This window comes from Mangrovibacillus sp. Mu-81 (genome assembly GCF_036867415.1).
GTDB lineage: Bacteria > Bacillota > Bacilli > Bacillales > Bacillaceae_B > Rossellomorea.
This window is the reverse complement of sequence record NZ_JBAJHU010000006.1, coordinates 57,672-115,342: the sequence shown is the minus strand read 5'-3', so window position 1 is coordinate 115,342 and position 57,671 is coordinate 57,672. Positions and strand designations below refer to the sequence as shown.

53 protein-coding genes, 1 pseudogene, 1 riboswitch and 1 other annotated feature (2 of these 56 cut by a window edge) are annotated in these 57,671 nt (G+C 44.5%); of the genes and pseudogenes, 20 read left to right on the top strand and 34 right to left on the bottom strand.

The annotated features are described in order from the left end of the window. The 5 genes from paaD to V6B33_RS13905 all read right to left on the bottom strand — a co-directional run. On the bottom strand, positions 1 to 278 hold the 5' portion of the coding sequence (gene paaD, locus V6B33_RS13925) for a 1,2-phenylacetyl-CoA epoxidase subunit PaaD (RefSeq protein WP_334218357.1). Its footprint begins 202 nt before the window's first position; the window shows 278 of its 480 coding nt (coding positions 1-278); its start codon is at positions 276 to 278; the stop codon falls past the left edge of the window. A gap of 13 nt (positions 279 to 291) precedes the next feature. Further along, positions 292 to 1,110, bottom strand: coding sequence for a 1,2-phenylacetyl-CoA epoxidase subunit PaaC (gene paaC / locus V6B33_RS13920; RefSeq protein WP_334218356.1), 819 nt, complete (start codon positions 1,108 to 1,110; stop codon positions 292 to 294). Next, positions 1,107 to 1,463, bottom strand: a complete 357-nt coding sequence (paaB, locus tag V6B33_RS13915) for a 1,2-phenylacetyl-CoA epoxidase subunit PaaB (protein WP_334218452.1) — start codon at positions 1,461 to 1,463, stop codon at positions 1,107 to 1,109. Before paaB ends, paaC begins: the two co-directional genes overlap by 4 nt. A gap of 15 nt (positions 1,464 to 1,478) precedes the next feature. Continuing rightward, entirely contained in the window at positions 1,479 to 2,441 is a 963-nt protein-coding gene (paaA, locus tag V6B33_RS13910) for a 1,2-phenylacetyl-CoA epoxidase subunit PaaA (protein ID WP_334218355.1), read from the bottom strand. A 73-nt stretch (positions 2,442 to 2,514) separates the two neighbouring features. Then, entirely contained in the window at positions 2,515 to 3,840 is a 1,326-nt protein-coding gene (locus V6B33_RS13905; protein ID WP_334218354.1) for a phenylacetate--CoA ligase family protein, read from the bottom strand. Positions 3,841 to 4,098: 258 nt separating this feature from the next. Here V6B33_RS13905 and V6B33_RS13900 point away from each other — a divergent pair, with 258 nt between their 5' ends. Next, positions 4,099 to 4,782: a GntR family transcriptional regulator gene (locus V6B33_RS13900; RefSeq protein WP_334218353.1), complete on the top strand. Its 684-nt coding sequence runs from the start codon at positions 4,099 to 4,101 to the stop codon at positions 4,780 to 4,782. A gap of 55 nt (positions 4,783 to 4,837) precedes the next feature. Here V6B33_RS13900 and V6B33_RS13895 read toward each other — a convergent pair whose 3' ends face one another. Further along, entirely contained in the window at positions 4,838 to 6,394 is a 1,557-nt protein-coding gene (locus tag V6B33_RS13895) for an ABC-F family ATP-binding cassette domain-containing protein (protein ID WP_334218352.1), read from the bottom strand. A 123-nt stretch (positions 6,395 to 6,517) separates the two neighbouring features. Further along, positions 6,518 to 7,633, bottom strand: a complete 1,116-nt coding sequence (locus V6B33_RS13890) for an NAD(P)/FAD-dependent oxidoreductase (protein ID WP_334218351.1) — start codon at positions 7,631 to 7,633, stop codon at positions 6,518 to 6,520. A gap of 187 nt (positions 7,634 to 7,820) precedes the next feature. Then, positions 7,821 to 8,029: a binding site (T-box leader), on the top strand. 70 nt (positions 8,030 to 8,099) lie between these two features. Here V6B33_RS13890 and V6B33_RS13885 point away from each other — a divergent pair. Next, complete coding sequence (locus tag V6B33_RS13885) at positions 8,100 to 9,443, top strand: sodium-dependent transporter (protein ID WP_334218350.1); 1,344 nt, start codon at positions 8,100 to 8,102, stop codon at positions 9,441 to 9,443. A 226-nt stretch (positions 9,444 to 9,669) separates the two neighbouring features. On the opposite strand, the gene V6B33_RS13880 is transcribed toward V6B33_RS13885, so the two are convergent. Further along, positions 9,670 to 10,194 carry a superoxide dismutase family protein gene (locus tag V6B33_RS13880; RefSeq protein WP_442915529.1) on the bottom strand — a complete coding sequence of 175 codons (525 nt, stop codon included), beginning with the start codon at positions 10,192 to 10,194 and terminating at the stop codon, positions 9,670 to 9,672. 432 nt (positions 10,195 to 10,626) lie between these two features. Here V6B33_RS13880 and V6B33_RS13875 point away from each other — a divergent pair, with 432 nt between their 5' ends. Then, positions 10,627 to 11,589, top strand: a complete 963-nt coding sequence (locus tag V6B33_RS13875) for a S8 family peptidase (protein ID WP_334218349.1) — start codon at positions 10,627 to 10,629, stop codon at positions 11,587 to 11,589. A 101-nt stretch (positions 11,590 to 11,690) separates the two neighbouring features. Here V6B33_RS13875 and V6B33_RS13870 read toward each other — a convergent pair whose 3' ends face one another. After that, positions 11,691 to 11,936 (bottom strand): YkuS family protein, encoded by a 246-nt coding sequence (locus tag V6B33_RS13870; RefSeq protein ID WP_334218348.1) that lies wholly within the window; start codon positions 11,934 to 11,936, stop codon positions 11,691 to 11,693. Positions 11,937 to 12,303: 367 nt separating this feature from the next. Between V6B33_RS13870 and V6B33_RS13865 the strand changes: the two genes are divergently transcribed. Further along, complete coding sequence (locus tag V6B33_RS13865) at positions 12,304 to 12,738, top strand: ferritin-like domain-containing protein (RefSeq protein WP_334218347.1); 435 nt, start codon at positions 12,304 to 12,306, stop codon at positions 12,736 to 12,738. Between the two features lie 45 nt (positions 12,739 to 12,783). Here the strand turns inward: V6B33_RS13865 and V6B33_RS13860 are convergent, their stop codons facing one another. Then, positions 12,784 to 15,060: an ATP-dependent DNA helicase gene (locus V6B33_RS13860; protein ID WP_334218346.1), complete on the bottom strand. Its 2,277-nt coding sequence runs from the start codon at positions 15,058 to 15,060 to the stop codon at positions 12,784 to 12,786. A gap of 103 nt (positions 15,061 to 15,163) precedes the next feature. On the opposite strand from V6B33_RS13860, the gene V6B33_RS13855 reads away from it, so the two are divergent. Then, the gene (locus tag V6B33_RS13855; RefSeq protein WP_334218345.1) at positions 15,164 to 15,763 is read left to right on the top strand and encodes a YczE/YyaS/YitT family protein; all 600 of its coding nucleotides are present in this window, start codon (positions 15,164 to 15,166) and stop codon (positions 15,761 to 15,763) included. 872 nt (positions 15,764 to 16,635) lie between these two features. Here V6B33_RS13855 and V6B33_RS13850 read toward each other — a convergent pair. After that, a complete protein-coding gene (locus V6B33_RS13850; protein ID WP_334218344.1) occupies positions 16,636 to 17,685 on the bottom strand; it encodes an ATP synthase beta subunit C-terminal domain-containing protein in 1,050 nt (349 codons plus the stop codon). Positions 17,686 to 17,966: 281 nt separating this feature from the next. Between V6B33_RS13850 and V6B33_RS13845 the strand changes: the two genes are divergently transcribed. The 3 genes from V6B33_RS13845 (at position 17,967) to V6B33_RS13835 (ending at position 20,633) form a co-directional block, all read left to right on the top strand. Then, positions 17,967 to 18,902 carry a glycerophosphodiester phosphodiesterase gene (locus tag V6B33_RS13845; RefSeq protein ID WP_334218343.1) on the top strand — a complete coding sequence of 312 codons (936 nt, stop codon included), beginning with the start codon at positions 17,967 to 17,969 and terminating at the stop codon, positions 18,900 to 18,902. A gap of 205 nt (positions 18,903 to 19,107) precedes the next feature. After that, the gene (locus V6B33_RS13840; RefSeq protein ID WP_334218342.1) at positions 19,108 to 19,434 is read left to right on the top strand and encodes a cyclic-phosphate processing receiver domain-containing protein; all 327 of its coding nucleotides are present in this window, start codon (positions 19,108 to 19,110) and stop codon (positions 19,432 to 19,434) included. A 125-nt stretch (positions 19,435 to 19,559) separates the two neighbouring features. Further along, complete coding sequence (locus V6B33_RS13835) at positions 19,560 to 20,633, top strand: aromatic acid exporter family protein (RefSeq protein ID WP_334218341.1); 1,074 nt, start codon at positions 19,560 to 19,562, stop codon at positions 20,631 to 20,633. A 51-nt stretch (positions 20,634 to 20,684) separates the two neighbouring features. Here the strand turns inward: V6B33_RS13835 and V6B33_RS13830 are convergent, their stop codons facing one another. Together V6B33_RS13830 and V6B33_RS13825 are read right to left on the bottom strand one after the other, a co-directional pair. Continuing rightward, positions 20,685 to 21,854 (bottom strand): acyl-CoA dehydrogenase family protein, encoded by a 1,170-nt coding sequence (locus tag V6B33_RS13830; protein WP_334218340.1) that lies wholly within the window; start codon positions 21,852 to 21,854, stop codon positions 20,685 to 20,687. A 216-nt stretch (positions 21,855 to 22,070) separates the two neighbouring features. Beyond that, positions 22,071 to 23,480: an alanine/glycine:cation symporter family protein gene (locus V6B33_RS13825; RefSeq protein ID WP_442915536.1), complete on the bottom strand. Its 1,410-nt coding sequence runs from the start codon at positions 23,478 to 23,480 to the stop codon at positions 22,071 to 22,073. A gap of 231 nt (positions 23,481 to 23,711) precedes the next feature. Between V6B33_RS13825 and V6B33_RS13820 the strand changes: the two genes are divergently transcribed. Beyond that, on the top strand, positions 23,712 to 23,960 hold the full coding sequence (locus tag V6B33_RS13820) for an alpha/beta-type small acid-soluble spore protein (protein ID WP_334218338.1): 249 nt from the start codon (positions 23,712 to 23,714) through the stop codon (positions 23,958 to 23,960). Positions 23,961 to 24,150: 190 nt separating this feature from the next. On the opposite strand, the gene V6B33_RS13815 is transcribed toward V6B33_RS13820, so the two are convergent. Then, the gene (locus V6B33_RS13815; protein WP_442915535.1) at positions 24,151 to 24,804 is read right to left on the bottom strand and encodes a uracil-DNA glycosylase; all 654 of its coding nucleotides are present in this window, start codon (positions 24,802 to 24,804) and stop codon (positions 24,151 to 24,153) included. Positions 24,805 to 24,978: 174 nt separating this feature from the next. On the opposite strand from V6B33_RS13815, the gene V6B33_RS13810 reads away from it, so the two are divergent. Beyond that, positions 24,979 to 25,401, top strand: a complete 423-nt coding sequence (locus V6B33_RS13810) for a pyridoxamine 5'-phosphate oxidase family protein (RefSeq protein ID WP_334218336.1) — start codon at positions 24,979 to 24,981, stop codon at positions 25,399 to 25,401. A gap of 432 nt (positions 25,402 to 25,833) precedes the next feature. Here V6B33_RS13810 and V6B33_RS13805 read toward each other — a convergent pair whose 3' ends face one another. From V6B33_RS13805 to V6B33_RS13760, 10 genes are all read right to left on the bottom strand, one after another. Continuing rightward, positions 25,834 to 27,615, bottom strand: a complete 1,782-nt coding sequence (locus V6B33_RS13805) for an ABC transporter ATP-binding protein (protein ID WP_334218335.1) — start codon at positions 27,613 to 27,615, stop codon at positions 25,834 to 25,836. Next, positions 27,584 to 29,296 (bottom strand): ABC transporter ATP-binding protein, encoded by a 1,713-nt coding sequence (locus tag V6B33_RS13800; RefSeq protein WP_334218450.1) that lies wholly within the window; start codon positions 29,294 to 29,296, stop codon positions 27,584 to 27,586. Before V6B33_RS13800 ends, V6B33_RS13805 begins: the two co-directional genes overlap by 32 nt. 306 nt (positions 29,297 to 29,602) lie before the next feature. After that, positions 29,603 to 31,777 carry a beta-propeller domain-containing protein gene (locus tag V6B33_RS13795; protein ID WP_334218334.1) on the bottom strand — a complete coding sequence of 725 codons (2,175 nt, stop codon included), beginning with the start codon at positions 31,775 to 31,777 and terminating at the stop codon, positions 29,603 to 29,605. 162 nt (positions 31,778 to 31,939) lie between these two features. Continuing rightward, positions 31,940 to 32,395 (bottom strand): threonine/serine exporter family protein, encoded by a 456-nt coding sequence (locus tag V6B33_RS13790; protein ID WP_334218333.1) that lies wholly within the window; start codon positions 32,393 to 32,395, stop codon positions 31,940 to 31,942. Between the two features lie 62 nt (positions 32,396 to 32,457). Then, positions 32,458 to 33,207 (bottom strand): threonine/serine exporter family protein, encoded by a 750-nt coding sequence (locus V6B33_RS13785; protein WP_334218449.1) that lies wholly within the window; start codon positions 33,205 to 33,207, stop codon positions 32,458 to 32,460. A 203-nt stretch (positions 33,208 to 33,410) separates the two neighbouring features. Then, positions 33,411 to 34,007 carry an energy-coupled thiamine transporter ThiT gene (gene thiT / locus V6B33_RS13780; protein ID WP_334218332.1) on the bottom strand — a complete coding sequence of 199 codons (597 nt, stop codon included), beginning with the start codon at positions 34,005 to 34,007 and terminating at the stop codon, positions 33,411 to 33,413. A 71-nt stretch (positions 34,008 to 34,078) separates the two neighbouring features. Beyond that, positions 34,079 to 34,183, bottom strand: a riboswitch (TPP riboswitch). Positions 34,184 to 34,269: 86 nt separating this feature from the next. Continuing rightward, complete coding sequence (locus V6B33_RS13775; RefSeq protein ID WP_334218331.1) at positions 34,270 to 34,569, bottom strand: hypothetical protein; 300 nt, start codon at positions 34,567 to 34,569, stop codon at positions 34,270 to 34,272. 121 nt (positions 34,570 to 34,690) lie between these two features. After that, positions 34,691 to 35,872 (bottom strand): DL-endopeptidase inhibitor IseA family protein, encoded by a 1,182-nt coding sequence (locus V6B33_RS13770; protein ID WP_334218330.1) that lies wholly within the window; start codon positions 35,870 to 35,872, stop codon positions 34,691 to 34,693. Then, positions 35,853 to 36,392 carry an RNA polymerase sigma factor gene (locus tag V6B33_RS13765; protein WP_334218329.1) on the bottom strand — a complete coding sequence of 180 codons (540 nt, stop codon included), beginning with the start codon at positions 36,390 to 36,392 and terminating at the stop codon, positions 35,853 to 35,855. The genes V6B33_RS13770 and V6B33_RS13765 overlap by 20 nt, the downstream gene beginning before the upstream one ends. Before the next feature lie 214 nt (positions 36,393 to 36,606). Then, entirely contained in the window at positions 36,607 to 36,933 is a 327-nt protein-coding gene (locus V6B33_RS13760; RefSeq protein ID WP_334218328.1) for a thioredoxin family protein, read from the bottom strand. A gap of 150 nt (positions 36,934 to 37,083) precedes the next feature. On the opposite strand from V6B33_RS13760, the gene V6B33_RS13755 reads away from it, so the two are divergent. Beyond that, entirely contained in the window at positions 37,084 to 37,407 is a 324-nt protein-coding gene (locus V6B33_RS13755; protein WP_334218327.1) for a general stress protein, read from the top strand. Between the two features lie 61 nt (positions 37,408 to 37,468). Here the strand turns inward: V6B33_RS13755 and V6B33_RS13750 are convergent, their stop codons facing one another. The 4 genes from V6B33_RS13750 to V6B33_RS13735 all read right to left on the bottom strand — a co-directional run bounded on the left by V6B33_RS13750 (position 37,469) and on the right by V6B33_RS13735 (position 41,640). Next, entirely contained in the window at positions 37,469 to 38,011 is a 543-nt protein-coding gene (locus tag V6B33_RS13750; RefSeq protein ID WP_334218326.1) for a histidine phosphatase family protein, read from the bottom strand. 200 nt (positions 38,012 to 38,211) lie between these two features. Then, the gene (locus V6B33_RS13745; protein ID WP_334218325.1) at positions 38,212 to 39,024 is read right to left on the bottom strand and encodes a ZIP family metal transporter; all 813 of its coding nucleotides are present in this window, start codon (positions 39,022 to 39,024) and stop codon (positions 38,212 to 38,214) included. Between the two features lie 210 nt (positions 39,025 to 39,234). Further along, positions 39,235 to 40,860 carry a hypothetical protein gene (locus V6B33_RS13740; protein WP_334218324.1) on the bottom strand — a complete coding sequence of 542 codons (1,626 nt, stop codon included), beginning with the start codon at positions 40,858 to 40,860 and terminating at the stop codon, positions 39,235 to 39,237. Between the two features lie 3 nt (positions 40,861 to 40,863). Continuing rightward, positions 40,864 to 41,640 (bottom strand): ABC transporter ATP-binding protein, encoded by a 777-nt coding sequence (locus tag V6B33_RS13735; RefSeq protein ID WP_334218323.1) that lies wholly within the window; start codon positions 41,638 to 41,640, stop codon positions 40,864 to 40,866. 587 nt (positions 41,641 to 42,227) lie between these two features. Between V6B33_RS13735 and V6B33_RS13730 the strand changes: the two genes are divergently transcribed. Genes V6B33_RS13730 through V6B33_RS13715 form a run of 4 tightly spaced genes read left to right on the top strand, consistent with a single transcriptional unit; the run spans position 42,228 to position 46,047 of the window. Continuing rightward, complete coding sequence (locus tag V6B33_RS13730) at positions 42,228 to 42,617, top strand: GntR family transcriptional regulator (RefSeq protein WP_334218322.1); 390 nt, start codon at positions 42,228 to 42,230, stop codon at positions 42,615 to 42,617. Continuing rightward, entirely contained in the window at positions 42,610 to 43,512 is a 903-nt protein-coding gene (locus V6B33_RS13725; protein WP_334218321.1) for an ABC transporter ATP-binding protein, read from the top strand. The genes V6B33_RS13730 and V6B33_RS13725 overlap by 8 nt, the downstream gene beginning before the upstream one ends. After that, positions 43,484 to 45,481 (top strand): DUF6449 domain-containing protein, encoded by a 1,998-nt coding sequence (locus V6B33_RS13720; protein ID WP_334218320.1) that lies wholly within the window; start codon positions 43,484 to 43,486, stop codon positions 45,479 to 45,481. The genes V6B33_RS13725 and V6B33_RS13720 overlap by 29 nt, the downstream gene beginning before the upstream one ends. 29 nt (positions 45,482 to 45,510) lie before the next feature. Further along, positions 45,511 to 46,047 (top strand): RNA polymerase sigma factor, encoded by a 537-nt coding sequence (locus V6B33_RS13715; protein ID WP_334218319.1) that lies wholly within the window; start codon positions 45,511 to 45,513, stop codon positions 46,045 to 46,047. 290 nt (positions 46,048 to 46,337) lie between these two features. Here V6B33_RS13715 and V6B33_RS13710 read toward each other — a convergent pair whose 3' ends face one another. After that, positions 46,338 to 49,082 carry a GTP-binding protein gene (locus V6B33_RS13710; protein WP_334218318.1) on the bottom strand — a complete coding sequence of 915 codons (2,745 nt, stop codon included), beginning with the start codon at positions 49,080 to 49,082 and terminating at the stop codon, positions 46,338 to 46,340. 390 nt (positions 49,083 to 49,472) lie between these two features. Beyond that, positions 49,473 to 50,633 carry an MFS transporter gene (locus V6B33_RS13705; protein WP_334218448.1) on the bottom strand — a complete coding sequence of 387 codons (1,161 nt, stop codon included), beginning with the start codon at positions 50,631 to 50,633 and terminating at the stop codon, positions 49,473 to 49,475. 447 nt (positions 50,634 to 51,080) lie between these two features. Here V6B33_RS13705 and pxpB point away from each other — a divergent pair, with 447 nt between their 5' ends. The 4 genes and pseudogenes from pxpB (at position 51,081) to V6B33_RS13685 (ending at position 54,271) form a co-directional block, all read left to right on the top strand. After that, complete coding sequence (gene pxpB, locus V6B33_RS13700; RefSeq protein WP_334218317.1) at positions 51,081 to 51,788, top strand: 5-oxoprolinase subunit PxpB; 708 nt, start codon at positions 51,081 to 51,083, stop codon at positions 51,786 to 51,788. Then, complete coding sequence (locus V6B33_RS13695; RefSeq protein WP_334218316.1) at positions 51,785 to 52,786, top strand: biotin-dependent carboxyltransferase family protein; 1,002 nt, start codon at positions 51,785 to 51,787, stop codon at positions 52,784 to 52,786. The genes pxpB and V6B33_RS13695 overlap by 4 nt, the downstream gene beginning before the upstream one ends. 36 nt (positions 52,787 to 52,822) lie before the next feature. After that, positions 52,823 to 54,008, top strand: a pseudogene (locus V6B33_RS13690) (NRAMP family divalent metal transporter). A gap of 134 nt (positions 54,009 to 54,142) precedes the next feature. Further along, a complete protein-coding gene (locus V6B33_RS13685; RefSeq protein ID WP_334218315.1) occupies positions 54,143 to 54,271 on the top strand; it encodes a hypothetical protein in 129 nt (42 codons plus the stop codon). A gap of 63 nt (positions 54,272 to 54,334) precedes the next feature. Here the strand turns inward: V6B33_RS13685 and V6B33_RS13680 are convergent, their stop codons facing one another. The 3 genes from V6B33_RS13680 to V6B33_RS13670 form a co-directional block, all read right to left on the bottom strand. Continuing rightward, entirely contained in the window at positions 54,335 to 54,526 is a 192-nt protein-coding gene (locus tag V6B33_RS13680; RefSeq protein WP_334218314.1) for a YwbE family protein, read from the bottom strand. A gap of 447 nt (positions 54,527 to 54,973) precedes the next feature. Then, the gene (locus tag V6B33_RS13675) at positions 54,974 to 55,204 is read right to left on the bottom strand and encodes a helix-turn-helix domain-containing protein (protein ID WP_334218313.1); all 231 of its coding nucleotides are present in this window, start codon (positions 55,202 to 55,204) and stop codon (positions 54,974 to 54,976) included. A gap of 84 nt (positions 55,205 to 55,288) precedes the next feature. Further along, positions 55,289 to 56,209 (bottom strand): spermidine synthase, encoded by a 921-nt coding sequence (locus tag V6B33_RS13670; RefSeq protein WP_334218312.1) that lies wholly within the window; start codon positions 56,207 to 56,209, stop codon positions 55,289 to 55,291. A 252-nt stretch (positions 56,210 to 56,461) separates the two neighbouring features. Here V6B33_RS13670 and speD point away from each other — a divergent pair, with 252 nt between their 5' ends. After that, positions 56,462 to 56,851 (top strand): adenosylmethionine decarboxylase, encoded by a 390-nt coding sequence (gene speD, locus V6B33_RS13665; protein WP_334218311.1) that lies wholly within the window; start codon positions 56,462 to 56,464, stop codon positions 56,849 to 56,851. 98 nt (positions 56,852 to 56,949) lie between these two features. On the opposite strand, the gene rlmD is transcribed toward speD, so the two are convergent. Then, a protein-coding gene (rlmD, locus tag V6B33_RS13660; RefSeq protein WP_334218310.1) for a 23S rRNA (uracil(1939)-C(5))-methyltransferase RlmD crosses the window boundary here: on the bottom strand, positions 56,950 to 57,671 show its 3' portion. 652 nt of this gene lie beyond the right edge of the window; the window shows 722 of its 1,374 coding nt (coding positions 653-1,374); its start codon lies off the right edge, out of view; the stop codon is at positions 56,950 to 56,952.

Below are 57,671 nucleotides of genomic sequence, written 5' to 3'. Positions count from 1 at the left end.
GCGCGGCCATCCTCTGTCAGTCGGCTGGAGGTCCATGGCGGATCGTAAACGAATGCTACATTTACGTCTTCTATCCCCAACTGCTCTTTGCATGCTTTCAACACATTGGCTTTTATAATGTCCAATGCGGGGCAACCCATGAAGGTGGGGAGCAGCTCGATCGAGATCGTGCCTCCTTCTGTGCTGACCATGTTCACCATGCCCAAATCTACAATACTGATTGAATCAATTTCCGGGTCCTTCACCGTCTGAAGGACATTCCAAATCATTTCCGTCATTTCTGATCATCCTTTACCAGGTTGCTGCAGGATCTGAGTTATACACTTCACTTAATGTAGATAAGGCCCCGTCAAGGTCAGCTGTATGCTTACCATTGCGGCCATCGCCTTTTTTCATGGAGATTTTCGGCGGGAATGCAAGATTCACAGACTGATAGACAGGCTGCAATGCCAGTTCCCATCTCTTGATGAGGTTTTCTTCTCCTTCAATCAGTCCCATCACAGCCATTTCTTTGCCGGATGGCCCGAGTGTCAAAACTCCTTGAAACTCATCCATCACCCGATCCATCGCCTCTCTCATCCGAATCGATGCTTCTCCCCCCGCATTCACCAGCTGCAGGAACCAGGTCTTCCAGTGAAGAAGATGATAGTAAAGTTCCGTATTAATTTTGACAGCGAGCTGCGCCAATGGTTCATAGGATGAAGTCTTCAGCGAGTCTACCCTCACCTTTTTCGCCACACTGTAGAAATAGTGCCTGACCACGGCAAACGCCCAATCATAGCGGGGTTCTGTCAAATAATCGCCCGGTCCGTTCACTTCCTCCAATAGAATCGCATTTCTTCTTTCATTTGAAGGACGGGCATGAGCCAGTGAGTCCTGGTTTCCTTCACCGAGGTCCTCCAGCAGTTGATAATACATGGCTGCGTGTCCCATCGTATCCTGGTTGATTGAAGAAAACGCGACATCCTCTTCAATATGAGGAGCAAGCCCCAGCCATTCAGATCCGCGGTATGCGAGGATGAAGTCATCATCCGCCAGCTGATAGAGCAGGTTCAACAACGCTTCTTTATATTCGTTATTTGGGATATCATCAGGACGTTTTACGCTCATTTCTTCTTCACCATCTCTCCCCAGGACATGATTTCGTTCTCATCAAGCATTTCCTGTTCATATTGACGCCATTTCTTCTTTAAATAGCCATATCCTTTTGCATTCCTGTAATCCTTATTATCCAGACGTTTCACGCTCTCTCTTTCTTCAGGTGTCATCACTCTGAGGTCCGAACGTTTGACGACCCAAATGTCCGCTACCGGTTCCCTTCTCATGAAATTCTCCTGTGCCATCACCATCGCCAGTTCATGATTGGGGGCAAGCAGGCTGAATTGATGCTGCATCGGTGCCCCGTCTGAACGTTTACTGAATACTTCAAACTCCTGATAAAAATTCTGCCCCTTGTCCGACATCTCCCTCATTCCCTTCTAACTGACTCTGCCGCTCGGACTCAATGCTTCGCGTACCCAGGCATTGTTGTCATAGGATAACTCCCGGAGACGAAGACGCTCCTTCGATTTCGGTCCATTATTGCGGATGATTTCTTTAAATCGGTTCCAGTCAGGCTGTTTATAGATCCACAGTTCCCGTTCTTCGTCGTAGTACATCGTTTCGTCTGGAAGTGTCAGCCCTAAAGACAGAATCCTTGGCACATACTTTGTAAAGAAATCCTGACGCAGCTGTTCGTTTGTTTTTGTTCTGATTTTATATTTAATGGTGATATCCTGTTTCGAAGTACCTGTCGTCTTTGCATCGGCAGGACCGAAAAACATAAGAAGCGCTTCCCACCAGCGGTCGACTGCATCCTGTACGAGTGCCTTTTGTTCATCCGTCCCTTCCGCAAGTGCCATGATGATCGCTTCACCATGCTGGGCGTGGAAGACTTCTTCCGCACAAATCCGCTTCAGCGCACGTGCATATGGGCCATAAGAGGCCTTAAGCATGTTGGTCTGCGAAATGATGGCCGCACCATCGACGAGCCATCCGATCAATCCTGCATCCCCCCAAGTCGGGGCTTCCATATGAAAGACATTATGAAACTTCAAATCTCCTGAGAATAAATCCCGCATGATATGCTCGCGTGTTTTACCATAAGGTTTCATTAAATCTTCAGCCACCCGCAGGAGGAGCTGTCCATGCCCCATCTCATCCTGGACTTTTGCCATGATTCCCAGCTTCCGTCTCAGTGATGGCGCTTTCGGCACCCATTCCTTTTCCGGAAGGGCACCCATGATTTCACTGATTCCATGCATGGAAATCAATTTAATCAATGCATTCCTATATTCATCGGGCATCCAGTCATCTGCCTCGATTTTTTCGTCATCTTCAATCTTCTTCATAAAATGTGCCATGCGCTCTTCTTCGGTCATCTGTCCCGACAGGTTATTCATTGCACTGCCTCCTTTATCACACTGTTTTCACGAATCTCTTTTCAAATGGAATAGATGTTGGGACCAAATTTTTTCATGGAAGCACTGCTTCTTCGCGCAAATCCACAATCCTGATCGCTTTACCTTCTGACCGCGGGATTTCTTTCGGTTCCCTCACGCTGACGTCCATTGAAACGAGGCATCGGTTCTTCATTACTCTTTTTACTTTTGAAGTCAATTCAAGAATGTAGTCGTGCCCGATATCCCCGGATGCACGTTCAAAGAATTTCTGACTGACTTCAACGTGGAGCTCAACTGTATCCAGCGGACCCTTTTTCTTTAAATGGAGCTGATAATGCGGGGCAAGTTCCTCTAATTCAAGAAGATAATGCTCCATTTCTGAAGGGAACACATTCACTCCCCTGATGATCAACATGTCATCGACCCTTCCTTTCACCCTGGACATCTTGACGGTCGTTCTCCCGCAGGAACATTTTCCGTGACGGATCGAAGCAATGTCACCCGTCCGGTACCGGATGATCGGGAATGCTTCCTTCGTCAAACTCGTAAACACAAGCTCCCCCGCTTCTCCTTCAGGCATCGGCTCCAATGTATCCGGGTTAATGACTTCGATCAGGAAATGATCTTCCGCCACATGAAGTCCGTCCTGGGATTCCGGACACTCCATGGCGACTCCAGGTCCGATCACTTCACTTAACCCGTAGATATCACAAGCTTTGATCCCAAGTTTATTCTCAAGTGTGTCCCTCATTTTATCCGACCAAGGTTCCGCCCCGAAAATCCCGTATTCCAATGATAATGCGGCAGGATCTTTTCCCTGGGACTCTATAGTCTCTGCAAGGTTCAGGACGTAAGAAGGCGTCCCGCATATGACAGAAGGCTTGAAATCTTCTATCAATGTGATTTGTCTGTCCATATTGCCGCCGGATACAGGGACGGTGATCATCCCGAGCTTTTCACTTCCATAGTGAAGGCCGAGTCCGCCTGTAAACAAGCCGTATCCGTATGCATTATGAAGCACACTCCCAGGCATGCCTCCAGCCATCGCAATGGCACGGGCAACGATGCTTCCCCACATGTCAATATCATTCCGGGTATAGCCGACCACTGTCGGCTTACCGCTCGTTCCTGAAGATGCGTGGATCCTGACCATCTCTTCCTGTTTGACGGCAAACAGTCCGAACGGATAATGATCACGCAAATCTCTCTTTGTTGTAAGCGGTAACATTTTTAAGTCTGCCAAAGAGCGGATATCGTCTGGGTGCAAGTCTCTCTGTTCGAAGTGATTCCGGTAAAAAGGGACCGAGCGGTAAACCAGGCTGGCTGTTTGTTGAAGTCTCTCCAGTTGAAGGCTTTCTATTTGATCTCGAGCGGCTGTTTCAATCTCATGCAAAATCAAGTTCCATGCCTCCCTTGATTATAATTTTTATATAAATCTATATTTGTATAACGTTATTTATTCGTTTGTTATAATTTGTGTTATATTCAGCTACTCAAAAGATAACGTCTTTACTGGAAATTGTCAATATATTTTCAGAAAATTTAATCAACAATATATAAGTCTTGAGAGCCATTGACGAAATTAAAAGAAATTTTGGATGTCCGGGCTTTTAGGCTATCATAAAAGGTATGAAATCAGAGTGAATGGATGATGAACGTGAAGAAGAAAGATACCGCGGAATACAAGGTGTACCGCCAATTGAAAGATGCTTTGCTCGCCCGTAAAATCGCTCCGGGGACGCAGCTTGTCGAGAAGACGATTACAGAATCTATGTACGTGAGCAGAACACCGATCAGGCAGGCACTGAAACGGCTTGAGCAGGAAGGACTCGTCCAGAACATACCGAATCGGGGAGCATTTGTCGTTCACCCGACAAGGGAAGAAATCATTTCATTTTTCGAAATGAGAAAAGAGCTTGAATTTCTTACTGTGAAATACGGCCTTCCCAACGTGCGGAAATCCGATATTGCGAGGCTGCATTCGTTCCTGGAGCTTGAACAAGAAACGTATAGACAAAAAGACTTGTCAACATATGTTGACTTGAATAAACAATTTCATTTGTTTTTGGCGGAAGTCAGCGGAAACAAATTTCTGATCCGCTATATGGATGAGATGCTCACGCAGTCAAATGTTTATCTATTTCTATTTGACGTGTTCTACCACGTGGAACCTGGTGAAAACGTGCGGTTCCGGGAACATGGGGAAATGGTCAAAGCAATCGAAAAGAGGGATTCAAACACGCTGCTTGAACTGATTGACATCCACATGAAACACAGCTTTGACGATCTGAGGTTAGAGGATTATGGGTATTCTTCATTGGAAGAGGTTTTGGCGGATTGAGGATTGTTCAAAAAAGAGGCTGGGACACATGTGTCCCAGCCTCTTTCCATTTTGATTAAAACAATTTCGTCGTCCAGGACTCACAGTTCCAGACTTCTGTCGCGACATCATTATAAAATTCAGGTTCGTGACTGATCAGGAGGACGCTGCCTTTGTATTCTCTCAAGGCGCGTTTCAGTTCTTCTTTCGCCTCAACGTCCAAGTGGTTGGTCGGTTCGTCAAAGACGAGTACGTTGCTTTCCCTGTTCATCAGCTTACAAAGTCTCACCTTGGCCTTTTCCCCTCCGCTCAGCACTTCCACCTTGCTTTCGATATGCTTCGTCGTCAGTCCGCATTTCGCAAGTGCCGCACGCACTTCAGCCTGATTGAAAGACGGGAATTCATTCCATACTTCTTCAATACACGTATTGTAGTTTTGTGTTTTGATTTCCTGTTCGAAGTAACCGATGTGAAGGTAGTCACCCAGTTCAACGGAACCTGAGATCGGACGGATTTCTCCCAATATGCTTCTCAGTAAAGTTGTCTTTCCGATTCCGTTCGCACCGGACAGGGCAATCTTCTGGCCGCGCTCCATTTTTAAATGGAGGGGTTTTGACAACGGAGTATCGTATCCGATGACAAGATCCTTCGTTTCAAAAATGACGCGGCCTGCCGTTCTTGCCAGCTTGAAGTTAAATTCAGGCTTAGGCTTTTCAGAAGCCAATTCAATGACGTCCATTTTATCAAGCTTTTTCTGACGTGACATTGCCATGTTACGCGTTGATACACGGGCTTTGTTACGTGCAACGAAATCCTTCAGCTGGGAGATTTCCTGCTGCTGCTTTTTGAAAGCCGACTCCAGCTGCTGCTTCTTCATTTCATGAACTTTTTTGAATTCGTGGTAATCCCCGGCGTAGCGGTTCAATTCTTGATTTTCCATGTGATAGATCAAGTTGATGACGCTGTTCAGGAATGGGATGTCATGTGAAATCAGGATAAACGCATTCTCATATTCCTGGAGATATCTCTTCAGCCATTCGATATGCTGTTCATCCAGATAGTTGGTCGGTTCGTCCAGCAATAGTATGTCAGGCTTCTCGAGTAAAAGCTTGGCCAGCAGGACCTTGGTTCTCTGCCCGCCGCTCAAGTCATGGACATCTTTATCCAATCCGATATCATCAAGCCCAAGGCCGCGGCCGATTTCTTCTACCTTTGCATCGATGATATAGAAGTCATTATTCGTCAGCGCGTCTTGAAGGGTGCCCGTTTCCTCCAGCAGCTCTTCAAGTTCTTCAGGGGAGGCGTCACCCATTTTGGCAAACAGCTCGTTCATTTCCGTTTCCATATCAAAAAGATACTGAAATGCCGTCTTCAATACGTCTCGGATCGACATACCCTGCTTCAGCTGCGCATGTTGATCGAGGTAGCCGATACGGATGCGCTTTGCCCATTCCACTTTTCCTTCGTCGGGCTCAAGCTTTCCGGTGATGATATTCATGAAGGTCGATTTCCCTTCTCCATTTGCCCCGATCAACCCGATGTGCTCCCCTTTTAACAACCGGAAAGATACATCATTGAAAATCGCACGGTCACCGAAACCGTGGGTTAAATTCTTAACAGATAATAAACTCATTTATGATTACACCTTTTCTATATAAACTAATGTTTTTGATCAATACACACTCACTCTATTATAATGGTCCTTGCCTTTAGAAGATAGAGGAAAATCGTGTCTCGGAAACATAACCGTTCCAGATCAACCGATAGCATCTGCGACACTGTAATCTGAAGGGTCGAGTTCCGTTTCCTCCCCCATCACCAGCTTGGCCAGCTCCGAGCCAAAATACGGACCGACAGTCAATCCGGAAGCGCCAAGCCCATTGGCTGTAAATACACCTTCCAATCCAGGGACAGCGCCGAATACCGGCAGGAACCCCGGGGTGAAGGGACGGAAGCCCACTCTCGTTTCCATGACCTCGCCGTTTCGGAGACCCGGAGCAACCTCGATTGCTTTGTCCAGGACGTCAAGCATCCCTCCTGCTGTCACCCTGATGTCTAAACCGGCTTCATCTTCATGGGTGGCTCCCGCAACCACCCTGCCTCCCGGAAAACCAAGGAGATATTGGCTTCCAGGCGGCATGACAACCGGCCAATGACTCGTGTCCTCCTGCTGTACTGCAAAGTGAAGGATCTGTGCTTTCTGGGGAGACACCAGGAATTCTATGCCTGCTTCAGCAAACAACTCCTTCGCCCACACACCAGCCGCTGCGATGACAGAATCGGCTTGAATCGTTTCCTGATCCAGTTTCACACCCGTTATACGACCGTCTTCCTCCAGAAGTCTGGCATCTCCGTACCGTAATTCCACACCTTTTTTCTCACCGGCATGTATCAACGCCAGACGGAGCGACCTCCCGTCCACTCTTGCCGCCCCGCTGACATAGACGGAAGCAAAGTCTTCTGACAGCAAAGGGAATCTTTCACTCGTTTCCCCGGCAGTCAACTTTGTGATGTCTCCGATTTCAGGTGCATCTTCCCGTCTCTTCTCCGCCCGCTCAATCATCTTGTCGAGCTTTTTTTCTTCGGCATGGAGGCACATCGCTCCTACCCGCCGGTAACCTGTTTCTGTCTCGCCGAGTGCTTCAAGTTCCTTAATCAATTGAGGATAATATTTCGCTCCCCCCTTGGCTAGCCGGTACCATACTTTATTGCGCCTTTGTGAGAGCCATGGACAGACAATGCCCGCTGCCGCGTCTGTCGCCTGTCCCCGGTCATTTCTGTCTATGAGCGTAACCTGTGCACCTTTACTGCTGAGATGATAAGCTGTGGATGCGCCGAGGATGCCGGCTCCGATGACAATGATTTTTTTCATACCAAACACCTTTTCCGTTCATATTTTCGTATCGATTCTGATAGTTATTTTACAAGAGAAAGCAGCCGGAAACAATGGAAGTGGTAAATGATTATGCAGCCGATTCATCGGGGATTCAATGGTTGTATTTTCGAAATTTATTGACAAGTCCTTTAGATTCATGATAAAACTTGAATAACCTTATATTGAACAAGCTTAGAAGGAAACCAGTAGCGAACATTTCCCTGTTAAAGAGAGCCGGTGGTTGGTGAAAACCGGTACAAAGATGATGAGCGAATTTCGATTCCGGAGCTTCTTTTGACGTGATCAAAGGACGGCACAGCCGTTATTTTATTCGAGTGATGAGAACATTTTCTCATAACTAGGGTGGTACCGCGATATTCAATCGTCCCTACTATTTGTAGGGGCGATTTTTTGTTTTTAAAGCGGAAAACTATAAAAATGCATAACAGAAAGGAGATTGAACATGAGTCAACGCGAACAATGGTCATCAAAACTTGGCTTCATCCTGGCTGCAGCGGGGTCCGCAATCGGACTTGGGGCCATATGGAAATTCCCTTATACAGCAGGGCAAAACGGAGGCGGAGCCTTTTTCCTGATCTTCATCTTATTTACTTTACTACTTGGACTTCCGTTACTGCTGGCAGAGTTTTCAATCGGGCGAACAGCTCAGAGCAATGCCGTAGATTCGTATAAAAAGATTGCCCCCGGTACGAAATGGCACTGGGTAGGTATTCTGGGAATGGTTACATCTTTCATCCTTCTATCCTTCTATAGTGTCGTCGGAGGGTGGATTGTCGTTTATTTATACAAAGCGATAACAGGCGAGATGAACGGACTCACCTCTGATCAATATGGCGAACTGTTCGGAGCCACGATCTCAAATCCCGGGTTGAGTGTATTCGTTCAATTCATCTTCATCCTCATGACGATCTTCGTCGTTGCCAAAGGGGTACAGAACGGAATTGAACGTGCAAGCAAGATCATGATGCCTGCACTTTTTATCTTATTCATCATCCTGGTAATCCGGGCAGTCACACTTGATGGCGCGATGGAAGGCATTACGTTCCTTCTTCAGCCCGACTTTTCGAAAGTGACCTCCCAAACGATATTGGAAGCAATGGGACAATCCTTCTTTACACTCAGCGTCGGGGTTTCGGTGATGGTGACGTACAGCTCCTACTTACCGAAGGATCAAAGCCTACCGCGTTCGGCAGCTTCCATTGTAGCGATGAACATCTTTATCGTACTTCTGGCCGGTTTGGCCGTTTTCCCGGCCGTGTTCTCATTCGGGCTGGAGCCTGGAGCCGGACCCGTGCTGTTATTCAATGTTCTGCCGACCATCTTTAACCAGCTGCCATTCGGGATGCTGTTTTTTATCGCTTTTCTTGTGTTGTTCCTGTTTGCGGCACTGACATCAGCCTTTTCCATGCTCGAAATCATTGTTTCGGTCATTTCCAAGGGCGAACCTGCACTGCGGAAGAAATGGTCGTGGATCATCGGGCTGGCAATTTTCGCATTCGGCGTTCCGTCTGCGTTATCCTATGGCGTACTGAGCGATGTCATTATTTTCGGTAAAACGATTTTCGATTTGGCAGACTTTACAGTAAGTAATGTTCTGCTGCCGATCGGTTCTCTGCTTATCGCGTTGTTCATTCCGGTCAAGATGAAAAAGACTGCCCTTTATGAAGAGTTGAAGCGTGGAAGCGGATTGAAGAGGGGATTATTTGAAACATGGTATTTCCTAATCCGTTTTATTGCTCCGATTCTGATTATCGCTGTCATGCTTGACGTGATGGGAATTTTATAGAAAGCATTTTTTTAAAAGATTGTTGCTTTCCGTACATCATATAGAATTCTAAAGAAGTGAGTTCACGTGCTCTTTTCGAACTCTAATTTAAATAAAGTTTGGTTTAAACCGCCGAAAATACCAAGTTCCGTTATTTTCTAGTGTGTAAAGCAACAAAGTATGCGAAAAGAGCCTTATAGAAAGAAAACGCGGACCCCCAGCTGGCGGTCCGCGTTTTAGTATTTTGTCACACCCCATACTTCATGATAACTCCGCAGGCCAGCCTCTTTCCTGCATCACCAGACGGCTGTGATTGATAATCGTCCGAATGCTGGTGGATGATGACACCCTTTCCGATGACATCGTCCACTTTGAACTTATTTGTAAAGAAGGTCATTTTGCCGTAGCCGTCATTGGAGAACAGCACCGGAAAATCCCCTGCATGATTACCATGGGGCTGATTGGTCGGGTTCCAATGTCCCCCTGCTGATTGAAATGGATCTGCTTTGTCCCCTATTTCACAAACTCCTTTTTCATGGAGATGGAACCCGTGCGGTCCGATTGGTTTTTTATTCGCTGTTCCTTTTTGATACTGCGGGAGTCCATGGACTTCAATGAACACTTCTACTCCGTTCGGAACTTCACGAAAGAAAACATATCCGTTTATTTTTGGAGCCAGAGGTCCTCCCTGAATCATGGCATAAGCCATCGCCGGTACATTTCGATAAGGATAATAAGAATACGCAGGATAGCCGTATTGATAATTATTCATCGATGCCTCCTCCTTCCCTATATGCTTCATAACCACTTTATGAAGGGATGGAGACGTTCATTCCAATTTTAATCAAACGTTTGTTTAAATCCGCAGACCCCTTTAATATCAATCATTTTTGAGTTAACCAAACGTTTGTTTAAAATTTCGGTAGATGATTTGCTCTCTTGAGTACACATGGTATATTTCCCCTGTTACTGTATGTCAATTTCAATTAAACGTTTGTTTAAATCCACAGACCCCTTTAATATCAACCTTATTTGAGTTAATCAAACGTTTGTTTAAATTCAAGAGCATGCTATCTGCCTGCTATAATATGGTTTATTTTTCCTATTACAAAATACACTGGCATTCTTGTCCGAAAAATGATATATTTTCTGAAACTTCAGATTTTTTCCTCAATGTTGAATACCATTTTCAGGAGGGATTGATATGCAAGGTGAAATCAGGTTAATTCCATATTTTATGGATGAAATGGTGGCTGATGCGAACGAAATTCCTAAAGGCATTGATTTAATACAAGCTCCCAGTCTATGGAAAAATGGTTATAAAGGAACCGGAATCACGGTTGCGGTTCTGGATACCGGTTGTGATGTAAACCATCCGGACTTGAAAGGAAAAGTAAAAGGAACTCGAAATTTCACGGATGATGATGATGGTGCTGAAGATAATGTGACAGATTACAGCGGCCATGGTACGCATGTCTCCGGAACGATTGCTGCAAGTGAGAATGGAAATGGTGTGATCGGTGTCGCCCCTCTCGCTGAATTGCTGATTGTAAAAGTACTCGCAGGCAGCCGGGGCAGCGGTGAATACGACTGGATCGTCAACGGCATCCAATATGCGATCGGCCAAGGAGTAGATGTCATCTCCATGTCCCTTGGCGGACCGACTGATTACGAGCCCCTGCACGAAGTGATCCAAAGAGCAGTCGCAGCCAATATCCTTGTCGTATGCGCCGCGGGGAATGAGGGTGATTCGAACAGCTCGACAGACGAGTTCTCTTATCCAGCATCTTACAACGAAGTCATTTCGGTCGGTTCCATCGACCTTCAAAGAAATTCATCATATTTCACAAATTCAAATAATGAAGTGGACCTGGTTGCCCCTGGTGAAAAGATTTTATCCACCATCCCGGGCGATAAATTCGCCAGACTAAGCGGAACGTCCATGGCCGCTCCACATGTTTCGGGTGCCCTGGCTCTGTTAAAACAGTACGAACAGGCAGCCTTTGAAAGGACATTATCCGAATCTGAACTATTTGCACAGCTCATAAAACGGACAGTTCCCCTGAACTTCCCGAAAACACTCGAAGGAAATGGCCTGCTGTACTTAACAGCACCAGACCTCCTGAAAGAACATTTACGGAATCAACCATTGGCCCACATAGGATAAACTGCCACAGAGTTAATCGGGATTCCATTCAGAAATATATACAAAGAAAGGACCGCCACGGAGCGGTCCTTTCTTTGTGAGAGTAAGTATAATTCGATGAATTATTGTAGTCTGCTCTCGACTTGCTGGCATATTTCATCAGCGCTCAGCCCGCTTGCTTCTATCACTGATCCTTGTGTAACCGCGTTCTGAATCCCCATCACGTTAGAGTCGATCCCTGTCACAACGCAGCAGTCGCAGCCTTGTGAATCTGATTCCTGTTTAAGTTCTACAACATCATGTCCTTTTTCACGCAAAGCCTGCACAACATTTTGCAAAGATTCCTCAACACCAATTCTTCTTGCCATAGCTGTCTACCTCCAATTTTTATCAAGCAGAGGCATCTACCCGCCACTACTTTTCATATTTCTAACATTAGGATTTTCCTTCCGCGAAAAAGATATTCATCAAACTTCTGAAGTTTTTTGCACAGTTATTATCACTGTTGAATTCCGTACAAGACTTCGCTTTCCGCGGGTAGCCCGTGAGCCTCCCCGCAGAAAGCAAATGCCTGCAGTGCAAAGGAACGGTCTAAGATATTTCACCAAACATGTTTAGAAACGCTCATTCGAGACAAAATAACGAAGAGTGATTCAAATCCAATTGGATATGTTTACTTGCTGACTTACACGGGTAAATAGTCTATATAAACAATAAACAAAAGGGTGGTAACATATGGATGCAAAGAAAAAAGAATTGATCGATGGTTTAAATGAAGATTTAGCAAACGAATATGCAGCTGTCATTCTTTACACAAACTACGCTGCGGTAGTCAGCGGTTTATATCGTCAGGTATTAAAGCCTTTCTTCGAAGATGAAATTCCTGATGAGCAGGGACACGCATTATACTTAGCAGAAAAGATCAAGACACTTGGCGGAGATCCAACTACGACTCCTGCCCCTGTTAAACAGACAGATGATGTGAAGGAAATGCTTGTAGAAGGCCGCAGAGCGGAAGCTGATACAATCGAACGCTACAAAATACGCAAGGAACAGGCTGAAGAATTAGGATTGACTGAACTTGTCATCAAACTCGAGGATATGATCGCGGATGAAACGCATCACCTTGAAGAATTCGACAGACTGTTAAAAGATCCGTCATTCAACTGATAGCATTAAGTAAAGACCGCCGATTGCGCGGTCTTTTTTCATATTCTATCGTATGATTTCAAATGGGGTCCATTCATCCGGAAGCATGGCGTTATACTTCCGCGATACATAGCGATCGTCAATTAACCGCAGTACACCACTGTCTTCTTCCGAGCGGATAAGCCTCCCTCCTGACTGGAACACTTTATTTAAACCAGGATACACATAAGCGTAGTCAAACCCATCTTTCCCCTGCTCACTGTAAAACTCTTTCATGATATCCTGCTCCAAACCAATCTGAGGAAGCCCCACCCCGACGATAATGACGCCGTTTAAGCGATCACCCTTCAAATCGATGCCTTCAGAGAAAATCCCTCCCAGCACGGCCAGTCCAATTATGCGCCTCTCTTCATCAGGCTGAAAACATTCGAGAAATGCTTCTCTCTCCCTTTCATCCATATCCGGTTCCTGCATGAGAAATTCAGCTTCAAGCGAATGCTTCTTTAATTCCTCATACGCTTCCCTCATGTACGAATACGAAGAAAAGAACACTAGAAAATGACCTTTATTCTTCAAAAAGGCATCCTCAATCGATTGGACAATGCGCGGCAGCGTCCGTTCTCTGTCCCTGTAACGTGTCGAAATCGGATCAATCTCCACCTTCCATTGTTCTTTTTCAAAAGGAGATGGAATAAGGAATCGGTAATCACCGTCACGTCCCCCCAGCTGTTGAAAATAATAAGAAAAGGGATGCAGAGTAGCGGAAAAGAAGACGGAAGAGTGATACGGTTTCGTTATCGCCGCAAGCAGCTTCGAAGGATCGATGCAAAACAGCTTTACCCTGAGATCATGATCAGAGGAGTGAAGGACGAACCGGTGCTCACTTGAGTAAAGCCTCGATATCCTGATGAAACTCAAAGAATCGAAGTATAACTGCAGGAAGCTCTGAGACCAATCCTTCCCGGGTTCTCCCAGGCATTTCTCGGCAGTTTCAACAAAAGCCTCAATGTCTTCCGTGAATCCCTGATCCATTTCCTTCTTGCACTCTCCCTCGCCATTCATTGCTTTTTTCATTGTCAAAAAATGCTTGTTCACCATATTTATACTTTTCGATAGAGCTTGATTTTCTTTATAAAGTTTCTTCACCGATAAGAATGATGATTTCGTCAAGGATGCCGAGAACATCTCCCTGCCCCTGTTCACCAGATTATGTGATTCATCTACTAAAAGTACGGTCTTTTTTTTACTATCATCAGTCAATCTCTTCAAGGATACTTTCGGATCAAATATATAGTTATAGTCGCAGATTACCCCGTCCGTCAAATAAGAGAGGTCAATCGAAAATTCAAAGGGACAGACCTTATGCTTCAAAGCGTAACGCTCAATAACGTCCCTGGTCATGCTCAATTCATGACTTAAGATATCAATGAGTGCACCGTTGATCCGGTCATAGTAACCATCTGCAAATTCACAATACTCTTTCTGGCATTTGGTTTCCTCTTTAAAACAGATTTTATCCTTTGCCGTAATCGTGACCGAGGTGTGATGCAGCCCCTCGTTTTCGAGCAGCGCAATCGCCTCTTCTGCAACTGTCCGGGTGATTGTTTTTGCCGTTAAATAGAACCACTTCTCTGCACCGCCTCCACCTGTTGCCTTAATCGTCGGAAAGAGCGTGGAAATGGTCTTGCCCGTTCCCGTCGGTGCATTTGCGTAAAGTGATTTTTCTTCCCTGATTGTTTTATACACTGCTCCCGCAAGCTGTTTTTGACCTTTTCTGAACGCCGGATACGGGAAAGAAACAGCAGGAACGCTATCTTGATACTTCTTCCGGTTATTCACGATCACCTTTGCAAATAGGGTAAAAGCGAGAAGCGTGTTCCGGATGATTTCTTCAAGTTCATTGACCGTGTATGTTTTTTTCAGGACTTTCACTTGTTCGGTATCTATTTGTATATACGTGAGCTGTACATCTAGGCCGGCCAGGTTTTTTTCTTTTGCCAGCAGATAGGCATAACACTCCGCTTGGGCCCAATGAACACGAGCCCCTTTTTCTATATCAGATAGGTCTCTTGCAGTGGATTTGATTTCATCGATTGTCACTCTTCCCTCATCATATATAATCCCATCGCAGCGCCCCTCCACTATGTAAGAGATGTCTGCTGATGTTATTTCTCCTTTAAGAAATACCTCCTTTTCATCGCCCTCTTTATATCCCTTTTGCAGGAATTGGTGCAGCCTTGTTCCGATTGTCATCGATGAACGGGCTTGAAATCTCAAGTCGATGCTGCCTTCCCTATGAACGAATTCAACCAGCTCGAGTACAGATACCTTCACCTGTTCCACAACGTCTCACCTCAGCTTTCTTATAAAAAACACTTCTAATACAGTTGGACAACTCATATGGATGGTAGTAGACATGTTATTGACTTGATCGGAGGATACGGGAATGAAAGTAAGATTCGCCTTTTACTGCATCGGACTTATTTGTCTTTCTTTGGGAGTCTCTCTCATTATTAAAGGAGATTTGGGGGCTGCTCCATGGGATGCGCTGGCCGTAGGGGAATCTTACATACTTCACCTCAGCATCGGGACATGCATCTTTCTCAATGGCTGCATACTCATCGTCATCAACGCCTTATTATTGAATGAAAGGGTTCAATGGCTCGCAGCTCTTTCGATATTCATCATCGGGATGATGGTCGATTTTTGGATAAGAACAGGACTTTCACGCATCGAGCCTTTCGATTTCATTCAACAGCTTTCTTTTGTGATGGCAGGGATTTTGATCCTGGGCACCGGAATTGCCATCTACCTGCAAGCGAAGCTTCCATCCAGCCCGATGGATACTTTCATGATGGCCATCCACCGCCGTTTTGGCCTCAACCTTCGCAATGCGCGCCTTCTGAACGAAGCAATCGCCATTACACTTGCCATGCTGGTTCACGGAGCAGTCGGCATCGGTACCGTCATCGTCGCCTGCACCCTCGGTTTTATCATTCATTTCTTCTATCCTATCATGGAACATATGTACGGTAAATGGGGTTAGAAAAAACGGAGCTGCCTGATACCTCAAATTGAAGGGCATTTGACTCACGCCGTTTACCTGCCCTCTCCCAAAAAGAAAAAAACACTTAGCCCAACTAATAACGGGTTCGGATTTCGAATTCAAAAAATGAATTAGCACACCAATTACCAGTCCTATTCGCAACTGAATTAGACTGCTTCTTTTTGTTGATATATATAGGTGTTAAAAAATATACGGTAAATCTGCCCTTAATTTCGAACCCCTTTCAGCATGCGGGCATAAGTTTTTGTCAGCATGAAAATTCACATGCTAATTGTTATACCTATTGGTGTGCTACGAATGCTATTTAACTAGCAAGGGGTGGGTGTTGACTTTTAGAGGCAGATAAATGAAGCAGACACTTTTTCATCCTTCAGTGTGAGTAACCTCTGATTGTTTAAATAAGGGGAGTTTTTTCCTTTATCCTGCAGAATATGGCTAGGTTCGGGGGATATAAAGGGAGTTTTTCCCTTTAAGGCAAGTACAATAGTCCATTTTCATGCTTTTGGATTAAATAGGGGGAATTTTCCCCTCTATTTAATCTGTTTTTCGTGCTATTTCCTCAATAAGAGGAGTTTCTCCCCTTATTTTAGTAGCTTATTTTCTGGATATTCTTGTAGATTTGAAAATCGCTAACCAGTGCTTATCTTGGGGTAAAAAAATGCTTGGAGCATATGGCTCCAAGCATTTTTCTTTTTAATTTTAGTGCGGATTACTACACGAAAAGCAATGTTCATTCATATTTTGCACTTCAAAACAGAACCACTTAGCCCAACTAAGTGCCCCTTTCATCATTTCCTCTATTTTATTGAATACTCCATAGTAATGGGCAAGGACTGTCTCTACCCCGATTTCTAGCTTACTTTTCCTTTAAACTTTAATTCCGAAGGTTTGAGATGATTGTAATCACCTGAAAGGATTTTTTCAATGTCTGTGATGCTTTCCTTTACGGATACCCGTGCTCCTTTGATGCGCGTAAATTCTTCCGCCACGTAAAACGGCTGACTGAGATAGGCTTCCAGTCTCTCCCCGATCTTATAAAGCTCAAAATCTGCTTCGGGAAGCTTCTCTTTTCCCAGTGAGTTTAATAGAACCCGGATTTCTTTGTAGCGTCTAAGAAGTTTTTTCGCATTCCGGTTTACGGCAGTGTGTCGATCCTCCAGACTGTCTTCTTCCACTAATATAGAGGTCGACTGAACCGGGTGGATGGCGGGATAGATGCCCCTGCTGGCGAGATCGATATCGAAGTAGCACAGTGTATCAAGAGGACCATACGGGTCATCTTCATCCACTGCCGTTCCGCTGGGATCGAATAAAATCGTCGTGATTTCAGGAAAGCCTTCCGCTTCAAACCGTTCTCTTAAATCGTACAGATCCCCGGAAACCACAATGGACCGATCAACCTGGAGCACCAGTTTTTCTTTATCGTCCCTCAAAGATACTTCAGCAAAAGCGTCTTCGGCTGAATGCACCTTTACGTCTACAAAGCCTTCAAGATCGCTCATACCCGTAAATTCCCGGTCAGGAGTAAGCAGGATCGTCTCAAATCCCTTTTCTTTTAAATTTTGTGTAATCTCAGCCAGGACGACCAATTGGCCGACCTGAGCCCTTGCAACAAATCCATTGATTCCGCCTTTCACGATAGGAGCAAATAAATCAATCGGCTTGATTCCCGTTTCAATCATACTTAATTTCCCTCCTTGAATAATCAATTCATCCAGTGAACAATGTGCCAGATTTGCTAATGTAACCAGCGTTCTTACTTCTGCACGCCCGACCGATATTTTACCGGTACAAAGATTTGACACTGTTGCCGGCCTCAACCCGACTGCTTTAGCGGCTGTCGTTAAATTGGGGACACGGCGGCGAAGCAATGAAACATTCAATGATAAGTTATCCTGCATATGAAAGCGCCTCCTTACTTTATAGAGTAATATATATTACGCTTTAAATCAATCATTTTTTCTTCAAAAAGTAATTTTTTTACTATATAAAGTAAATACATTTATAACTCTCATGCTGAGGTGAATTTTTTTACTTAGGCTAAAGATTGAATACATTACATGTTCTTCTGAAATCGTCAGCGGATTATATTTTAAAAACCATTCATTTCCGACCGCCTCCCTTAATAGATATTAAGGAAGAAGAATTCACTCGAACTACTTAAAATAAAGGATGACATTCTATGAATCTTAAATCCATCACTTCCATTACAAAATCCTCAAAACCAATCTACGTGATCTCGATTATCCTTTTCACGATTTTTTTCTTCATCATTGCGTATTGGATGCCTCCGGAAAAAGGACAAACCCCTCCGTTCTTTGCCGATGAACATAGTGAACCGCTTGTGATTGCCCATCAAGGCGGCAAGCTTCTTGCTCCTGGAAATACAATAGAAGCCTTTCAACATGCTGAAAATCTAGGTGTAGATGTGATTGAAATGGATATACATATCACCCGGGACGGACATCTTGTGACCATTCATGATCCCACTGTCGATGCCACTACTGACGGAAGGGGATTCGTTGCTGATTACACATTAAAAGAACTGCAGCGGTTGGACGCAGGTTATGCGTTTCAGGATCCTGAGGGCGAATACTCTTTTCGCGGCAAAGGAGTTTATATCCCTTCTCTGGAAGAAGTATTTCAGCGTTTTCCCCATATAAAGATGAACATCGAAATCAAGGATGACAATCCGCCTGAAAGGCTGGATGAAATCACGAAAAAATTAATGACACTGATTGAAGAATACGAAATGGAAAAGAATGTTCTGATCGCATCTTTCGACCAGGCCATCATCGATCACTTTCTAAAACGCTCTGAAGGACGTGTTGCCGTGCAGGGCGGGACACAAGAAGTTAAAAAATTTGTTATATTACACAAACTTTTCATGCGGAATCTTTATAAAACGAACGTTCACTCGTTTCAGCTTCCGCTCGAAAAAGGTGAAGACGATTTAACTGATCCCTTATTCATCAAGGGGGCTCATCGTTTGAACATTCCTGTACACTATTGGACAGTGAATGATCCATACACAATGGAACAGCTGATTAAAGCCGGTGCTGACGGCATTATCACAGACCGTCCAGATCTGTTACTACAGCTGCTTGAAAATAGATAGAAGGGATCGGGGCACGAAGAAGGATTTTTTCTTCAAGAATCTCTCTACTCCATTACGTTTCAACAGATATACAGACTTACACTGCGAGGAATATATCATACTTGTAAAATAGTGTTACACACTCCATGATCCTTTATACCTATATAAGTATGTCCCTATGTTTGTTAAGGTGAAGATAAGTCAAATCAACGAAAGTAGAATAACTATGACAGTAAATGTGTTTTTAGATGACTATCGACACTGTCCCCAAGGCTACATTCTGGCGAAAGACATTGATGAATGTATTGACCTGCTTGAGAGGCATTCAATCTCTCATCTTTCATTGGATCATGACTTAGAATGCAAAACGAGAAACGGTCTTATGCTCGTACACTACATGGTTAAGTACAAATTATTCGCTGAATTCATCACGATTCACTCGGCAAACTCTGTTGCCGGGAAACAAATGTTCAAGTATTTGAAAGAGGCCCAGATTGAAAATCTAATGCCTAAGGCGATTAGAATTTTACTGCGTCCGCTTCCTCTTAGATAATCTCATAAGTAAGAACTGTTCTTTTAGGGCAGTTCTTTTTTGTATTTACAAAGTCCTTTTTCTTTTCTTCCTAAACTTCTTTATAATGAATTCAGAAGTGTTCTCTACAGAAAGGGTAATAAACGATGGATTTCTTAAAAAAGTTCAGATTTGCAGGAGGAAGAATCGCTAAGACAGGAATTGCGGTTTTTCTAACCGCTTTTATTTGCGAACTATTAAATTGGCCGGCAATGTTTGCGGTCATAACAGCTATTGTGACCATTGAGCCTACAGCAGCGGACTCCATCAAGAAAGCATTCATACGATTTCCTGCTTCGGCAATTGGCGCATTATTCGCTGTCATCATTTCTCCATTGCTTGGAGATCACGCCATTACATATGCGCTCGTTGCTATCATGACGATCATTACCTGCCATAAGCTTCGGCTGGATGCAGGGATACTCGTCGCGACATTGACTGGAATTGCCATGATTCCGACTATCCACGATCACTACATAGCGACATTTTTTATCAGACTTGGGACAACCAGCTTAGGTTTGATTGTTTCTACATTGGTGAATTTATGGATCCTGCCTCCGAAATATTCAACCATCATCAGCAGGAACCTTCATGATTTATATGTGAAAACAGGGAATCTTTTGGAAAAGAGAGGGATAGAAGTACTTCAAGGTCATTCCTTGCACCGTGATACAAAATTTATTTTCAATGACATCACCCGTGAAATCGATAAGACGGATACCCTTTGTGAATATCAGAAAAAGGAAATGAAGCTTCACCGTTCCAGCCGAAAAGAAATGCGCTACCTTCATTATCAATTCAAAAAGCTCAATCTTTTACGGCAAATCCATTTTCACATCGGTAATTTGATTTATCTGCCTGTTCAGAATGAGTCCTTCACCCGCCAGGAGAAGGACAAGATTCTTCAGGCGGTTCAGTCTCTTAAAAGCATTATGCACCATCCATCCTATCACATGCAGGACGGGCATTTCATTTTGATGAAAGAGCTGCTGCAGGAGTTCTGGGAGGATCATGATGAACTGAACAGCAAGCCATTTCAATCGATCAGGCAGCATTTTTCCTGTGAAACCATTTTACTTTATGAGCTTTTGTCTGTTCATGATTTGCTGGAAGAATTAAACGAACTGCATGTACTTGAAAAACAGCATAAAAATGTGTTGGAGAAGTCATTGGAAAAGTAAAAGGATCGCCTCGGGATTGTTCACGGGAAGCGATCCTTTTCTATTAAATAGTCATTCGCCCAAAGCTTGACGGGCTAGCATGGAAATGACCATATCATCCATAGGGGGATTATGAAGACCGGCCCTCACATCCCTGTAATACCGCTGCATTGGGTTAGACCTGAACAGACTCCTGGCGCCGACGATTCTCATAGCGGTGTCTACGATATGAAAGGCGCTGTTCGTTACGATATGCTTAACAGAAGCAAGCTCTGCCGCCATTGATACTCGCTTCTCCGGCTCTTTATCCCACTTATCGGCGACAGAATACAGAATCTGCCTTGCCTTGAAGAGCTCCAATTCAATCTCCCCGATTTTCCTTTGAACCTCCGGGACATCCTTAATCGGTCCGGGCAAGCTGTTAGGAGAGTATTCCTTGGCAAATTGGATCGCTTCATTCCGTGCAGCAATCGCTACCCCTATATAACAAGCAGGGATATGCAGCAGCCACGCTTTCGGAAGTTCTCCCCCCTTGTCATTTCCATTGCTGTCCCGCTCGACCAATGCACTGGAAGGAAGGGGCACGTCTTCAAGTACGAGATCGTCACTCCCGGTTCCTTTCATGGCGATGGTATCCCACGTTTCATCAATCGAAACGCCTTCAAGGGAATGATCGACTAGGAAGAAGCCTTTTTCTTTCGTACATTCAAGCCGTGCAGAAACCAATGAATAGTCGAGTGCTTTGGCCATCGAGGTAAATGTTTTCCGTCCGTTCAGCACCCATCCTTTTTCCGTTTTCACCGCATTTGTTTCCGGAAGGCCGCCGCGTGTAGGGCTGCCTGTTGCAGGTTCTGTTGCAGCACGGTTAATCAAGGCTTTATCGTTCACAATTTTGGTACAGATGCTCTTAAATACTTCTTCTTTCCATGGTCGACTTTCAGTGAGTTCCATCAGACTGCCCAGATGCCACCCGATCGACAACGCTGTCGCCGCATCCCCGGTGGCCAGTCTTTCCTGAAGCATGACAAATTCATATAAACTAATCTCTTCTCCACCGTATTCTTTCGGTACACTCAATGATACATAACCGGAATTCTTTAAGTCAGAGTAATTTTCAAAAGGGAAAGCATCTTCCCTGTCAAACCTTTCAGCACGTGCAGAAAATGTATTTGCGAGCTTTCCTGCTAATTTGACTAATTCACGCTGACGATCATGTTGAATATATGATTCATATAAATCCACTTGAATCCTCCTCTGCCGACATTGACTTTCTTCTATGATAATCAATCTATTCCCAGTACTCAAAGATTTTGTCCCATTAAACCAATCAGAATATACCGGGTTCCCTGATGCTGTTCTGTCTTCGGGCCTGTTCCCAAAAGATGCCTGATAACCAATCCTGATCAAATACAAAAAAACCTGCTGCATTGATAATCATGCAGCAGGTTACCTAACTAGTTATGAAGCATTTTCTTCTTTATCCACTTTATATTCCTGTTCCCAGTACTCAGCGTTTTTGATACCGAGCTTTGTGGAGTTAAAGACTGGATCAAGCCCCTGCTTCTTCTGTTCTTCGTAATCCTTCAGCGCACGAAGTGCAGGTTTTGCAAGGATAAGTATGGCAATCAGGTTCAGCCATACCATGATTCCAAGGCCGATATCCCCAAGAGCCCAGGCAAGTGCAGCTTCTTTGACAGCCCCGTAGAAAGTGGCTCCCAGCAGAACTAATTTTAGCAGGAAAATGGCTGGTTTGGCGTTCTTGCCTTTTAATAAATACGCCACATTTGTTTCAGCCATATAGTAGTACGCCATGATCGTTGTAAAAGCAAAGAAGAATAGAGCGATCGCTACAAATCCGGCACCGAAACCGGGAATGGCCGATTCGATCGCAGCCTGCGTATAAGCAGGACCTGCTTCGACTCCTTCAAGGTTCGTGACAATGGCAGTTCCATCAGGCTTTTCTACATTGTAGGCACCTGTGAATAGGATCATGAATGCCGTTGCCGAGCATACAAGCAGCGTATCGATATAAACCGAAGACGCCTGAACCAGACCTTGTTTGGCCGGGTGAGATACTTCAGCGGCTGCTGCATGGTGAGGCCCTGTACCTTGACCTGCTTCGTTGGAGTAAACTCCGCGCTTTACACCCCATGCAATTGCGCTTCCGATGATTCCGCCGAATGCTGCGTCGGCTCCAAATGCACTTCTGAAAATAAGTGAAATGACAGCAGGAATCTCTGAGATATTCATTCCCACGATTACTAAGGCCAATAGAATATAAGCAATCGCCATGAAAGGAACTACGTAGGAAGCTACGCCGGCTATGCGCTTGACGCCCCCGAAGATGATCACGGCAAGAAGAATGACTAGCCCGATGCCGGTAACAGACGTATTGAGACCAAATGCATTATCAAGTCCCTGTGCAATGGAATTCGATTGAATCCCCGGCATCAATACCCCTATCGCAAGCAGCGTAGCCAATGAGAATAATACCGCATACCACTTCCACCCGATCCCTTTTTCGATGTAATAGGACGGGCCACCGCGATACTCCCCATCTTGTTTTACTTTGTAAATCTGTGCAAGGGTCGATTCGATGAAGGCACTGCTCGCCCCGATGAAAGCGATGGTCCACATCCAGAATACCGCTCCCGGGCCACCGAATGCGATGGCGGTTGCTGTACCTGCAATATTTCCCGTTCCTACACGTCCCGACAAGGAAAGTGCAAGGGACTGAAATGAGGATACGCCTGATTTCGAGCTGCTCCCCTTGAACATCTGAACCACCATATCCTTAATGAGACGCACCTGCAAAAACCTTGTTAAGATAGAAAATAAAAGACCTACACCTAAACAAAAGTAAATCATTACGGGTGACCAAAGAATACCCACCAATTTGCCTACAATTTCTTCCACAGTGTTTCCCCCTTTTCTCCCAAAATTTATCTAACTATTATGAATTATATTTTATTTGACACAAATTAGACAATCTTTTTTTCTCCGTAGAAAAGCCGTTATACTCCAAAACCCTTATATACCAAGACCCGGCCTGTATAAAAAAATTTTTTGGGCAACCTAATAACTAAAGGAGGTTAATAAATGTCGAGACGAAAACTTTTAGTCCCGGAATCCCGGGAAGCAATGGATCAGCTGAAGGCAAAGGTGTCCGGAGTAAGCGACCCAAAAGACGCAAAATTCGAAGCTGCCAGGGAGCAGGGAATCCTTCTGGATAATGGATACAACGGGAAACTGACGTCTGAACAAGCCGGGAAAATCGGCGGCCGGATGGGCGGGAATATGGTCAAGGAATTAGTGAAGATGGCGCAGGAGAACTTGAATAAGAAGTGAAAAGGCGGAATTCAACTGAAATGGGCTCTTGGCGAGTCATCCCTTTTACTTTTTTTGTGTTTTGTAGGGATCTAGTGACCGTCTGAACATTGAAATGGACTGAAAGTCGGTTTACGACTTCAGTCCATTTTTCCCTTCTGATTATCCGGTAGTACCATACAAGCTTTCAAAAAGCTTCCTATGCCCCTCCTCACTTTTTACTATGTAATATTTTCTTCAGACCATCCAAATCTTCATATACTTTTTCAAGCAGGGACCGATTATAAAAGATGGAAGCGGGATGGAAAGTCGGAAAAATAGAGTATTCCTTTTCACTGAACGTCCATTCGTTTGTGTCCATATCCTTGAGCTGACGGACCGGCGCTTGGATCAGCTTCCCGTGGACTTCTGAAATCTTATAGTCTTTTCCCAATAATCTTTGCAGGCCGATGTTGCCAAGGGTCACGATCTGCTTCGGCTTAATATGCCGGATTTCATAATCGACGATCGGCGCATGAGCAATCTGTTCCTTCATATTCGGTGCCCGGTTGTATTTCTTCTGTATGATTTCTCCATTCACTCCCGCTTTTTTAGGGACTATTTTGTAAGGTCTGCTCCTGACGGTTGATGTAAAGTAGATATCATCTCTGGAAACACCGAGATAATCAAAAAAATCGTTCAGGACCTTACCCGCCCTTCCGCTGAAAGGAATGCCATTATGAATTTCCGTTTCACCAGGCGCCTCTCCCACAATCATGATTTCAGGATTCTCCGGACCGCGTCCATAAACAAATCCCTCACAATTGTATGGCTCCATTCTTTTCTTGCACTGTTCAACCAGATCCTTCGGCAGCACTTCCATCATCCTTTTCATTAATAGCCGTCCTCCGCTGCTGCAAAGCATTAACAGAGGCTGGACAGGCGTCTGTCTTGTTAATTTCTTTATACCCAACTCAGCTCTGTCTTTACACATCCATATGTTTATTTCTACTTTTGTTAAGGAATAGTATGGGTATACCAGAATAAGGAGTTGGCATGGATGAATCAACCAGAACTTAAACAACAAATCTTGAAGGTTCTTGAGGAAAGCAAGGTGGGAACCCTGGCAACGGTGAAAGGCAGCAAACCGCATTCCCGCTATATGACTTTTTTTAATGATGATCTCACTCTTTATACTCCTACAAGCAAAGAGACACATAAAACGGAAGAAATCGAAAAGAATCCGAATGTCCATATCCTCCTCGGATATGAAGGGGAAGGATATGGCGATACTTTTGTGGAAATCCAGGGCAGGGCATCTATCGAAGAATCCCGGGAGTACAAGGATAAACTGTGGAATGACCATATGGAAAAGTGGTTTGACGGAAAGGACGACCCCAACTATATTGTGTTGAAAATCAGTCCGGATACAATACGATTGATGAATGATGATGATGGCCCGCCGCACACACTTGAATTATAATATTGACAAAACAGCGGGCACATGATATATTTAATCATTGTTAACTTGTGACATAATTAAAACGACTAGAACAGATAATTTGTTATTCTATTCTGTTTTGATATGCAACTTATTCACACTGGATCGGCTTCGGAGCCGTTAGGATGTAAGAGAGGTAGGGCTTACGTCGTTTAGGTTTATCAAACGACTCAAGGAATTGCCCGCGGCTGTTTATTATCTGAATACGTTTAAAGATATAAATATATTACTTGTGATGTTGCAAGTTACAAGATTATGCCTTGTCCGATATAAGGCATCACAGAGGGAGTACTGACAGGAACGTCAGCCCTCGCCAAAAGCCCCCGGAGGTCATTCTTCGGGGGCTTTTTCAATATGAACAATCGAAAGCCCTTCCCGTATCGGATTTAAATCCGATACGGGAAGGGCTTTGGTTTAACTGCTTTCTTTCAATTGACTGTGATAGAGTGCATGGTAAAAGCCCTTCTGTCTCAGAAGTTCTTCATGCGTCCCTTTTTCGATGATTTCTCCTTGATCAAGTACGAGGATCTGGTCTGCCTGCCGGATTGTATTGAGACGATGCGCCACCACCACGGATGTCCGGTCTTTCATCAAGGTTTTGAGGGCGTCCTGGATTTTCAGTTCAGTGATTGTATCGATACTTGAAGTCGCTTCATCAAGGATGAGGATCGATGGGTCGGATAGAATGGCACGTGCAATTGATAATAGTTGCTTCTGTCCCTGGCTGATCCCGCTGCCGTCCTGCCTTAGAACGGTATGGTATCCTTGAGGCATTTTTCTGATGAAGGAATGGGCATTTGCCAGCCCGGCCGCCTCGATCACTTCCCCGTCAGTTGCGGACAGTCTGCCATAGCGGATATTATCCATGATTGTCCCTTGAAAAAGAAAACTGTCCTGGAGAACAAATCCCATCTCCCTGCGGAGGCTTTTACGCGTAATCGTATTAATATCCTGTCCATCAATCAGAATCCTGCCTTTATTAAGCTCATAAAAACGCGACAATAAATTCGTGATCGTTGTCTTTCCTGCACCCGTCGGACCTACCAAGGCGACGGTATCCCCGGGATTGATGCAAAACGCGACCTCTTTGAGGGTCAAATCATTTTCCCCGTAAGAAAATGAAACGTTCTGAAATTCAATCCTGCCGCTGACTGAATCGATTTCCTTTGCATCTCCCTCGTCCTTTGCCTCTTCCTCTTCATCAATGATTTGAAATACACGTTCCGCCCCGGCAATCGCAGATAATAATGTATTGTATTGATTGGCAAGCTCATTCAGGGGACGTGTAAACTGTCGTGCATACTCAGCAAATATGACAATCACCCCGATGGTGATCATGTCATTGAGCGCAAGGATCCCGCCGATTCCGGCAATCACGGCGAAACTTAAATTATTCAGCAAGTTCATCAGTTTAGGAATGAAGCCGGAATACGTATCTGCCCAGTAAGCAGCTTTACGTAGTTTTTTATTTTTCGCTTCGAATTCTTCAATCGCTGTGTCTTCGCGGGAAAACGTCTTAATAACGCTATGACCGGAAATCGTTTCTTCGATATAACCATTCATTTCCCCGATATTCTGCTGATACTGCTTGAACAGGGGACCTGTCCTTTTCGTGATCCACTTCATCCCATATACCATGAGCGGCACGATCGTAAGAGTGATGAGGGTGAGGAGCGGGCTGAGCCAGAGCATGACCGCGACCGTCCCTGCAAGTGTCAGGACACTCGATATGATTTGGATGAATGAACTGTTCAACGTATTGCTTACATTATCGATATCATTGGTGATCCTGCTCATTAACTCCCCATGTTTTCTTTTATCAAAAAAAGGAATGGCAAGCAGCTGCAGTCTGTGAAACAAGTCTTTCCTGAGGCGGTAGACCGTATCCTGCGCGACTCCGATCATCCAATAATTCTGGTACCAGACCGACACTGAATGGAGCAGATAGACAATGATCAAACCGGCAAGGAGTCTGATGATACCATCAGTTTCATTCGTGACAATGTATTCATCAATCGCCCTTCCCACTAAAAATGGACCGAGAAGCGAGGCGGCTGAACTGATGATGACCATCAAAATGACCAGAAGGAGGAGTCCTTTCACCTTGGAGAGATACACCCATATCCTTCCGAGAGTCCCTTTCATATCGCCCGCTTTGTCGTCTTTACCGAGCTTCTTCCTCATATGCCTGGACATGATGCGCCTCCCCCTCCCCAAATTGAGATTGATAAATTTGCTGGTATAATACTGATTCTTGTAATAGCGTATTATGGCAGCCATTTCCGATCAGTACTCCGTCTTCCAACAGTAAGATGGTATCTGATTCCATCGCGGTACTGACTTTCTGCGTAATGATGATCGTCGTACACTCATATGTTCTGATTGCCTCCAGCAGTTTGGATTCTGTCGTCAAATCAAGGGCGCTTGTACTGTCATCAAGCAAAAGGATTTTCGGATTGCGGATAAGAGCCCTCGCGATCGACAGCCGTTGTTTTTGACCACCCGAGAGATTCACTCCCTTTTGCCCCAATGGAGTGTCATAACCCAATGTAAGGTTTTTAATGGTCTCATGGATTTGAGCATCCTTCGCTGCCCGGACCATATCCTCTTCCGACGCTTCCTCTTTACCCCACAATAGATTTTCCCTGATGGACCCCGAGAAAAGAACTGCTTCCTGAGGGACATATCCTATACTCTTTCTTAAATTATCGAGAGTGATCGTCCCCATGGGATGTCCATCGATCAATATATCCCCTTCCGTCATGTCATACAGTCTCGGAATCAACTGAAATAGAGTGGATTTTCCTGACCCCGTCGCCCCAAGAACAGACACGGTCTCCCCTTCTTCTATATGAAATGAAAGGTCCTTGAGAACTTTCTCCCGCGTCCCGGGATAACGAAAGGAAACGTTGTCAAAGGTGATTTCTCCTCCTGTGACTTTGTTTTTCTCTTCTGCAGCCTCACCATCCCTCAAATCAACCTCCGTATGAAGTACCGCTTCAATTCGATCGGCAGAGGCACGGGCTCTCGAGAAGCTCGTGATAATGAAAGAGAAAATGGAAAACACGGAGGATATCCGGGTGGCATAGGTTACGACCGCTACCACTTCACCCACTTGGGCTCCCCCGGTATTCACTTCGATGCTTCCGGACCATAAGATGATCAAGATAGCGAGGTTCATGACGAGCATCAGGAGAGGCATGATGATTTCCATAAACCTCAGGGCGCTCACCGTCTTACCTTTCAAATCTTCATTCGCCCCGTGAAACCGTTTCTCTTCATACTCCCCTCGTGTGTATGCCTTGATGAGACGGATGCCTGAAAGGTTCTCCTTCATCACCTCATTTACCCGATCGAGCCGAGACTGCACTTTCTCAAACAAACTCCAGCCGCGTTTGAGGACCCATACTAAAAACATCCACAGGAAAGGAATCACGACAACCAAAACCAGAGCAAGCTTTACATCCACAATCAATGCCATTATAGCGGAGCCGATCACGAGCAAAGGGGCTCTCAGCATGATTCGCAAACTCATAAAGATCGTATTCTGAAGCTGCCTCACATCATTCGTCATCCTTGTAATAAGTGATGAAGCAGGCAGTTTATTGAAACTCGCATACGAAAACGACTGGATTTTCTTATATAAGTCTTCCCGCACATCATACCCGAAACCCTGACTCGTATGTGCGGCAAAAAAGGAGTTCACCACACCAGAAATAAAAGAAAGAAACGACATGCCCACCATGATTCCGCCCCATAAGAGCACCACATCGAGATCTTCCTTCATGATTCCCTGATCAATGATTTTTGCCATGAATAAAGGATTCAAAAGCTCAACCGTGAGCTCCACAAGCATCAGTGCCCAGGCAATCCCCATCGCAAATCGATAAGGTTTCAAAAAACCGATAACCCTCAAAGAAACACACCCCTTACACCGTCATACTCAATATATTTATCATATGTATATATGTATCATGATATCGCTTTTTTCTTAGAGGTGGTAGTTTGGAGACTGTTTTTTTGAAAGTTGCAGATATTGAAGGGGGTAAATAAGAATTTCAGCACAGATCCTGTTCGAATTCCCCCGAAAGGTTCCACGTGAAACGTTTTAGAACAGATGAATTTCTACCTATGATAGAAGGGAAAAGCCTCCAAACAACCGGTTTGGAGGCTTTCAACTCATTCATTGAACAAGCAGTGAACTTTCTTTTTTAAAATTATCCAATGAGTACGCGTCAATTTTTCGGTTGGATAAGGTATACACGTAATCATCGATATAGAGGAGCCGCTGTATATTATTTTCCCACGTCTCATAGATTTCCTTTTCACCAGCCTCCCCCTCGGACAATTTCGCCTTTAACTCAATGCCTTTATCCGGGGTGATTTCATACAGAAGTGCTCCCTGGTAGTCAAACACCTGTTCATATTCGCTTCCTTTTTTGTCATGATAAACTGAAATCGGGAACCCATATAGATGTCGGGACGGCTCATGAAAGAGTGCCTTATGATCTTCGAGCAGATAGGAATGCGTACCCGATCCGCCGATGATTTCTGTGTCAGATTCTTTTGGGTGGTTAAAATCGGTGATATCAAAAAGCGATATTTTCATTCCATTCCGGATGATGCGCGGCTCCTTATTGAATGATTTGCCGTCATCCATGATTTTTGTATCGAAACCGAAGCCGATCAAATGGTTTTCATCGATTGGGTGCAGATAAGTGCTGAAGCCGGGAATCTTTAATTCTCCAAGTACTTCGGGATTTTCCGGATCTGCTGCATCTATGACAAACAGAGGATCCACTTGCTTGAAGGTGACGATATAGGCCTTGTCACCCATGAGCCTGACAGAATAAATCCTTTCTCCCCTGGCAAGGTTCGAAACTTCCCCTGATTTCTTCATATTGCCGTCTAATATATAAAGCGCATTCGATGATGGCTTCATATCATTCCATACCTCGCCATCTGTTGTTGCAATCCGGAAATACCCTTCATGTTCATCCATGGAAAACTGATTCAGCACCCTGCCCGGTACTTGCCCCGATGCCTGATAGGTGATCCTTGAATCATCAACTGCAAACTTATATACTTCCGTACTTGAAGTGCCCAGAGTTTCAGGGTCGCCAAATTTCTCGACTGCTATATAAAGGTTTTCCTGTGACATGTAAATGCTGTTTCCACTGCCCAGGTAAGACTGTACGGTTAGATCAGCCTTTGGGTCTTCAATATCAAGAGCTGAAATCATCGTGAAATTAGGCTGGATCGACTGAGGGAAATAGTTGATGCTGTCTGCAGGAATCGGTTTGAATCCTTCACCTTCCTGGCTGTCTTTCACCCTCGGTCTTAAATCAATCTTTGGATTTTTGTCGGCAAGCCAATAATCTGGATATAAATTGGATACAAAATAAAGAGTGTCATTTATCTTTCTGGAGGTCACATAATGTCCCTCAACCTCCACTGTCCTTAACAAGGTTGGTTTATCTTTATTGGAGATGTCATAAATCATCACCGTTGAAGAACCATTCATCGGACGGGGCATGATTTTCTCAGCAGCCCCCTTCCCTTCCTGGGACCAGCTGTCCCCTATAACAGCAATCTTGTCTTCACCCATAAATAAATGCCGCGGCTGGACGTCATGATCAAATGGGATTGAGGAAACGACTTTCATGTCCCCGGCAGGTACAGCTTTTGTAATGACCAGATTCTGATTCATCACTTGATAAATGTAGGTCCCATCGGTTTTAACGATATCCCCTTCGTCTACACCTTGAACCTGATTGTTCGTTTCGGAGTGGCTGGAACTGGAACTTTCAGCATCACCTGCAGCTTTATCTTCTGCGGATTCTGAAGCTTCCTGCCGAAACAACTGAAATTCCGAATCCTCCCTATTCATCCTTTCTCTCTTTAATATGGTCTGAAAATAGTTTGCAAGCTCTATCTGTGAGGAAAAGGAAGGCAGCTCTTCCGTGACGGTAAATATCAGGTTTGTATCTCCCCCGAATGCAAAGCCCCATTTCGTTTTCACTTCAGGAGAAATCGAAAGGGTGAACTGCCGGGGTTCTCCAGGATAACCTTCGGGTGGCGGATGGATGGTAAGAGTTTTACGATTTTCACTCAGTTCGTATGAAACATCCACCTCATTTCCTTCCGAATCTTTCACCATAACATTCTTGCTATTAATCGTGTCCTTTTTTACCGGATCAGTAAATTGCAGACTCCATTCATTATCCTGCATCACGACCAGACTGCCATCCACACTTCCCTCTGCCATGACGGCAGGTTTCTGCTGGTAAAAGAGAAACAATAAGGCTGCCGCGACCAGCACCACCCCTGCAAGGATCATAAGATACGGCTTTTTCATAGGATTGACCCACCTTTTTATTCTATTTCTCCATTAGACGGTGGTGGTGGAAGAAAGTTACAGTCCATCTGTCTATTTCACCCCCGCAGCAGGATCAGTCCTCGAAAATATTAAACCTAATAAAAAAAACAGACCCCGCTTCCAAGGTCCGTCTCATCAGCGTCAACGCATGCGGCGTGCACCTGCATTGAGTCTGGCATTTCGTATAATTTGATTGATGACTTCAGAGAAGATGAGCCCGATGGCGATTGCGCCCGATATCATGAAAGATTTTGCAGCAAGATTGATTGCTGCGTTATAGTCGTTCTGAACAAAATTCCGCATCGCATCATAAGCAAGTCCACCCGGTACGAGCGGGATAATTCCGGCTACACTGAAAATGATGACAGGCGTTTTATACATCTTGGCAAACACCTGACTGATGACCGCGACGACAAATGAAGCCAGAAGGGTTGCCAGAACGGCATCCATATCATTCAGGTACATGATCATATAAATGATCCAGCCAAGCATCCCGACGATTCCACACTTGAATAATGACTGCCTTGGCGCATTAAAGATGATGCCAAAAGCAGCTGCCGCGATGAAGCTTGTCATTAAATGCTCAAGGATTACCATTTCCAATTCTCCCTTCTGTTTAGATGGATTTGCGTCCCCCTCGTCTACAAGGCAGACGCTTATTAAAGAATCATAAATACAACTGCTATACCGGTGCCGATGGCAAATGCAGTCAGGAATGCCTCTGCTCCTTTGGAAAGCCCTGAGACAAGATGACCGGCCATCAGATCGCGCACCGCGTTTGTGATGAGAAGTCCAGGCACCAGCGGCATGACTGATCCAATGATGATCTTATCCAGTTCCTGTCCGGCTCCGACATAGACGAAACCAAAGGAAAGTATTCCGATGATGAAAGAAGCGAGAAACTCTGCAAAGAATTTGATGGGAACGAACCGATGTAAATAGATGACACTCATATATCCGGCACCCCCGGTAATAAATGCAGGTATGAAATCTTCCCATACCCCCAGAAACATGATGAGAAAACACCCGCTTGCAATGGAAGCAGCGAGGACTTGAACAAGGAACGGGTAGGAGTGATCCTCACCCTCCAATATCTCCAGTTCACTGTATGCTTCCTCAATCGTCAGTTGACCGGAACTGATTTTACGAGATATCCCATTGACCAGCGTCACTTTCTCAAGATCTGTCGAGCGCTCATTAATACGGATCAATTTCGTCTTTGTCGGTTCATCGGTTTCAATAGAAAAGATGATTCCTGTCGGAGTCACATAACTGTGCGACTCCTTTATCCCATAGGAAGCCGCGATCCGCATCATCGTATCCTCCACCCGATACGTCTCTGCACCGCTCTGCAGCATAATTTTACCGGCAAGCAGACAAACCTCCATTATATCGTACCTTCTTATCATTTTTGCTTCCAAAAGAATCTCTCCATACACCTGTCTTTTTTTGAATAGGTATAGTTTATCGGAAAAGCATCCTTATAAGCAATGAGGACTGTGAATTAATTTGGATTAGCGGATGTCTGGCCATTTTCGTGATCGGAAACGATCGATTTACTTGATAAAAAAATGAACCGAACCCCAGAGGGACCGGTTCACTTTCAATGCTATTATGAAGCTTTACGTTCCAGACTATCCACTGACACACCCTGTCTGATCAGACGAGGAGCGGTCGCAAGCAAGAAAATCAGAACAATGGAACACAACAAAGCCGATCCGAGCATCGTCACCCCGTTTGCAAAAAGCGAGAACAGAACTGGGGACATGCCGTCCGGTGCATACTCTTTAAAGAAGATGAAGCCTGCAATGAAATGCCAGAAATAGCGTGCTGCACTTCCGACAACCGTTGCTGCAACTACCCATATATATAGTTTGCGTTTCGTTTCCGCACGCAATGATTGCTGAATGCGGCGGAAAAAGAGACCTGCAAACCCAATGAAAGTGAACGCAATAAAGTATTCGATGATCATTTGAACAGGCGTGACGATCCAGGCGTTGCCAAGTGCAACCTGCAATACCCCCCAAACAAATCCAGCCAACAGACTTGCTTTAAAGCCTCTTCTGAATGCCAGGATGAAGATCGGCACCATCGAGAAGGAAATCGAAATGCTTGGAGAAAGATCGATAGACGGCAGCAAATCAAGAATGATTGCAAAGGCAGCCATTAACGAAGCCTCTATCAACACGACTAGACTTAAAGATTTCATAAAAAAATCTCCCCTTTATTTCCTAAACGAAACCATAAGGGAGAGACAGTAACGATAAACAGGCACAACAGCCTATCCATCGTCCACATTCCTACGCTAGTACTAACTAACAGGTTCGAAGGGTCAGAACAGGCAGTGCCGTTCACTCTCAGCATATCGCTCCCCTTGTGGTCACGTTTATTTAATTTGAATTCAATGAGTATTATACATTAATAGATAAAAGATTAAAAGATTTTGCGGACAGGAAAATGAAGAAATGAAATCAGGGACTTTCATTAAGTGGATCGTGCAGGATGATGACCGGCATTGATTTAGGGGCAACCATGAAACCATAGACTCTGCCGTCTTTATCCTTGTAAGCAACGGAATAATCTCCGAATTGCGGAGAAAACTCCACGTCCTGGTATTTCAGGTCGAGATGGTTGTACTTCAAGCCAACATATAATTTGGTGGCAATCCGCGCTGTCAGGTGCTGAACAATCGTCATCTGATTTGCTGCAATAAATAATAGAAGGGCTGCAATCGTCAAAATCACTTTATTCGCTCTGGACAACCTAAACATGATTCCTCTCCTTCCCCGGAAAAATAAATGTGAATATTGCGTATACTATTTATTATATACCTATTCATTGGGACATGACAAAAGAGCTACTTTTTTTCAGCAGCTCTTTTTCAGAAAGGTTCTATTGAATAGGCATATATCCTACACTCCAGTAGCCATCATCATCTTTGACCATTTGGAAACCCATTTTCCCTTCTCCGCCATTATCGAATCTTACATAACCGTGGATGTCATCCTTTTGAATGAACTCTCCTTCTTCAATTCCTTTATAAGTGTGCAAAACATTCTCCTTTGTATCAGGTGGAAATGACGCCTGCTCTTCTTTCGTCCATCCAATGTATTCAGGACGGTCTGTATACATTTCATAGAGAAGGTCCTGTCTTTTATCAAGCGAAGCCTGAACATAGATTTTAGCAATACTGACCGGGTCCATGTTTTTCAAGTGGGCTTCAGTTGGATCATCAGAGAATACTTGATATACTGCCCTTTCTTCATCGGTCAAGGAGAAGTCGGAGGAAACCGGCTGCTTGGAATCACTTGGTATTTCTGCACTTGAAGGTGGGGAGAACGGCATTAATCCATTAATCTTCCAGCCGTCAACATAGCTTAATGAAATATCGAAAATCTCTGTATCCTTCTCTCCATTTTCAACAGGTACTTCAAAGGTGACATAGGTGTTCCCTTTTGGATCGACAATCTTTACTGCTGCCGCATCCTGCCATAAATAACTTCCTGAAAAATTCTCATCCGGCTGTGCAAGCCGCCCGTCGATTTCTACAAAAGAGTGCATTTCCATTATCTGCTCAGCAACTTCTTTCGTGAATGTTTCCATCAAAAACCCCATGACTTTTTCTTGAGTATCAAAGTCTGCTTCTAAATAACGATATTGTTCATCATTATGTGCGAAGGTCCCGTCCATTTCCCCTCCTCCGCTGTTAACCACTACAGAATAATGGGCAAATGCCCGTCCCAGCAGCTGTACGGCCGATTCCTCATTCAGCTCTGCCTGCGGTGCTGCTTTATCCTCCGGCACAGGTTCCACTGTCTCTGGCTGCTCCTGCACACCTCGGCTGCTCAATGATCGATCATCATCACTCATAAGATATTCAATGGCAAAATAACCACCGATCAATACAAGCAAAATCGTTACAACATTCGGGACCCATCCCCTGAATGATCGTTTGTCTTTCATTTTCTCCTGAAACAGCTTATTTTTCAGTTCATCTTTATATGCTTTCCTTCCATTGAGTCCGGGTCTGTTTTTTAAGGGCTGAAGAAATTGATCATCTGATTTTCCGCTCATGTATAACCCCTCCTTCACCTAAGCTGCCTAGCTGTTCTTTCAATAATTTAACCGCTCGATGATAAGCCACTTTCACTTTTGATTCTTTCCAATTCAAAATGTCAGCCGTTTCTTTGACGGAATACTCTTTCAGTCCCCTCAGGATGACAACATTTCTGTAATCCGGCTTTAACGTAAAGAGTGCCCTTTGTATCACCTCCCACTCTTCTTTCCCTTCAATGAGTTGTTGAGGATTGCCCTCCTCGCTTCTCATTACATCTGCTATTGTTTCAGGAAGTAAGGATATCCATTTCCGTTTCCGGTAGTGATCGATCGCAGTCCTTTTCGCTATGGAAATGATCCATGTTTTAACGGAAGATTTATGATTAAAAAGAGGGTAGCTTTTAAACACTCTGATGAATGCTTCCTGCGTCAGATCCTCTGCTTCGTTTTGGCTGTTCGTGAAAAACAATAGATACTGATAGACGTCTTGAAAGTACTTTTCATAAAGCAGTTCTAATTGACCCGGGTCTTCTCTCAATGCCTTCCCCCCTTTTACTGTATATATTAGTCGATTCCATGGTGAAATTGGTTTCATTTTCCTTATTTTTTATTTTTCAGCACAAAAATAGAGCCGCCTGTAAGGAAGCCCCTTGGTACATAATGATTCCATCCTGTTTCAACCCTTTAAACAAATGTTTAACTTCATCAACCCTTGCTGCATCAGGCTTCCAGAATCTTAAACAAACGTTTGTTTAAGATTCGAACATAGTTGCCAGCCTGGACAGACCATGGTTTAATTCATCAATCGGAACGAATCGTGCTTTTCTCAACATTTCCTTTCCTTCAATAAATACAATCAGCACGGGCACCGTAAAGATCGAGTACTCTCCGGCGATTTCAGGTATTGCCTCTGCATCGGCATGAATGGACACAATCCCGGGGTATCCCTTCAACACCTCTTCAACCTGCGGCAATAAAGCATGACAAACCGAACAATTTGGTCTTGAGATATATAAAAGGACCATTCTTTCGGTTTCTACAGTGTATTTAATGGATTCCAAAGTATGAAATTCTTTCATTTCTCTGCCCTTCCTTTCCTGCATGAACTGATTATCGTTATGTATTCCCTTTTTGCCATTCATAAATCCTGTTTTAGCCGGCAATGTTTAGTATCAACATAAGCCGGGAAAAGAAAGATTGTAGTACAAAAGATATTGGAGGAGATTCATATGAAACCGACTGTTAAAGAATTCTATAATGATAATGAATTAATTTCAGAAGTGGAAAAATTATCTTCTCAAGGTATAGACAAAAAGAATCTTTATGTATTATCGCACGATGATGACCGCACGGAACGAGTAGCCGATAATGCAAATGCAAATGAAATCGGTGCGAAGGAAACGGGCATCGGTACGGCACTGGGAAACATGATTCTCAGCAAAGGCGACGAATTGCGCAATCAATTACAGGAGATGGGCTTTTCTAAAGAGGAAGCCGATCAGTACGAGGAAAAGCTGGATGAAGGCAAAATATTATTACTGGTTCAGAACTAGTATTTAGCAAAAGCTGCGAAGTTGAATCAAACAGATATAAAGGATGATCCGAATCACCGGGTCACCCTTTTTTATTTTCAAAAATATAGACCACTCCATTATGCGGTCTCTTAAATGACGGGCCGGAAAATCCGCGCCTGATCAATGCCTTCCTCATAAACATCATCACCCCGCCGTGTCCGACAATCAACACGTCCTCACCTTCTGAAATGACTCTATCTGCGATTATGTCTATTTTCTCCAGCACCTCCCGCTTACTTCCAGACTGAGATGGATGATTGAACCACCATGCCAGCCGGATGGCAAGTAAATGAATGAACAAAGGAATTCTCATTGGGGGTGGAAAGAGCGGTGACAGCGGAATTTCCCTTAATTCATCCAGAAAGAAAATGTCACCATCGTACACTCTTTGCGCAGTCACTCGAGCTCTCTGCATACTGCTGGAATAACACGCTTTCCATTCAATGCCGCCAAGGTCGACCTCGTTTTCCTCCACATCAGAAGCTTCATACTCTTCTACCCATTGCATTAATTCCTCAGAGGACACGATCGAATTCGGATAGCCTCTCTTCACTTTAAAATGACGGACAAGTCCAATTTTCATAGCTTACTCCTTTAGGTCTGTTAATAGGTTATCTATGTACATTCTATAGTTTTCCAGGTTTTTCCTTTGTTTTAGGAAATGGACCGTGGATTGATTTCATAGTAGATTGCCGCTGACAGTTTAGAATCTTTCTTTCAATTTGGACACTAAATAAGAGGCATGCACCTCAACCCATGCATGCCTCTTGAAAATTCCAACTCCTATCCCAAAGAAACATCCAGAATCATCATGACCACGAAGCCGGCCATCAGACCAAGGGTTGCAAGGTCTGTACTTCCGGAGGATTGTGATTCGGGTATGAGTTCTTCAACGACGACAAAAATCATTGCTCCCGCAGCGAATGCAAGCGCATATGGCAGGATCGGCTGAACCAGGATGACGGCTGCTGCTCCTGCGACGGCTGCAATCGGCTCCACGATTGCGGAGATCTGACCGTAATTGAATGCCCTTGCCTTTGACATCCCTTCTCCCCGAAGCGGAACGGACAGTGCCGCTCCTTCAGGCATATTCTGAATGCCGATTCCGATCGCAAGACCCACTGCCCCGGCGACCGTCGCATCTCCAATACCCAAAGCTGCTGCTCCGAAGGCTACGCCGATCGCCAGTCCTTCAGGAATATTGTGTAGGGTGATGGCCAAAAAGAGCAATGTGGATTTTTTAAACTTTGTCGGAGGCCCTTCCGCTTTATCCTGGGCATTACCAAGATGAAGATGGGGAACGACAAAGTCCAAGAGCCGGATAAACAAGCCGCCAAGCAAAAAGCCGATTGCGGGGGCAAGCCATGGAATCTGTCCGTTCTGCTCACTGAACTCGATCGACGGTGCCAGCAGTGACCAGAACGACGCCGCAATCATCACTCCTGCCGCGAACCCGAGCATCATGTTCATCGTATGCTTCTCAATTTTTGTAAAAAAGAAAACCGTTGCGGCACCAAGCGCAGTCAATCCCCATGTCAAAGTCCCGCCTAACAGCGCCTGGACAGTCGGATTCAATGCTGTAAACCAATCCATCATACACCCACTCCTCCCATCATTTTTCTTATACGTCTATATTGCACTCGGGAAACTTTCTTTGTCAAAGGAAATGTTTAAGCGCAAACCCAAATGCCTGCTCTTCTATATATATGACATCCGCCCAATATTGTGCCTATTACCTTTCTCTAACTTCAAAGAAAAAGAGCTAAGCACCCTGATCAGCATGCTCAGCTCTTTTACCCAATTCCTCTAATCTTTAAATGAACATTTCCAAACAGTGAAATTCACAATCAAAAGAAGGACTAAATAAACATAAACTCCATAATCAAACTTCAATGATAAGACATGTACACCGAGAAATGCCCCGATGATAATATAAAACGGCAGCACCTTCCATCCATCACTTTGCTTCACTCCATCAAAACTTTCTGAGAAAGGCAGGCCATCACTTAATAATTTATAGCAAACGACTGTATAAATGAACGCACTGATAAGCACAATGATAAGCCCGGGAAGTACTTTCATGCCAAAAATGAAAATGAAGCATACTGCCATCACCAAATATAATGGAATGAATAGTTTAGCAAGAAATGCTTTCAGGGTGCCTTTATGAATCGGGGCTTGCTCTTCGACAGGTGCAACCTTATAAATCCAAGATCCTTTATATTTCCCTGAATACCCAAGTTGCATGACGACTGTCGGGATGACGATCAAACTCGCATAAATGGACAAGTACACCATGCTTGAAGAAAGACCTTCAAACGAAGTCAACGTCATATGGTTGAAGATAAAGATAAACGGCAGGATGATGGCAAATCCAAGGCCGGGATAGACTTTCAATTTGAACTCCCGCTCATTTTTCATCATGTAATGGGCAAATTGGTAAAATGCGCGTTCTTCCCTGCTGTAGCACATAAGTTTCATGAGACTTTTCCCAATCACATTGGACTTCCTGCTTTTCTTTCCCCCATGCGTATTGAGTTTCTGCAGATTCCTCTCAAAGGATGGAAGGATCTTGATGTAGACTCCCAACGCTGCAAACGGAAAAAGAACCGCCATCAACGAGAACAGAATGATCAAAGGACTGCCCCCGCCGTTCAATCCCCATTCAAACAGAGAACCAAACCACATCGGAGGAAAAAAGATCTGCCACCACTCTGCTGTGAAGGTTACCTGCAGATCGACAAATTCAAATGACCTCGCTACTACTTGATAGCCTATCGCCAGCCCAATCGAAAGGCCGATTTGCACATAATTGATAATATCCTTTAATCTTTCCCCGTCAAAATATTTTAAAATAAGGTAATAGAGTAAAGCGGTGAAGACGATAATCAAGATGTCGGTTAATATGATTCCCGCAAGGAACAGCAGGAAAAACCCAACTCCCTGATTGATTAATGCCACAATCAATGGAATGACCGTCATGGCCCCGGTCAAGAAAAACAGGTAGACACAGACGTGGATGGTCTTCGCCAGACTGATTGTCTTTTTCTCCACCGGCTTAGTAAATAAGATGGTATTGTCCCGGATGTCCAATATGACTACCGAGAAATCCGAGATCATCGACGTCATGATGATGAACATGATGACAGCGAATGCAATGCTCATTTGAAAGATATAATTCTCTCCCATTAAAACGAAAGGAATGATGAACAGACCGAAGAGAGCATAGATCCACAGTGATTTGATGAACCGATTTTCGTCTTTGGATTCCTTAACCTTTTTCCCCTGTTGTTGAAATACAGTCGGTACCCTGCGCTGATCCATCATGAATTTCACCTGCAGGATTCTGCGGAGAGCAGGATAGTCGAAGCCCATTTTCACAAAGATCACCCGAAACCAATCCAGAAACAGAAGTGTACGAAATCCCTTCATCCCTTACACCCCTTGAACAACCGACACAATCTGCTGCGCCGTTTCTTTATGCTTATCAAATCCGGTCAATTGATTGAAGATTTCTTCAAGCGTCCCCTCAGTGTTCGTATTCTTCAATTCTTCGAAACTGCCATCCGCGACAATCAAACCATTATGCAATAGAATGATCCGGTTACTGATCTTTTCAACGACATCCATGATGTGGGATGAATAGAAAATGGTCTTTCCCTGAGCCGCCAATTGCGCGAGCAGTTCTTTGAAAATCATCACTGAATTCGCGTCCAGCCCGTTGATGGGTTCGTCAAAAAAGAGAATGTCAGGGTTGTGAAGCAAACTTGATATGATAAGTATCTTCTGCTTCATCCCTTTGGAATAGGATGCTATTCGAGATTGATAAACTTCGGTCAAACCAAATAGCTCCACTAATTTCTCTGCCTTTTCCCCCGCAGTTTCTGCTTCAAGCCCGTACAGTTCCCCGATGAACGTCAAATATTCTTCGGCTGTCAGGTTGTCATACAGGTCAGCCATTTCCGGTACATATCCGATTCTCTTTTTATAAACTGCAGACTGGCCGGAAATATCCTCCCCAAAAAGACGCACCTCTCCGGCATATCCCTCTTCCAGCCCAAGAATGATCTTCACCGTCGTGCTCTTCCCTGCACCGTTTGGCCCTATATATCCAATAATCTGCCCCTTATGGATTTCCAGATCCACACCTTTCAATACTTCCTTGACCCCAAAACTCTTCCTAAGCCCTCTAATCGATAAAATCGGCTCCATGATGTCCCCTCTTTTCTATGTATTTATTCATCATGCTAACATAAATTCCCTTATTTGGAATATACACCTTGCTGCACTATTGGACGACTGCCATGCAACAAAGGATTTGGAATGCGAGTTTTGGTTAAATCAATTGGTCACACATTATTCACTAACATGGAGCTCAACATTCAAAAAATCTTTGATAATGAATTATTCTTAGTCTTAATCGTTCCAGCTGTTGATTGGAGTGGAAGACGAAGACTCCTGCGGGAGAAGTGGCCAATGTGAGACTTGTCCAGTTACAGGGCTTAGAGGCAAATGTCATAAGTCAACTCGTCCAAGAAGGCAAAGAACGCCTTCGTGGCCGTTTCGCCTTATGCCAAAGCCTCTGAGCAAAGCCCTTCCGCTTTTCTTCCCACAGGAGCGCAGCGACGAGGAGGCTCACGGGTCACCCGCGGAAAGCGAAGTCTTCCACGGAAATCATCGGCGGTGATAAAAGAACTTTCAAAAATATTTTATAAAACTCTTCTAAAATGGAAGAACATGTTATATACTTTAACTGTATTAAGACACATAGTACACTGTATACAGTTGGGAGGGTGGATATGTTTGAACTTGATTTAAGAAGTCGGAAGCCCATTTACGAACAGTTAGTGGAAAAACTGAAAGAACTGATGATCAATGAAGTGCTGAAACCGGATGAGCAATTGCCATCGGTACGTACATTGGCTCAGCAGCTGACAATAAATCCAAACACGATCCAGAAAGCATATAGAGAACTTGAATCTCAAGGTTATATTTATTCAGTGAAAGGAAGAGGTAGCTTTGTCAATCCTTCAAGTCACATTCAAAACGCGGAGAAAATCATGAAAGTGAAAGAAGAACTCACAAGACTTTTATCAGAAGCTCTTTATTTAGGGATAACCGTTGAAGACTTAAAAGAAATGATCGCCGATATCGAGGCATCAGTCGGGGGGAATCAAGCCGATGATTGAGATAAAAGGGGTCAGTAAAGCATTTGACAGAACAGAAATCATTCATAATATTTCATTTTCCATAGAAAAAGGATCCATCTACGGCCTGCTCGGTTCAAATGGCGCAGGAAAGACCACGTTGCTGCGTACAATAGCCGGGATTTTAAAGGCCGATCAAGGAGAGATTACCCTTGAAGGTCAGCCAATTTTCGAAACCGAAAGCAGTAAAGAGAAAGTCGTCTTCCTTCCCGATCAGCCATTCTTCTTCACCCACTACACGCTGAAACAGATGGCACAATTTTATCAAAACACTTACAGCCGCTGGGACGGGGAATACTACCATCAACTGACGGCACTGTTTGAAATCGATCCGGATAAAAAGCTTCATAAATACTCAAAAGGAGTTCAGCGCCAAGCATCCTTTATTCTTGCACTGTCTGCGAAGCCTGATGTACTTGTACTGGATGAACCAATCGATGGACTCGATCCCGTTGTACGGAAGAAATTAAAGAATAGATTGATTTCAGAAGTGGCCGAAAGGGAAATGACGATTCTAATTTCCTCCCACAACCTGAGAGAAGTTGAAGATATCTGCGATCACATCGCCATCCTTCATCAAGGCAGGTTCCTCCTGGAAAAAGAACTGGATGATTTGAAGTCAGGTATCCATAAGATTCAACTCGCCTTTAAAGATTCCGTGCCAGAGGAGCTGTTCAACAATCTTGATATCCTGCACAAAGAAGCACGAGGCAGTGTACTACTGTGCATCGTTCGTGGAGACGATGGGGAAATCAACCGGAAGATTCGTTCTTATCATCCAGTCATCTTTGATTTACTTCCACTTACATTAGAAGAAATTTTTATATATGAAATGGGGGATGTTGGGTATGCCATCCAAAACATCTTGGATCAATAAAGAACTTATAACCCAAAGCATTCGGAGTGTAGGCTGGCTGGGTATCGTTTACTTCATCGGTCTCCTGTTTGCAATTCCGATTGATATATTGGGTAAACTGACAAATCCTAATATTATTTATTACAACAATCTTTATGAAAATCTGTTTAAGATTCAATACCCTATTCAAATGGGGTTGTTGTTTTTCATACCGGTACTGCTTGCCGTATTTCTATTCCGCTATTTACATGTTAAACAGTCTGCCGATTTCATCCACAGCCTGCCAATTAAGCGGAATCAGATTTTCCAGCACACATTGCTTACGGGACTTGGCATCCTGTTGATCCCGATTTTACTTAACACTCTTTTCCTGCTGGTACTCTATTGGATTACAGAACTAAATCTTTACATTGATGCCGCAGATATCTTTGTCTGGTCCGGAATCACGATGTTAATGGCCATCCTGTTCTTCTTAACCGGAACATTCATTGCGATGATCACCGGCCTATCTGCTGTACAGGGGGTCCTGACCTATATCTTCCTGTTATTGCCTGCAGGAATGTTCTTATTGGTTACTTTCAGCTTGAAGCAGCTCCTGTTCGGATTCCCGACGGATTATTACTACACTATCAAAATTGAAGAGTATTCACCAATCGTCAAAGCGGCCATGCTTGAAAACAAGTTAATTTCAGGGTGGGATGCGTTAATTTATGCAGTATTAACCGTTCTTTTCTACGTCTTGGCTCTACTACTCTATAAGAACAGAAAAATAGAAACAGCGTCACAGCCTATTACATTCAAGCTGCTTCAGCCCATATTTAAATACAGCATGACCTTCTGTGCCATGCTGGTCGGCGGAATGTACTTCATTGAAGTTCAGGGTCAGGGCAATTGGATGTGGTTCGGATATGCCGTCGGGGCACTGATCGGCTATTATGTTGCTGAAATGATTTTACAAAAGCATTGGAGAGTATTTCACCATTGGAAAGGTTACGTTGTATACCTCCTTGCGATCGGTGCAGCTGCACTTCTGTTTCAATTTGATCTCTTCCAATATGAAAAGAAAGTGCCGGAAGCAGGCAAGATCGAGGAAGCATATGTCGGATACAGTTATTATGACATATTTAACAGTGACCGTGATTCCATGGTGAGCATTGAGGATGGTTTCATCCCCGAGATCAAGCGTGATCCGATGCTGAAAGAAGAAGCTTCGATCAAAGCTGTCCGTGAACTCCACAAAGCCATCATTAAAAAAGGAGAAACGTCAACTGGATACGACAGAATGCCTGCTTTCTTTTACTATAAATTAGAAGACGGCAGCACGCTGGTCAGAAGCTATGAAGTCGATCAACGTGAACTTGAACAGTACTACTCGGTTTTATACGAAACCCGGGAGTACAAAGAAGCGACGAACGACATTTTCCAAATCGATGAACAGAAAATCGATAAGTTGACGCTTCACCAGGAATACACTGCTGGTAAAACTGTCACCATTGTCGAACCCGGTGAAATCAAAGAAGCAATCGGCATCTTAAAGCAAGAAATTTACAATGAGACTTTCGAGGACCAAAACAGACTGAGTACATTTTCTGTAGAACTTCTGTTATCCAACAACCAGCGAACAGGCATCAGCATCCGCAATACGTATGATGATTTCGAACAATGGCTTCGCGATAAAGGATACCTGGAGAAAATCAAGGTCACAGCCGATGACATCGAATGGATCTACGTAATCGATAAAAAAGAACATACACGCGAGTTGATGAAAGCAAATTACCCTGGCGACATCTTCCCTAAATTGAAGGAACAGGGTACGGGGCTTGAGATAACTGAAAAAGAAAAGCTGAATGACATGCTGGAAAACCTCAGCTACGACAGACCTGAAAACCCTTATCTTGTCGGAATCAAATACAAAGGGCAACCGCATGTCGATGTAAACGGACTAACCGAAGAAGACGCCCCTTCCTTTGTCAAAAATGCCTTTGAATAATTTGAACAGAAAGAATCGAGGTGATATTAATGGATACCAAACTGATACACATTCAATCTCCGACTTTCGAAGAGGTTTATCTTCAATTTCACAGATTGATTTACCATATTGCCTATAAATTGACGAAGGATGCTCATCTTTCTGAAGATATCGTGCAGGAAACTTTCCTGAAAGCCTACCGAAAGTGGGATACGCTGATCGATTTCAGAAAGATCCAGGGTTGGCTTTCATCGATCGCCAACCGGACAGCCATTGATTTTATACGTAAGGAATCAAAACGCAAAGAAGATCTTGTAGACGATCAGGACTCCTGTGATACTGCATTTATCGCAAGCTCCTCAAGAATGGTAGAAGCCGAAGTAGACTATCTCTTCCTGGAGGAGGATATTCAGCAAAGGATCGGCTTACTCCCTGCATCACAGCAGGAAGTCCTGCGATTAAAAGCGATCCAGGGACTAAGCGATCAGGAAATCGCTCAGAAACTCGACCTCAACCCTTCCACGGTGAAGACTCGTTATCACCGCGCGAGAAAGCAGTTACATGTATTAATGAATAAATCAGCTTAATGATTTGTTGCCCGGAGTGACGGCTGCTCCGGGTTTTTTACCGTAACCGACTTTTGGAAATTGGGTCGTGTTTGAACCTGAGTGTACCGTTTTGGTGATTAGAAACATTCTTAAAAGATCATAAATTTCTGTGGTTGGATCATATTTCATCACCGCCTCTCAAAAGCCATTAACATACACACTTCATACATGCTCCAATTGATCTATTACCACGAAAGTTAATATTTTCATCAAAAAAGCTGATTCAACAAGGACATTTCCCCTTGCGAATCAGCTTTTTTTACTAACAATCAGTACGAAGTCCGAGTCCTCTTAGCACCGGCCTTCATCATGTATTCATCCTGCAGAAGCTCGACTTCATACAGCGTAATCGGATCGAAATACCGTTCCGGATGTTCTTTCATTTTTTTCAACGTTTCTTCTTCTGCAGCAACCTCTGTTTCGGTTTCTTTGATAGTGAGTTCAAGCTGATTGAATGGTTCTGCAAAGAAGGATTTAACGTCTTGATCCAGTGATTTCTCAAACAAGTCGAATTGAACGAAGAATTTGTTTACAACGGATGCGGTCGTTTCGGAATAATCCTCGTTTTCCACATAACGTTTGTATTGAGTATGGAGCATGTTCTTGTTCTGAGGGATTCCTCCAAACAGTTTACCCGCACTTTTCAACAGGAATTGACCGGGTTTGAAACGGAGAAGAATATTTTCCTTATCGATCACCGCTCTCGTTCCCATCCTGTTTACGTCCCTTCTCCAGTCATCGATCACCTGGAAGTCGCACTCCAGGACCACTCGATCCTTGCCGAACAGGTCATTGAATGTCTGGCTCATTTCATTTAAATAATCCTGGCCATCCTGAAGACCAATTCTTGAAGACTGCAGCCAGTTCTCCAGGGTAGCCACGTAACGAGGCATAAGATCTTCCTGGATATATGTCTGGATCCTGGCGTTCATGGCCTCATTCAATTCAGTGTGAATCTGTCTGAAGTCGCTCTCTTCCGTAATCAGATCTGAGCAGCCGCTCAATATCTCAGGGATTTTCCTGGAGATTTCCTTTTTGATTTCTTCTTTCTTTTTACGGTATGAATCTTTAATCTCATTTGTCTTGTCGTTTTGCATGTCCACCAAGTAGTTTTGGAAGCCGTTCAAGCGGACAAGAATATCTTTATTTTTCTCGATTATATCCTTCAAGTCGTGTTCCTGATTCTTCCGCTGAGCGAATAGATCCTTCAGCGTTTTCCGCACCAGGTAGAATAGCTTTATCCTGCGCTGTTCCTTCAATGCTCCTGGATTCATCAAGTACTGCTCTTTCAAGAAAGCTTCGACATCCCGCTGCTGCAGGTGGACCGCTTCCAGCGATGAATATGGAAGGACTTCAGCATCCGGGAACCATTCCCTCGCCATTGCGCGGACTGATTCGATGATCTCCTCTGAACGGGCGGCATGGTCGATCTTATCCATTTTGTTCAGGAGGAAATGAACGTTTACAGGCTGACCGATCTCCGTCAGCGTTCTCAGTGTCTGACGGTCTTCGGCATTGAAGGGTGCATCGGCATTCAGGACATAAAGCAGACCGTCAGCAGCAGGATAGAAGGAAGCGAGGTCTTCAAGCCCCCTGTTGTTTGCCTGGACATCGATCAAAGCACTCCCGTTTTTCTTAAGGAATTCAGAAGGCAGTTTGTATTCAACAAACGCTTCCCTTTCCATCAGTTCTTCGAAATCTGCAATACTTTCTACTTTCTCTGATCCGCGGTCATGAATCTCCGTCACCTCTGCTTGATCACGGTGATATCTGTATACAACGGTTGAATGTTCCGCCTCTCCCACGCTTTCCCCCAGTACGGATTGCACAAAGGAAGATTTGCCGCTGGATTCACTGCCTGCAACGACAAGATACTGCTGGCTCGTGTCGAGGAGCTGCTCTGCAATCCATTTCGATTTATAAGAGACCCCTGCTTCATTTCTTTCGGACCAGTCGATAATTTTATTTAAAAGAAGAATGGTCTTCTCCATCTTAAATGAAGGATAATCACCTTGAAGCAGCAGGCTTTCCGCCTCTTCCACGACGATTGGATCAATCGAGTAGGAGAACACATCATTCCAAGACAGCACGGCTGCGGAAGCAAGAAGAGGCTGCTCCTGTTTGCTGATCTTCAGCCAGTTTGTCATCAGGTCGGGCATGATGCCTTCAATTTCTTTCACAAGATACCCTTTCTCAAGGAAATGAACATATGCGTGCTGGAACTGGAATGAAATCTCCTCCCATCGTTCACCCGGCTCTGGTTCCACATATTCAAAGATCGTGTTTACAGTAGACATCCATTCAATGTGGGCCGCAGGAACATCCCTGTACGATTTCCATAAGCTCTGAACAATCTCCCGGAATAGCTGCCGGTTCTTTTCATAAACCGTAATCAGTACATCGTAAAAATAGTTCGGTGTGAAAGCCGACGTACAGCCCATTTCGGAATACTCCAACAGCGCCCGGAACCAAGTCTCCTCCCCTGTCCGGATCGACTCATTCACAGCCAGCCCGACAGCATTCTTCCAATCCTGCTGTTCTTCATAGAAGGACTTTGCCAACTGTGAAACAAGCGGGTAGTCGGGATCAATATTCAACGCTTTCTCGATGATCCTGTATGCTGACTTCAGCTTATTTCTCTCTATGTAAAGATGGAACAGCTGAAGTGAGACCTCCATCGTCAGCACCGGGCTTTCCGTTGAGATGGCTGTGTATACATCTTCCGCCGAAGAAAGCATGCCCAATGCATAATAGGAGTCTGCAATATTTTTTTTCGCCCATGGTTCAAGCTCATTTAAAATGCTTTCCCACTTATAAATAGCAGCTTCGTAATCTTTACTGTGAAAATACACTTCGCCCTGCGCATAGCGGATATACGTTAAGTCATACGGTTCATTCTGCTGTTCCTCCACAAAAGCAGCACCAAGTACTTCAATAGGATGAAGGGTTGATTCTTTTTCTATTAAAAAAGTTTCATAAAACGACTTCTCCATCAATAATTTTTCTTCTATCATAATGTCCTCCGTTATATGTGAATCCTTTTTGGAAAGGACTCACAGACTAGTCTATGGCTATCATTCTATCAGAATTTCGACAGGATAAAATTTCATTTCGTTTTCATTTACTAATTGATGCTTTATTCCGTGATCCCTTAGACTCACTTCCATTACATAAGAAAGGACTATCCATTACCAAAAGGCTATTGCCTTCAATAAAATAGATAGTCCTAAATATTTACCACCTTTTTTGCAGGTGTAAACTATATCGTTGAAATGTTTTTTTATGCTTGTCGGGCCTGACCAAGCTGTCTCCGCTTTTGTTTCTTCCAGCTCCGACGCCTAGTCCCTCGAGTCATAAGTCAATCCGCCATAAAAGGCAAAGTACGCCTTTTTTGCCGGCTCGCCTTATGCTTGTCGGGCCTGACCAAGCCGTCTCCGCTTTTGTTTCTTACGCCCTTCCAGTATCGCCACTACGAATGCGAGGAGCAGGAAGAGGCTTGAGATTTGGAACATGATTCCGATTTCTACGAACTGGGCGAGTACACCGAATACTAGGCCGCTCAATCCGATACCGAGGTCAATGGACGAGAAGAACATCCCGTTTGCCACTCCCCGGCGGTTATCAGGTGTCGTCGACAATGTCCACGACTGAAGTGTCGGAATGAGTGAGCCGAATCCCACGCCGAAGAGAATGCCTGAAATGATGATTAGTGCATCGGAATGCGCGAACGATAATACCCACATTCCCACAAATGTGATCATGATGCAGAACAGGACCAGTCCCTTGGGGCCGCGTTCATCAAACCACTTTCCTGCAATCGGTCTTGACAGGGAAGCCATGATCGCATTGAACAAGTAAAATAAGAAGATATGCTGTATTCCGCGTTCTTCACCAAAAATCACAATGAACGTTACAATCGATCCATAGCCGAATGTGACCATAATGGTAATGAAAGCAGGGAACCAGCTTGATTTTTCCACCAGGGAACCCATGTATGAGAACTTCAGGTCTTCTTTATTAGTCTCTTTCACGATTTTAGGCGTCTGATAATGAACCAACGCCAGCAGGATGATGGCAATGGCCCCGAGGACACTCGAAGTGATGATCAGATTCGTGAATGTAGTGACTTGGAATAAGTAGATTCCGAGACTCGGGGCGATGATCATTCCGATTGTGATCGATAATCCGTAATAGCCCATACCTTCACCGAGACGGGATTTCGGTACGACATCGACTGCCGCTGTACCATTGACAGTTGTCGACCATCCCCATGCCAGTCCGTGCACAAACCGGAACAGCAAAAAGATCACGACTATGGAAGACAATGGATAGATCACTGTGATAAGGAGCAGTAAAACGACACCGATGATGACCAGGGGTTTCCGGTCCTTATACTCCAGCATAAAACCGATGAACGGCCTGCTTAATACCGCTCCTATTGAAAATAAAGTAGTGACCAGGCCAATTTCCAATCCTGACGCACCAAGCGATTTGATATATGGAGGCAATGTCGGAATCAGCATTTGAAACGACATAAATACAAAAAGATTTCCCACCATTAACATGATAAAAGACCTTGTCCATAGAGGCTCTTTTATTTTCGTCACAGGAAATCCTCCTTTCTGTTATTCATCTATTCACAGGAATCACCCATTTTAAGATGCTTCCAATTTATTTCGAATTACTAAATAATAGCACATTCCGGTGAAAAGATATACGATTTCACCTCAAAGATTCCTGCTATTTTCTTACAACCTCCCCCTTCACTCTCCTATCCCCATTTCAGGTTTCAGCATCCCTTTGCCAGCCCTATGTGCCCCGTTCATGAAGACATTTATACAGTACAATCCTCCTGAACACTTTCACTTGGACAGCACCTGCGTTGAAAAGTTCTGAATTTATACTATAATAGACAACACCACCAAAAGTTCTGAAAATTGTACACACTGCCAATATTGAATTTTTATAGATTTATATAAATAAATATACAATTAATATGAGGAGGGAACATCTTGAATTACTCTTTATATCCTTTAGGGGACAGCGCAGTCGTCATTCAATTGGGAGATGCGATTGAAATAGACACTCACGAAAAAGTAAAGAATGTGACTGCCTTTTTTGAAAACAACCCGCAAAGCTGGCTCATCGAAACGATTCCTGCATTTACGACTGTCACACTTTTTTATGACCCGATGGAAATTTTACAGATAAGAAAAGACGGGCTCCCTTACAAGGTAGTATGTTCCATCCTGAAAGAATTGCTTTCGGGTGAATTGGAGGGAAATCCCGCTCCCGCAAGGGTCATGGAAATCCCGGTATGCTACGGGGGGAAATATGGTCCGGATTTAGAAGAAGTGGCGGACGCCCGCGGAATTACAATGGAAGAAGTCATTTCTAAGCATACGGCCGGGGACTATCTTGTTTATATGATCGGCTTTGCCCCGGGCTTTCCTTATGTAGGAGGTTTGGATCCGGATTTAGCTACTCCGAGAAGAAAATCACCACGCTTGAAAATTCCGGCCGGATCAGTAGGAATCGCGGGAGATCAGACAGGCGTTTATCCGATTGAATCACCTGGAGGCTGGCAGCTGATCGGACGCACTCCCCTTTCCTTATTCCGGCCAGCCGACGATACTCCAAGCCTTCTTCAGACAGGGGACCGGATTAAGTTCGTTCCCATCTCCGAAGAAGAATTTATAGAAATGGAGGGAAATGCATGATTAAAGTTAGTAAACCCGGCCTCCTTTCTACTGTACAGGATCTCGGAAGATACGGCTTTCAAAAATTCGGCGTCATCGTCAGCGGCAGTATGGACCCTATAGCCCATCGAATTTCCAACTGGCTTGTTGGGAATGATGAAAATGAAGCAGTCATTGAAATGACTTTGACCGGACCGGTTCTTGAGTTTCAAGAAAACTGTTTGATTTCCATTTGCGGAGGCGACCTCTCTCCATCCATCGGCGGGGACCCCGTTCCTCTGTGGCGTTCCATTCTTGTGAAAAAAGGCAGCATCTTAAAGTTTGGAGGCTGCAAAAGCGGGACCCGTGCCTATCTTGCCATAGCGGGCGGCATCGATGTGCCCTCCGTCATGAAGAGCCGGTCTACCTATTTACGTGCTGGAATCGGCGGATTTGAAGGACGGAATTTAAATGCAGGTGATACCCTTGAAGCAAGTCCGCTACGGCAGAATTCCAAAGATATAATGGACTATTTGATTCCTTATTTGGAGGATAAGACTTTTACAGAAATCGACTGGTCGATTTCTTCTGAATTCATTGCCATCCACAGGTCCCGAAAAGTTGTCAGAGTGATTGAGGGGCCGGAACACAATCTCTTTACGGAAAAAAGCCGGCAAGCGTTTTTCGGAGATCCCTTCAAGGTATCTCCGCAATCTGATCGAATGGGGTATCGATTACAAGGGCCGCAGCTCTCACTGAAACAAGCTACTGATATGATCTCAGAAGCAGTGACATTCGGAACCATACAGGTGCCTTCGGACGGCAACCCCATCATTCTATTGGCAGACAGGCAAACGACCGGGGGATATCCGCGCATCGGTCAAGTCGCTTCTGTCGACCTCCCCCTGATCGCCCAGACGAAACCGGGTGAGGAACTTTCCTTTACTGCCATCACTCATAAGGAGGCTCAGAAGCTTTTGATAGACAGGGAAAAACAGCTGCGCCATCTCAAACAAGGGATTGCATTGAAACTCAGATAAACCAACACTAGAATCAACAGCAAAGGAGATATATACATGAAGAAATCAAATGTAAGCGTATTGCTTGGCCGCTTTCCTTATGGCCACCTCTGCAATCGGACCGGGTTTCCTGACTCAGACTACGGTCTTTACAGAGCAGCTGGCTGCAAGCTTCGGATTCGTCATCCTCATATCGATCATCATTGATATCGGTGCACAGTTAAACATTTGGAGGATCATCGCCATATCTGAAAAAAGGGCACAGGACATCGCCAACGATATCCTGCCCGGGCTGGGATACTTCCTGGCGATATTGATCGTCGCCGGCGGTCTTGCCTTCAATATCGGAAACATCGCAGGAGCCGGCCTCGGAACGAACGTATTATTCGGGATATCCCCGAAGATGGGGGCATTATTCAGCGGACTTGTAGCCGTCGGGATCTTCCTCGTCAAAGAGGCTGGCAGGCTCATGGACAAGTTCGCACAAATACTGGGCTTCTTGATGATCATCCTCACGTTATACGTGATGTTCACCTCGAACCCGCCGATTGGAGAAGCCGTCTCAAAGACATTCATACCGGATACGATTGACTTCATGGCCATCATCACACTTGTAGGGGGAACGGTCGGCGGCTACATCACCTTTGCCGGCGGACACCGTCTATTGGAAGCAGGCATAAAAGGAAAAGAAGCCCTTCCCCAAATCACGAGGAGCTCTGTATCTGCCATCGGAATCGCTTCGCTCATGCGGATCTTTTTATTCCTGGCTTCACTTGGAATCGTGGCACAGGGCCTGCAGATCGACCCTTCCAATCCGCCGGCATCGGTCTTCAATCTCGCTGCCGGAAACATCGGCTACAAAATGTTCGGAATCGTCATGTGGTCCGCTGCCGTCACATCCGTTGTCGGAGCAGCCTACACATCCGTTTCCTTCATTCGCACATTCAGCCCTCTATTGGAGAAATACCATAAATGGCTGATAATCGGGTTCATCGTCATATCAACCGTGGTATTTGTATCCATTGGAAAACCTGTCGCCGTCATGATCATGGTCGGCGCCCTGAACGGATTGATCCTGCCGATCGCTCTCGGCGTCATGCTGCTTGCCGCACACAAGAAAAAAATCGTCGGGGACTATAAACACCCGATTTGGATGACTGTATTCGGACTGCTCATCGTGGCAGCGATGTCTTATATGGGTGTTTATACAATGATCAATGAATTACCAAAGCTGTTTAGTTAAGCAAGGGTTATGCAGAGACCTCAGACTCTTTCAGGGAGTTTGGGGTTTTTTGATTTGGTTGGTTGGGGTTATGTAGCGCCGGGTAGCTGGAGGGTAGTGCTGGCGGGGCTCTTGGCCCAGCAGGGGGGTTCCGTGTGGCAGTCGACTTACTTGTGGTGTACCTGGTACAGGACCGGCTGCTTGTACCTGGTACACATAAACGAACGGTGCCAGGCACAAATCAGCTGTTTTGTGCCTGGCACCGGGACGGACAGTCCAATTAAAAAATCGCGGGACGGGCCTTTACCATGGTAACGGCCCGTCCGCGATCTTTTGTTTTCCTTCGATTAGAGGACGTTTTTAACCCTGCCCACTTGCCCGTCTTCCAGCCTCACCTTGATGCCGTGAGGGTGGTTCGCTGAGTTTGTGAGGATGTCTTTTACAACTCCACTGGTCAGTTTCCCCGTGCGCTGGTCTTTTTTCAGTACGATTTCAACTTGAAGTCCTGGTTTGATATTTGCTCGTTGTTGACCGTTCATATGATTTCTCCTGACTTGGATATAGTGTGTATTTGGATATTGGTTTGTATTGATACTCTATTTAGTTTTCCTGTAAAAGGGTGTTTGCCTGGGCTAGCGATATTTCGACATGTAGCTCAATTAATCCATAACCGGCTCTTAATAAATGAGAATGTGGCTCAATTAATCGATTTCGCAGCGCAATTAATTTGAAACTGGCTCAATTATCCTGAAACCGGCACGATTCCCCGGTCGATCTACTGTCGATCCTTTTTCTATCAGTCAATTCCCGGTCGACCCTTTCCTTTCAAGACGATAAGTGTCCCAATCTTCACTAATTCCATTGAATTCTGAATGGAATTTCTGCTTTCACACTGAAAATCAGCTTAATTCAATTGATTTTAATAGAATGGGACGCTGCAAACTTTAATCCAGCAGCTCTCCCATCCTATCCATATCAAAACGGTCTCAATCCTCATCCTTCACATCCGGATCGTCCGGAATCGGCTCGCTGAGGTATTCGGCCAGTTGTTTCTTCGCTGTTTCCATTTGCTCGAGGTGCTGGTTGAATTGTTCGCGATAGATTAAATACTGGTCGCCGTCATGGACCGCCCTGATTTTATTTTCGTGGATCAGCACTTCGATATATGATTCGGGCAGGGATAGGTATTCTGCTGTTTCTGCTATTGTGAGATACATGTCTTTCGCCTCGACTGTGATTATTTACTTTTATTATTTCCACTATTATATCATAGTGGAATCATCTTTCACGGCTCCTCTTACTTAAACGTTTTCTTGCCTGAATATATCATGCAGACGGAGATCCGATTCTGAATTGACGATGGCATTCTCTTTATGTTTTTCATAGACGGGAGTAAAGGCGAACAGTGTGGAGAGTTCTTTGGGCAAGGTACGATAGGGGGCATTGATCGTCTGGAATTGTAACGTGATCTCGCTTTTAGCAGCCATTTGAAATCCCCAGTCACCAAACGAGGGAATGATGGTGTGGTATTGTTTGGTATGAAATCCTGCTTGTTCAAGGGTCAAACCGATGCTCCAGAACACGGTTGGTGTTGCATCCAAAGCGTTTGATTGACATACGAGGATCCCGTCGTCACTCAAACAGCTGTAGAACTTCTCAAATAATTCCTTAGCGTATAGGCTTGCCAGGAGTTCGTTTGTCGGGTCAGGAAAATCAATGATCATCACATCATAAACTTTCTTATTCTTTTCTATGAATAGTTTGGCATCCTCGATATGAGCCGTCACTCTTTTATCAAAAAACGCCTGTTCGTTTAATTCTGCAAGGACAGGGACCTGTTTGGCAAGCTCCACTACCTTGCCATCGATATCCACTAAATCAACTTCCTTGACGCTTGAATACTTCAGGATTTCGCGCAGGGCAAGTCCATCTCCACCGCCCAGAACCAATACTGACTGAGTGGCTTTCCCAAGTGCGAAAGGCACATGGACAAACGCTTCGTGGTAGATCCTTTCATCCAATGAGCTGAATTGCAGCTGTTCATTTAAATATAACCTGATATCCCTGGCACTTATGACCTGTATGTCCTGAAACTTGCTTTTTCCTTTATAAAGCCTGTCGTGGCCCCCTGCCAATAATTCCTTCAGACCGGCACGGTCCCAGTCATCCCCGTAGGTATCCTGTTCTCTCATCTTATGAGGTTCATCATGCTGTTTTCCCAATGAGTCTCACTTCCCTGTTATTATTTTCGTCTCTTATTCCAGTTTATTTTCAGAGCCGCTTAGGAGTTCTCCCATTTCAGTTACTTGAGAAAAAATAAGGTGCAAGCCTATCAATATAACGGGTATATACCCTTGAGGATAAACGCCATGCCAATTAAAAGATGGAATTTCAAAATATTATAGCCATTTTTCAGGCAAAAGGGATGACTTGTACATATTCTGAAGTAAACACTTAAAGAAAGGAGCAGTCACTTGGAATACAGTACATTCGGAAGACATATCATTGCAGATCTATGGGGAGTCGATTTCGCAAAGCTCAATGATGTTGCATATCTCAAGGAACATGTGTATGAAGCTGCCAAGGTGAGCGGTGCAACGGTTCTCTCCATTGACTCTCATCGGTTCGATCCTCACGGAGTCACGATTTTCGCCGTTCTTTCAGAAAGCCACCTTTCCATTCATACGTATCCGGAAAAGGGATTTGCCGCTCTTGACGGATATACATGCGGCCATACGGTGGACCCTTTAAAATCCATCCAGTATTTGTTATCTGTCTTGAAGCCTGACAAAGTGAATTCATTAAAAGTCACCAGAGGACAGGATCGATTAAATGTGAGCAGGCTGTCACTCCTTGAAGATTGATCGTCTGCCATTCAGAATTCCTCCTCTTCCCTCAATTCAAAGTCACTCACTGCTGAAGCATAAAAAATACAGAGAAGCCCGTGGGCCTCTCTGCATGATTAAACCAATTCGATTTTCGCAACTGCCTCGCAGTGCATCGTTTGCGGAAACATATCCACCGGCTGGATTTCTTTTGTTTTGTAGCCGCCGTCTTCGAGAATCCGGAGATCCCGGGCAAGGGTTGCAGGGTTGCAGGACACATACACCACCCTCTTCGGCTTCATGGAAAGAATCGTGTTGAGAAGCGCTTCATCGCAGCCTTTCCTCGGCGGATCGACCACAAGTACATCTGCGCTGATCCCATCTTCATACCAACCGGGGATGACGACTTCAGCGGGACCGGTTTTAAATTCAACGTTGGTCATATGATTGAGTGCGGCATTCTGCTTGGCGTCCGCGATCGCCTGCGGAACGATTTCAACCCCGTACACCTTCTTGGCTTTCCGAGCAAGGAAAAGAGAAATCGTACCAATTCCGCAATAGGCATCGATTACGGTTTCTTCTCCTTTTAAATCGGCATACTCCAATGCTTTTTCGTACAGTACCTTTGTTTGTTCAGGGTTCACCTGATAGAAGGAGCGTGCGGAAATCGCGAACTTCACGTCTCCGATCCTATCGTGAATGACTTCCTCACCCCATAGAACATGTGTCGTGTCACCCATGATCACATTTGTTTTTTTGCCGTTCACATTATGGACGATGGATTTCAATCCTTCGATGTTCGCAACGAGTTCATCAATGATTTCTTTTTTGTGAGGCAGCTCCAGTGTTCTTGTCACCA

Excerpts from the sequence above, each read along its gene's own strand:
- V6B33_RS13810 (WP_334218336.1), top strand. The coding sequence starts at position 24,979 with ATGAATCAACCAGAACTTAAACAACAAATCTTGAAGGTTCTTGAGGAA.
- V6B33_RS13750 (WP_334218326.1), bottom strand. The coding sequence starts at position 38,011 with ATGAAAATTGGACTTGTCCGTCATTTTAAAGTGAAGAGAGGCTATCCG.
- V6B33_RS13740 (WP_334218324.1), bottom strand. The coding sequence starts at position 40,860 with ATGAAGGGATTTCGTACACTTCTGTTTCTGGATTGGTTTCGGGTGATC.
- V6B33_RS13790 (WP_334218333.1), bottom strand. The coding sequence starts at position 32,395 with ATGGTAATCCTTGAGCATTTAATGACAAGCTTCATCGCGGCAGCTGCT.
- V6B33_RS13795 (WP_334218334.1), bottom strand. The coding sequence starts at position 31,777 with ATGAAAAAGCCGTATCTTATGATCCTTGCAGGGGTGGTGCTGGTCGCG.
- V6B33_RS13775 (WP_334218331.1), bottom strand. The coding sequence starts at position 34,569 with ATGTTTAGGTTGTCCAGAGCGAATAAAGTGATTTTGACGATTGCAGCC.
- paaB (WP_334218452.1), bottom strand. The coding sequence starts at position 1,463 with ATGTCGGACAAGGGGCAGAATTTTTATCAGGAGTTTGAAGTATTCAGT.
- V6B33_RS13675 (WP_334218313.1), bottom strand. The coding sequence starts at position 55,204 with ATGTATCTCACAATAGCAGAAACAGCAGAATACCTATCCCTGCCCGAA.
- V6B33_RS13720 (WP_334218320.1), top strand. The coding sequence starts at position 43,484 with ATGCCATCCAAAACATCTTGGATCAATAAAGAACTTATAACCCAAAGC.
- V6B33_RS13745 (WP_334218325.1), bottom strand. The coding sequence starts at position 39,024 with ATGATGGATTGGTTTACAGCATTGAATCCGACTGTCCAGGCGCTGTTA.
- V6B33_RS13770 (WP_334218330.1), bottom strand. The coding sequence starts at position 35,872 with ATGAGCGGAAAATCAGATGATCAATTTCTTCAGCCCTTAAAAAACAGA.
- V6B33_RS13855 (WP_334218345.1), top strand. The coding sequence starts at position 15,164 with ATGAAAGTAAGATTCGCCTTTTACTGCATCGGACTTATTTGTCTTTCT.
- V6B33_RS13885 (WP_334218350.1), top strand. The coding sequence starts at position 8,100 with ATGAGTCAACGCGAACAATGGTCATCAAAACTTGGCTTCATCCTGGCT.
- thiT (WP_334218332.1), bottom strand. The coding sequence starts at position 34,007 with ATGAAATCTTTAAGTCTAGTCGTGTTGATAGAGGCTTCGTTAATGGCT.
- V6B33_RS13710 (WP_334218318.1), bottom strand. The coding sequence starts at position 49,082 with ATGATAGAAGAAAAATTATTGATGGAGAAGTCGTTTTATGAAACTTTT.
- V6B33_RS13825 (WP_442915536.1), bottom strand. The coding sequence starts at position 23,480 with ATGATTTACTTTTGTTTAGGTGTAGGTCTTTTATTTTCTATCTTAACA.
- V6B33_RS13805 (WP_334218335.1), bottom strand. The coding sequence starts at position 27,615 with ATGTCCAGGCATATGAGGAAGAAGCTCGGTAAAGACGACAAAGCGGGC.
- V6B33_RS13800 (WP_334218450.1), bottom strand. The coding sequence starts at position 29,296 with ATGGGGATTGCCTGGGCACTGATGCTTGTGGAGCTCACGGTTGAGCTT.
- paaC (WP_334218356.1), bottom strand. The coding sequence starts at position 1,110 with ATGAGCGTAAAACGTCCTGATGATATCCCAAATAACGAATATAAAGAA.
- V6B33_RS13725 (WP_334218321.1), top strand. The coding sequence starts at position 42,610 with ATGATTGAGATAAAAGGGGTCAGTAAAGCATTTGACAGAACAGAAATC.
- V6B33_RS13865 (WP_334218347.1), top strand. The coding sequence starts at position 12,304 with ATGGATGCAAAGAAAAAAGAATTGATCGATGGTTTAAATGAAGATTTA.
- V6B33_RS13875 (WP_334218349.1), top strand. The coding sequence starts at position 10,627 with ATGCAAGGTGAAATCAGGTTAATTCCATATTTTATGGATGAAATGGTG.
- V6B33_RS13845 (WP_334218343.1), top strand. The coding sequence starts at position 17,967 with ATGAATCTTAAATCCATCACTTCCATTACAAAATCCTCAAAACCAATC.
- V6B33_RS13785 (WP_334218449.1), bottom strand. The coding sequence starts at position 33,207 with ATGATAAGAAGGTACGATATAATGGAGGTTTGTCTGCTTGCCGGTAAA.
- V6B33_RS13840 (WP_334218342.1), top strand. The coding sequence starts at position 19,108 with ATGACAGTAAATGTGTTTTTAGATGACTATCGACACTGTCCCCAAGGC.
- V6B33_RS13815 (WP_442915535.1), bottom strand. The coding sequence starts at position 24,804 with ATGATGGAAGTGCTGCCGAAGGATCTGGTTGAACAGTGCAAGAAAAGA.
- V6B33_RS13760 (WP_334218328.1), bottom strand. The coding sequence starts at position 36,933 with ATGAAAGAATTTCATACTTTGGAATCCATTAAATACACTGTAGAAACC.
- V6B33_RS13680 (WP_334218314.1), bottom strand. The coding sequence starts at position 54,526 with ATGAACGGTCAACAACGAGCAAATATCAAACCAGGACTTCAAGTTGAA.
- V6B33_RS13895 (WP_334218352.1), bottom strand. The coding sequence starts at position 6,394 with ATGAGTTTATTATCTGTTAAGAATTTAACCCACGGTTTCGGTGACCGT.
- V6B33_RS13755 (WP_334218327.1), top strand. The coding sequence starts at position 37,084 with ATGAAACCGACTGTTAAAGAATTCTATAATGATAATGAATTAATTTCA.
- V6B33_RS13705 (WP_334218448.1), bottom strand. The coding sequence starts at position 50,633 with ATGTTAATGGTGGGAAATCTTTTTGTATTTATGTCGTTTCAAATGCTG.
- V6B33_RS13835 (WP_334218341.1), top strand. The coding sequence starts at position 19,560 with ATGGATTTCTTAAAAAAGTTCAGATTTGCAGGAGGAAGAATCGCTAAG.
- V6B33_RS13715 (WP_334218319.1), top strand. The coding sequence starts at position 45,511 with ATGGATACCAAACTGATACACATTCAATCTCCGACTTTCGAAGAGGTT.
- V6B33_RS13870 (WP_334218348.1), bottom strand. The coding sequence starts at position 11,936 with ATGGCAAGAAGAATTGGTGTTGAGGAATCTTTGCAAAATGTTGTGCAG.
- paaA (WP_334218355.1), bottom strand. The coding sequence starts at position 2,441 with ATGAATAACCTGTCGGGACAGATGACCGAAGAAGAGCGCATGGCACAT.
- V6B33_RS13850 (WP_334218344.1), bottom strand. The coding sequence starts at position 17,685 with ATGCAGGATAACTTATCATTGAATGTTTCATTGCTTCGCCGCCGTGTC.
- V6B33_RS13695 (WP_334218316.1), top strand. The coding sequence starts at position 51,785 with ATGATTAAAGTTAGTAAACCCGGCCTCCTTTCTACTGTACAGGATCTC.
- V6B33_RS13730 (WP_334218322.1), top strand. The coding sequence starts at position 42,228 with ATGTTTGAACTTGATTTAAGAAGTCGGAAGCCCATTTACGAACAGTTA.
- V6B33_RS13735 (WP_334218323.1), bottom strand. The coding sequence starts at position 41,640 with ATGGAGCCGATTTTATCGATTAGAGGGCTTAGGAAGAGTTTTGGGGTC.
- V6B33_RS13890 (WP_334218351.1), bottom strand. The coding sequence starts at position 7,633 with ATGAAAAAAATCATTGTCATCGGAGCCGGCATCCTCGGCGCATCCACA.
- V6B33_RS13880 (WP_442915529.1), bottom strand. The coding sequence starts at position 10,194 with ATGAATAATTATCAATACGGCTATCCTGCGTATTCTTATTATCCTTAT.
- V6B33_RS13820 (WP_334218338.1), top strand. The coding sequence starts at position 23,712 with ATGTCGAGACGAAAACTTTTAGTCCCGGAATCCCGGGAAGCAATGGAT.